This window comes from Escherichia sp. Marseille-Q3837 (assembly GCF_916618735.1).
GTDB classification, from domain to species: Bacteria; Pseudomonadota; Gammaproteobacteria; order Enterobacterales; family Enterobacteriaceae; genus Escherichia; species Escherichia ruysiae.
Genome location: NZ_CAKAKC010000001.1, coordinates 173,014 through 230,684, shown reverse-complemented (window position 1 = coordinate 230,684; position 57,671 = coordinate 173,014). Strand labels below are relative to the sequence as shown.

Here is a 57,671-nt window from a genome sequence, read left to right as displayed (position 1 = left end):
TCAAAATATGACGTTTCGGCGGAACAACTTTGCCGACACGATGCATGGTATAAACGAATTGAGCCACGTTGGACTTCGCCTCTATGTTTATCGTGATGATGAGTTTTCAAAGGCGAAGTGTAGCCTGTTTCCTTATCTAATCCCAGCCGGTCGATCACCCTCGCAGTAAAAGTAAAAAAGTGTCCATAACGTGGCACAAACGGCAATGACTGGTTAGCATAAATCTATTAGGCGGCATGACGCTGCATTGATGTATTTACACTTAGAGGATGCGCTTGTGGAAAAAGCCAAACAAGTTACCTGGCGGCTGTTGGCTGCCGGTGTCTGTCTGCTGACGGTCAGCAGCGTGGCGCGAGCCGACTCACTGGATGAGCAGCGTAGCCGTTACGCGCAAATCAAGCAGGCCTGGGATAATCGACAAATGGATGTGGTCGAACAAATGATGCCTGGACTGAAGGATTATCCGCTTTATCCCTACCTGGAATACCGCCAGATTACCGATGACCTGATGAATCAACCGGCGGTCAAGGTCACTAACTTTGTTCGCGCTAACCCCACGCTTCCTCCCGCTCGCACGCTACAATCTCGCTTCGTCAATGAACTGGCGCGGCGTGAAGACTGGCGTGGTCTGTTAGCTTTTAGCCCGGAAAAACCAGGGACTACCGAAGCGCAATGTAATTATTACTATGCGAAATGGAATATCGGGCAGAGCGAAGAAGCCTGGCAGGGGGCGAAAGAACTTTGGCTAACCGGAAAGAGTCAGCCTAACGCTTGCGATAAGTTATTTAGCGTCTGGCGCGCGTCCGGTAAGCAAGAACCACTGGCTTATTTAGAGCGTATCCGCCTGGCGATGAAAGCGGGCAATACCGGGCTGGTGACGGTACTCGCAGGGCAGATGCCTGCCGATTATCAAACTATCGCCTCGGCGATTATTTCGCTGGCGAACGATCCTAATACAGTGCTGACCTTCGCGCGTACTACCGGAGCGACTGATTTTACCCGCCAGATGGCAGCGGTGGCGTTTGCCAGCGTGGCGCGCCAGGATGCAGAAAACGCACGGCTGATGATCCCGTCACTTGCCCAAGCGCAGCAGCTTAATGAAGATCAGATTCAGGAGCTACGCGATATCGTCGCCTGGCGTCTGATGGGCAACGACGTCACCGACGAGCAGGCGAAATGGCGCGATGACGCCATTATGCGTTCGCAATCCACGTCGTTAATTGAACGACGCGTGCGGATGGCGCTTGGCACTGGCGACCGTTCTGGCCTGAATACCTGGCTGGCACGCTTGCCGATGGAAGCGAAAGAGAAAGATGAATGGCGTTACTGGCAGGCGGATTTACTGCTGGAACGCGGTCGTGAAGCGGAAGCAAAAGAGATTTTGCATCAACTCATGCAACAGCGTGGTTTCTACCCGATGGTTGCTGCACAGCGGATCGGCGAAGAGTATGAGCTGAAGATTGATAAAGCGCCGCAGAATGTTGACAGCGCCCTGACTCAGGGGTCGGAGATGGCGCGCGTGCGCGAGTTGATGTACTGGAATCTCGATAATACCGCGCGTAGCGAGTGGGCCAATCTTGTGAAGAGCAAGTCAAAAGCAGAGCAGGCTCAACTGGCGCGATATGCTTTCAATAACCAATGGTGGGATCTTAGCGTTCAGGCAACGATCGCCGGGAAGCTGTGGGATCATCTGGAAGAGCGATTCCCGCTGGCCTACAACGATCTTTTCAAACGCTACACCAATGGCAAAGATATCCCGCAAAGCTATGCAATGGCGATTGCCCGCCAGGAGAGCGCCTGGAATCCGAAAGTGAAGTCGCCGGTAGGCGCCAGCGGCCTGATGCAGATTATGCCTGGCACAGCGACCCATACGGTGAAGATGTTCTCAATTCCAGGTTACAGCAGCCCAGGACAATTGCTTGATCCGGAAACGAACATCAACATTGGCACCAGTTACCTGCAATATGTTTATCAGCAGTTTGGTAATAACCGCATTTTCTCATCGGCAGCCTATAACGCGGGACCAGGGAGAGTGCGTACCTGGCTTGGCAACAGCGCCGGACGTATCGACGCGGTGGCGTTTGTCGAGAGTATCCCGTTCTCCGAGACGCGCGGTTATGTGAAGAACGTGCTGGCTTATGACGCGTACTATCGCTATTTCATGGGCGATAAACCGACGCTTTTGAGCGCCACAGAATGGGGGCGTCGTTACTGAACCGCCCGTTTATGATATGCTATCGTACTCTTTTGCGAGTACAACCGGGGGAGGCATCAGGCTTTCCCCGCTAACAATGGCGACACACTATGGCTCAACAATCACCCTATTCAGCAGCGATGGCAGAACAGCGTCACCAGGAGTGGTTACGTTTTGTTGACCTGCTTAAGAATGCCTACGAAAACGATCTCCATTTACCGTTGCTAAACCTGATGCTGACGCCGGATGAGCGCGAAGCGTTGGGGACTCGCGTGCGTATCGTAGAAGAGTTGTTGCGCGGTGAAATGAGCCAGCGTGAGTTAAAAAATGAACTCGGCGCGGGCATTGCGACCATTACTCGTGGATCTAACAGTCTGAAAGCCGCGCCTGTCGAATTGCGCCAGTGGCTGGAAGAAGTGCTGCTGAAAAGCGATTGATTTTGTAGGCCTGATAAGACGCGTCAGCGTCGCATCAGGCATTGCGCACCGAATGCCGGATGCGTCGTGAACGCCTTATCCGTCCTACAATGGCTGATATACCGCATTATGAAACGGACTTAGCGCCAGGATCACCGCCTGGTGATAGACGCTGGCGCGGGTGAGTTTCCCGGCGGTAAACACGCCGATCGCACCCTCTTTACGGCCAATCTCATCAATGCCGGTATAACGCGACATCACGGGGCCAAGCGCCTCGCCCTCACGCACTTTCTCCAGAATTACCGCAGGTAACGGCAAAGTTGCCGAACGCGCTTCACCGCGCTGGCTCGCGTTTTCAATCACCACCCAACTGAAGGTGCTGTCACCATCAATACCCGCTTCAATTGCTACCCAAAAATCAGCCTCTGGGCGTAAACGACGAGAATTTGCTACCCGATTTCGTGCGCCAGCGCGCGTTTCCTCACTGCCAAAGGGCTGTTCTGGTACGCCGCTCTCGACGGCAACGGACTCAATGTGGCAGGATCCTTCGCCGAAGATCTCGTGAAATGCCTGCAGAATGGCCTGAATTTTAGCGGGATTAGTGGTCGCACAGACAACATGGTGCATAATCAGGATTACTCACAAAATTAACATTAAAGCAGTATACGGAAAAAAAGCATGTTACAGGTATACCTTGTCCGCCACGGTGAAACACAGTGGAACGCCGAGCGACGTATTCAGGGCCAGTCTGACAGCCCGCTGACTGCAAAAGGTGAGCAACAGGCAATGCAGGTGGCGAACCGTGCCAAAGAGCTTGGCATTACGCATATCATCAGTAGTGATTTAGGCCGCACCCGGCGTACGGCGGAAATCATCGCCCAGGCTTGTGGTTGTGACATCATCTTTGATTCCCGCTTGCGTGAGTTAAATATGGGCGTGCTGGAGAAAAGACACATTGACTCTCTGACTGAAGAAGAAGAGAACTGGCGTCGTCAGCTCGTCAATGGCACCGTTGACGGGCGTATTCCTGAAGGCGAGTCGATGCAGGAACTTAGCGATCGCGTTAACGCAGCACTGGAATCTTGTCGGGATTTACCACCGGGAAGTCGACCACTGCTGGTGAGTCACGGTATCGCGCTGGGATGCCTGGTGAGTACCATTCTGGGCTTACCGGCATGGGCAGAACGCCGCTTACGTCTGCGTAACTGTTCTATTTCGCGCGTGGATTATCAGGAAAGCCTGTGGCTGGCATCTGGCTGGGTAGTTGAAACCGCAGGGGACATCTCGCATCTGGACGCCCCTGCATTAGACGAGCTACAGCGTTAACGACGTATTGGAATAAGCAGCTCGCAGCGCAGATTAATTGGGCGATCTCCCGCTTTGGCATCTTCTGCCGGGTAGTATCGCTCAATATCCTGACCTTTACGGCGGGTCAGGTTGAGCATCGGCATACAGGTTCCGTATACCGTCAGAATAAACTCCTGCACGCCGGTTCCCAGACCTTCGTAGGTAAACATCACATAGTCGCCACCCTGCAACAGTACCGGATGTCCCGTCAGTACATAGCCGTCAGCTTGATCCCGAGCCAGAGCCGTGGTGTAAAACACTTCTTGCTCGTCATCTTTATCCTGGCTTGGACGCGTTTCGTTCAAACCGTAAAGCACTGGTGGAATGGTCGGCGAGTTGCCGAGAAAATCGTGCCAGAACTGGTAGCGCATTTCGTGGCGGAAATCAGAGATTTGCTCCAGCGAACAGGAGTAGCTCTGGGTAACACCAATCAGCGGCGTATCTTCCAGGGTGACAAATTTGTGCTCTGGCATGGTAAATTCACCCAGACGCAGCGGCGGGCGAATACCAAAGGCGCTCCATTCAGGAGAACGGCGGTAAAGTGCGGGAGTCTGGGCAAACTGCTTCTTGAATGCGCGGGTAAATGTCTGTTGAGAGTCGAAGCGGTATTGCAGCGCGATATCCAGAATCGGACGCGCAGTCAGGCGTAGTGCGACCGCCGATTTCGACAAACGACGAGCACGAATATACGCGCCAATAGCATGGCCAGTGACATCTTTAAACATTCTCTGTAAGTGCCACTTGGAATAACCTGCTTTCGCCGCTACATTGTCGAGCGACAGGGGCTGATCCAGATGACCTTCCAGCCAGATTAAAAGGTCGCGAATAATGCCGGCCTGATCCATAAAATATCCTCATCCTTTCAACAACGAGCACCTGACATCAGGTAATTGGATAATAGCATTTTTTGTTGTTTTAGCATTCAGTGTTTTTTTTCTTAGCAGAGTATGTTTTAGGTCTTGACGGAGATAAAAATATTGAATTTTTGTTCTTAATCAATATGTTATTTATCATGACGAACTAATTGCTCAGTGTAACTTATAAAAATGGTAACAATATGAAATACAAGCATTTGATCTTGTCCTTAAGCCTGATAATGCTGGGACCATTGGCTCATGCGGAAGAAATTGGTTCGGTCGACACCGTATTTAAAATGATCGGCCCGGATCACAAAATTGTCGTGGAAGCCTTTGACGATCCCGATGTAAAAAATGTCACTTGTTATGTGAGTCGGGCGAAAACCGGCGGTATTAAAGGGGGATTAGGTCTGGCGGAAGATACTTCCGATGCGGCCATTTCCTGCCAGCAGGTAGGGCCGATTGAACTGTCGGATCGCATTAAAAACGGCAAAGCTCAGGGCGAGGTAGTATTCAAAAAACGCACGTCCCTGGTCTTTAAGTCGTTACAGGTCGTGCGCTTTTATGATGCCAAACGCAACGCGCTCGCTTATCTGGCTTACTCCGACAAAGTTGTCGATGGTTCGCCGAAAAACGCGATTAGCGCGGTTCCTGTTATGCCGTGGCGGCAATAACAGAGGCGATTTATGCAACGGGAAACGGTCTGGTTAGTGGAAGATGAGCAAGGGATAGCCGACACGCTGGTCTACATGTTGCAGCAGGAAGGTTTTGCCGTCGAGGTCTTTGAGCGAGGCTTACCGGCGCTGGATAAAGCGCGCCAGCAGGTTCCTGACGTTATCATTCTCGATGTCGGCCTGCCTGATATTAGCGGTTTCGAACTGTGTCGCCAGTTGCTGGCGCTCCATCCTGCGTTGCCTGTACTGTTTCTGACCGCCCGTAGTGAAGAGGTGGATCGCCTGCTTGGGCTGGAGATTGGCGCTGACGACTACGTGGCTAAACCGTTTTCACCTCGCGAAGTGTGCGCCAGGGTGCGCACCTTACTGCGTCGGGTGAAGAAGTTTTCTACGCCGTCTCCCGTCATCCGTATTGGTCATTTTGAACTGAATGAACCTGCGGCGCAGATCAGCTGGTTTGACACGCCATTAACGCTGACGCGGTACGAATTTCTGTTGTTGAAAACGTTACTCAAGTCGCCAGGCCGCGTCTGGTCACGCCAGCAATTGATGGATAGCGTCTGGGAAGATGCACAGGACACTTACGATCGCACTGTCGATACTCACATCAAAACGCTGCGCGCCAAACTGCGCGCTATAAATCCCGACCTTTCGCCAATTAATACTCATCGCGGAATGGGATACAGCCTGAGGAGCCTGTAATGCGCATCGGGATGCGCCTGTTGCTGGGCTATTTTTTACTGGTGGCGGTGGCAGCCTGGTTCGTACTGGCAATTTTTGTCAAAGAAGTTAAACCGGGTGTGCGAAGGGCGACGGAAGGTACGCTGATCGACACCGCAACGTTGCTGGCGGAGCTGGCGCGTCCCGATTTGCTCTCTGGCGACCCCGAGCATGGACAACTGGCGCAGGCGTTTAACCAGCTACAAAATCGCCCGTTTCGCGCCAATATCGGCGGCATTAACAAAGTGCGCAATGAATACCATGTCTATATGACTGATGCGCAGGGCAAAGTATTGTTCGATTCGGCAAACAAAGCCGTGGGACAGGATTATTCCCGCTGGAATGATGTCTGGCTAACGTTGCGTGGTCAGTATGGTGCGCGCAGCACGTTGCAAAATCCTGCCGACCCCGAAAGTTCTGTGATGTATGTCGCCGCGCCGATTATGGACGGTTCACGGCTTATTGGCGTTTTGAGCGTAGGCAAACCGAACGCGGCGATGGCACCGGTCATTAAACGCAGCGAGCGACGAATTTTATGGGCGAGTACCATTTTGCTGGGGATTGCGCTGGTGATTGGCGCGGGAATGGTTTGGTGGATCAACCGCTCCATTGCCCGACTCACCCGCTATGCTGATTCCGTTACCGACAATAAACCCGTTCCTCTCCCTGAACTCGGCAGTAGCGAGCTGCGTAAGTTAGCGCAGGCGCTGGAAAGTATGCGCGTGAAGCTGGAAGGGAAAAACTATATTGAGCAGTATGTTTACGCATTAACGCATGAGCTAAAAAGCCCACTGGCGGCGATTCGTGGCGCAGCGGAAATTTTACGTGAAGGCCCGCCGCCAGAAGTGGTGGCTCGCTTTACCGATAATATTTTGACGCAAAATGCGCGAATGCAGGCACTGGTGGAAACGTTATTACGCCAGGCAAGACTGGAGAATCGCCAGGAAGTGGTTCTTTCTGCGGTTGACGTAGCGGCATTATTTAACCGCATCAGCGAAGCGCGCACCGTGCAGTTGGCAGAAAAAAATATCACTCTGCATGTTATGCCTACAGAGGTTAAGGTTGCTGCTGAACCTGCGTTACTGGAGCAGGCGCTGGGGAATTTACTGGATAACGCCATCGATTTTACCCCCGAGAGCGGTCGCATAACGCTAAGCGCCGAAGTGGATCAGGAACACGTTACGCTTAAGGTGCAGGATACCGGCAGTGGTATTCCTGACTACGCGCTGTCGCGCATTTTTGAACGCTTTTACTCTTTACCGCGTGCAAATGGGCAAAAAAGCAGTGGTCTTGGGTTGGCGTTTGTCAGCGAAGTTGCCCGTTTGCTCAATGGCGAAGTCACGCTGCACAACATGCCGGAAAGCGGTGTGCTGGCCTCGCTTCGGCTTCACCGTCACTTCACATAACTTCAAATTCTTCCCACATAGCCTTCATACACTGCCGTCATTGCAAAGGAGAAGACTATGTTGAAATCCCCCCTGTTCTGGAAAATGACCACTTTGTTTGGCACGGTGTTGCTGTTGTTAATTCCATTAATGTTGATTCGGCAGGTGATTGTCGAACGTGCCGATTACCGGAGCGATGTGGAAGATGCGATTCGCCAAAGCACCAGCGGACCGCAAAAACTCGTTGGGCCGCTCATCGCTATTCCTGTGACCGAGCTTTATACGGTGCAGGAAGAGGATAAAACCGTGGAGCGGAAACGAAGTTTTATCCATTTTTGGTTACCTGAGTCGTTGATGGTTGATGGCAATCAGAACGTGGAAGAACGGAAGATCGGTATTTATTCCGGCCAGGTCTGGCACAGTGATTTAACGCTGAAAGCCGATTTTGACGTTTCGCGTCTTAGCGAACTCAACGCGCCAAATATCACCTTAGGCAAGCCGTTTATCGTGATTAGCGTTGGTGATGCGCGTGGCATTGGCGTGGTGAAAGCGCCTGAACTTAACGGAACTGCGCTGAGCATTGAACCTGGCACCGGGTTAGAGCAAGGCGGGCAGGGCGTGCATATCCCTTTACCCGAAGGAGACTGGCTGAAGCAGAACCTGAAGCTGAATATGGCGCTGAATTTAAGCGGTACTGGTGATTTTTCTGTGGTGCCGACGGGACGTAATAGCGAGATGACCTTAACCAGCAACTGGCCGCACCCCAGTTTTTTAGGCGATTTTTTGCCAACGAAACGGGAGTTAAGTGCATCCGGTTTTCAGGCGCAATGGCAAAGTAGCTGGTTTGCTAATAATCTCGGTGAGCGTTTTGCTTCAGGCAGTGATAGCGGCTGGGAAAATTTCCCGGCGTTTAGCGTCGCAGTCACTACGCCAGCCGATCAGTATCAATTAACGGATCGGGCGACCAAGTACGCCATTTTGCTGATCTCGCTAACTTTTATGGCCTTCTTTGTCTTTGAAACATTAACGGCAAAGCGTTTACACCCGATGCAATATTTGCTGGTAGGGCTGTCATTGGTGATGTTTTATTTGCTCTTGCTGGCGCTTTCTGAACATACCGGTTTTACCGTGGCATGGATAATCGCCAGTCTGATTGGGGCGTTAATGAACGGTATTTACTTGCAGGCAGTATTAAAAGGCTGGCGCAACAGCATGTTGTTTACTCTCGCGCTGTTGTTGCTGGATGGCGTGATGTGGGGACTGCTGAATTCTGCCGATAGCGCGCTGTTGTTGGGAACCTGTGTGCTGGTGGTGGCGCTGGCTGGCATGATGTTTGTGACACGTGATATCGACTGGTATGCATTTTCACTACCGAAAATGAAAACCAGTAAAGAAGTCACAACAGACGATGAGTTACGCATCTGGAAATAATGTTGAAAAATAAAAACGGCGCTAAAAAGCGCCGTTTTTTGACGGTGGTAAACCGATTAATCTTCCAGATCACCGCAGAAACGATAACCTTCACCGTGAATGGTGGCGATGATTTCCGGCGTATCCGGCGTAGATTCGAAATGCTTACGAATACGACGGATTGTCACGTCTACAGTACGGTCGTGCGGCTTCAGCTCACGGCCGGTCATTTTCTTCAGCAGTTCAGCACGGGACTGAATTTTGCCTGGGTTTTCACAGAAGTGAAGCATGGCGCGGAACTCGCTGCGCGGCAGTTTGTACTGCTCGCCATCAGGGCCGATCAACGAACGGCTGTTGATGTCCAGTTCCCAACCATTGAACTTGTAGCTTTCAACGCTACGACGTTCTTCGCTGACAGTACCCAGATTCATGGTACGAGACAGCAAGTTGCGTGCACGGATAGTCAGTTCACGCGGGTTGAACGGTTTGGTGATGTAATCGTCTGCACCGATTTCGAGGCCGAGAATTTTATCGACTTCGTTGTCACGGCCAGTCAGGAACATCAACGCAACATTCGCCTGCTCGCGCAGTTCACGCGCTAACAGAAGACCGTTCTTACCCGGCAGATTGATATCCATGATCACCAGGTTGATGTCATATTCAGAGAGGATCTGATGCATTTCCGCGCCATCTGTCGCTTCGAAAACATCATAGCCTTCCGCTTCGAAAATACTTTTCAACGTGTTGCGTGTTACCAACTCGTCTTCAACGATAAGAATGTGCGGGGTCTGCATGTTTGCTACCTAAATTGCCAACTAAATCGAAACAGGAAGTACAAAAGTCCCTGACCTGCCTGATACATGCTGCAAATTAACATGATCGGCGTAACATGACTAAAGTACGTAATTGCGTTCTTGATGCACTTTCCATCAACGTCAACAACATCATTAGCTTGGTCGTGGGTACTTTCCCTCAGGACCCGACAGTGTCAAAAACGGCTGTCATCCTAACCATTTTAACAGCGACATAACAGGCTAAGACGTGCCGGACACCCAATAAAACTACGCTTCGTTGACATATATCAAGTTCAATTGTAGCACGTTAACAGTTTGATGAAATCATCGTATCTAAATGCTAGCTTTCGTCACATTATTTTAATAATCCAACTAGTTGCATCCTACAACTAATAAACGTGGTGAATCCAATTGTCGAGATTTATTTTTTATAAAATTATCCTAAGTAAACAGAAGGATATGTAGCGTTTTTTAACAATTGAACGGTTAGTACAGTCAAGAAATAGTTTAGCTTTTTTTAAGTTAAGTAAAGGGCTTTTTCTGCGACTTGCGTTAATATTTTGTAAATTCTCTCCGCGCAGTAAGTTGACATTCATCACTCTATTCGCGGTTATTTGGTCAAGAAGAGTAGCAACATGCGTTTAACGATTATTCTGGTCGCACCCGCCAGAGCAGAAAATATTGGGGCAGCAGCGCGGGCAATGAAAACGATGGGTTTTAGCGAACTGCGGATTGTCGATAGCCAGGCACACCTGGAGCCAGCCACCCGATGGGTTGCTCATGGCTCCGGTGATATTATTGATAATATTAAAGTTTTTCCGACGCTGGCTGAATCGTTACATGACGTAGATTTCACTGTCGCCACTACAGCGCGTAGTCGGGCGAAATATCATTACTACGCGACACCGGTGGAACTGGTGCCATTGTTGGACGAAAAATCGGCATGGATGAATCATGTGGCGCTGGTCTTTGGTCGTGAAGATTCCGGGCTGACCAACGAGGAACTGGCTCTGGCTGATATTCTTACCGGTGTGCCAATGGTGGCAGATTACCCTTCGCTCAATCTGGGGCAGGCGGTGATGGTCTATTGCTATCAATTAGCAACATTAATACAACAACCGACGAAAAGTAACGCAACGGCAGACCAACATCAACTGCGCGCTTTACGCGAACGTGCCATGTCGTTGTTAACGACGTTAGCGGTGGCAGATGACACAAAACTGGTCGACTGGTTACAGCAACGTCTGGGGCTTTTAGAGCAACGAGATACCGCAATGTTGCATCGTTTGTTGCATGATATTGAAAAAAATATCACCAAATAAAAAACGCCACGTCATGTTGTTTTTAGGTTTTCATTCTGACTGCAACGGGAAATCTGTCTCTGAATGGATTAAAAAAGAGCATCTGCCAGCAGCTTATGAACTGGTTGCCTTCCGTGAGTAAATTAAAATTTTATTGACTTAGGTCACTAAATACTTTAACCAATATAGGCATAGCGCACAGACAGATAAAAATTACAGAGTACACAACATCCATGAAACGCATCAGCACCACCATTACCACCACCATCACCATTACCACAGGTAACGGTGCGGGCTGACGCGTACAGGAAACACAGAAAAAAGCCCGCACCTGACAGTGCGGGCTTTTTTTTCGACCAAAGGTAACGAGGTAACAACCATGCGAGTGTTGAAGTTCGGCGGTACATCAGTGGCAAATGCGGAACGTTTTCTGCGGGTTGCCGATATTCTGGAGAGCAATGCCAGGCAGGGGCAGGTGGCCACCGTCCTCTCTGCTCCCGCCAAAATAACCAACCATCTGGTGGCGATGATTGAAAAAACGATTAGCGGCCAGGATGCTTTGCCCAATATCAGCGATGCCGAACGTATTTTTGCCGAACTTCTGACGGGACTCGCCGCCGCCCAGCCGGGATTTCCGCTGGCGCAACTGAAAACGTTCGTCGATCAAGAATTTGCCCAAATTAAACATGTTCTGCATGGTATCAGCCTGTTGGGACAGTGCCCGGACAGCATCAACGCTGCGTTGATCTGCCGTGGTGAAAAAATGTCGATCGCCATTATGGCCGGTGTACTGGAAGCGCGCGGACATAACGTTACCGTTATCGATCCGGTCGAAAAACTGCTGGCAGTCGGTCATTACCTCGAATCTACCGTCGATATTGCTGAGTCCACCCGCCGTATTGCGGCAAGCCGCATTCCGGCTGACCACATGGTGCTGATGGCAGGTTTCACCGCCGGTAATGAAAAAGGCGAACTGGTGGTGCTGGGACGTAACGGTTCCGACTACTCCGCTGCGGTACTGGCCGCCTGTTTACGTGCCGATTGTTGCGAGATCTGGACGGACGTCGACGGTGTCTATACCTGCGACCCGCGTCAGGTGCCCGATGCGAGGTTGTTAAAGTCGATGTCCTATCAGGAAGCGATGGAGCTTTCCTACTTCGGCGCTAAAGTTCTTCACCCCCGCACCATTACCCCCATCGCTCAGTTCCAGATCCCTTGCCTGATTAAAAACACCGGAAATCCACAAGCGCCAGGGACGCTCATCGGTGCCAGCCGTGATGAAGACGAATTACCGGTCAAGGGTATTTCCAATCTGAATAACATGGCGATGTTCAGCGTTTCCGGTCCAGGAATGAAAGGGATGGTCGGCATGGCGGCGCGCGTCTTTGCAGCAATGTCACGCGCCCGCATTTCAGTGGTGCTGATTACGCAATCGTCTTCCGAATACAGCATCAGTTTCTGCGTTCCACAAAGCGACTGTGTGCGAGCTGAACGGGCAATGCAGGAAGAGTTCTATCTTGAACTGAAAGAAGGTTTACTGGAGCCGCTGGCGGTGACGGAACGACTGGCCATTATCTCGGTGGTGGGCGATGGTATGCGCACGCTGCGTGGGATCTCGGCGAAATTCTTTGCCGCGCTGGCTCGTGCCAATATCAACATTGTCGCCATTGCTCAGGGTTCTTCTGAACGCTCAATCTCTGTCGTGGTAAATAACGATGATGCGACCACTGGCGTGCGCGTTACTCATCAGATGCTGTTCAATACCGATCAGGTTATCGAAGTATTTGTGATTGGCGTTGGCGGTGTTGGCGGCGCGCTGCTGGAGCAACTAAAGCGTCAGCAAAGCTGGCTGAAGAACAAACATATTGATTTACGAGTCTGTGGCGTTGCCAACTCGAAGGCGTTGCTGACTAATGTGCATGGCCTCAACCTGGAAAACTGGCAGGAAGAACTGGCGCAAGCCAAAGAGGCGTTCAACCTTGGGCGCTTAATTCGCCTGGTGAAAGAATATCATCTGCTGAACCCGGTCATTGTTGACTGCACCTCCAGCCAGGCGGTGGCGGATCAATATGCCGACTTCCTGCGCGAAGGTTTCCACGTTGTCACGCCGAACAAAAAGGCCAACACCTCGTCGATGGATTACTACCACCAGTTGCGTTATGCGGCGGAAAAATCGCGACGTAAATTCCTCTATGACACCAACGTCGGTGCGGGATTACCGGTCATTGAGAATCTGCAAAACCTGCTCAATGCTGGTGATGAATTGATGAAGTTCTCCGGCATTCTTTCAGGTTCGCTTTCTTACATCTTCGGCAAGCTAGACGAAGGCATGAGTTTCTCTGAGGCGACCACGCTGGCGCGGGAAATGGGGTATACCGAACCGGATCCGCGTGATGATCTTTCTGGTATGGATGTGGCGCGCAAACTGTTGATTCTCGCCCGTGAAACTGGACGTGAACTGGAGCTGGCGGATATCGAGATCGAACCTGTGCTGCCCGCAGAGTTTAACGCAGAGGGTGATGTTGCAGCTTTTATGGCGAATCTGTCACAGCTCGACGATCTCTTTGCCGCGCGCGTGGCGAAGGCTCGTGATGAGGGTAAAGTTTTGCGCTATGTTGGCAATATTGATGACGATGGCGTCTGCCGCGTGAAAATTGCTGAAGTGGACGGTAACGATCCGCTGTTCAAAGTGAAAAATGGCGAAAACGCCCTGGCCTTCTATAGCCACTATTATCAGCCGCTGCCGTTGGTTCTGCGCGGATACGGCGCGGGCAATGACGTTACGGCTGCCGGTGTCTTTGCCGATCTGCTACGCACCCTCTCATGGAAGTTAGGAGTCTGACATGGTTAAAGTTTATGCTCCGGCTTCCAGTGCCAATATGAGCGTCGGGTTTGATGTGCTTGGCGCGGCGGTAACGCCTGTTGATGGCGAGTTGCTTGGGGATGTGGTGACGGTTGCGGCGGCAGAGACATTCAGCCTCAACAACCTTGGACGGTTTGCCGACAAGCTACCGTCAGAACCACGAGAAAATATCGTTTATCAGTGCTGGGAGCGTTTTTGCCAGGAGTTGGGCAAGCAAATTCCAGTGGCGATGACCCTGGAAAAGAATATGCCGATCGGTTCTGGTTTAGGTTCCAGCGCCTGTTCGGTGGTTGCGGCACTGGTAGCGATGAATGAACACTGCGGCAAGCCGCTCAATGATACCCGTTTGCTGGCTTTGATGGGCGAGCTGGAAGGACGTATCTCTGGCAGCATTCATTATGACAACGTGGCACCGTGCTTTCTTGGTGGTATGCAGTTGATGATCGAAGAAAACGGCATCATCAGCCAGCAAGTGCCGGGGTTTGATGAGTGGCTGTGGGTGCTGGCGTATCCGGGGATTAAAGTCTCGACAGCAGAAGCTCGAGCTATATTACCGGCGCAGTATCGCCGCCAGGATTGCATTGCGCACGGGCGACATCTGGCGGGCTTCATTCACGCCTGCTATTCCCGTCAGCCTGAGCTTGCCGCGAAGCTGATGAAAGATGTTATCGCTGAACCCTACCGTGAACGTTTATTGCCAGGCTTCAGGCAGTCGCGGCAGGCGGTTGCGGAAATAGGCGCGGTAGCGAGCGGTATCTCCGGCTCCGGTCCGACATTGTTCGCTCTGTGTGACAAGCCGGATACCGCCCAGCGCGTTGCCGACTGGTTGGGTAAGAACTACCTGCAAAATCAGGAAGGTTTTGTTCATATTTGCCGGCTGGATACGGCGGGCGCACGAGTACTGGAAAACTAAATGAAACTCTACAATCTGAAAGATCACAACGAGCAGGTCAGTTTTGCGCAAGCCGTAACGCAGGGGTTGGGCAAAAATCAGGGGCTGTTTTTTCCGCACGACCTACCGGAATTTAGTCTGACCGAAATTGATGAGATGCTGAAGCTGGATTTTGTCACTCGCAGCGTGAAGATCCTCGCCGCGTTTATTGGTGATGAGATCCCGCAGGATGCATTGGAAGAGCGCGTGCGCGCGGCGTTTGCCTTCCCGGCTCCGGTCGCCAATGTTGAAAGCGATGTCGGTTGTCTGGAATTGTTCCACGGGCCAACGCTGGCATTTAAAGATTTCGGCGGTCGCTTTATGGCGCAAATGCTGACCCATATTGCGGGTGATAAGCCAGTGACCATTCTGACTGCAACCTCCGGCGATACCGGGGCGGCAGTGGCTCACGCTTTTTACGGTTTACCGAATGTAAAAGTGGTTATCCTCTATCCACGCGGCAAAATCAGTCCCCTGCAAGAAAAGCTGTTCTGTACGCTGGGCGGCAATATTGAAACCGTTGCCATCGACGGCGATTTCGATGCCTGTCAGGCGCTGGTGAAGCAGGCGTTTGATGATGAAGAACTGAAAGTGGCGCTGGGGTTAAACTCCGCTAACTCCATTAACATCAGCCGTTTGCTGGCGCAAATTTGCTACTACTTTGAAGCTGTGGCGCAGTTGCCGCAAGAAGCGCGCAACCAGCTGGTTGTCTCGGTGCCGAGCGGTAACTTCGGCGATTTGACGGCAGGCCTGCTGGCGAAATCTCTTGGCCTGCCGGTGAAGCGTTTTATTGCTGCGACCAACGTGAACGATACCGTGCCGCGTTTCCTGCACGACGGGCAGTGGTCGCCAAAAGCCACCCAGGCGACGTTATCCAACGCGATGGACGTGAGTCAGCCGAACAACTGGCCGCGCGTGGAAGAGTTGTTCCGCCGCAAAATCTGGCAACTGAAAGAGCTGGGTTATGCGGCGGTGGATGATGAAACCACGCAACAGACGATGCGTGAGTTAAAAGAGCTGGGCTATACCTCAGAACCGCACGCTGCTGTGGCTTACCGTGCGCTGCGTGACCAGTTGCATCCAGGCGAATATGGTCTGTTCCTTGGCACCGCACATCCGGCGAAGTTTAAAGAGAGTGTGGAAGCGATTCTCGGTGAATCGCTGGCGCTGCCAAAAGAGCTGGCAGAACGAGCTGAATTACCGCTGCTTTCTCATAATCTGCCCGCCGATTTTGCCGCGTTGCGCAAGCTGATGATGAATCATAAGTAGTATCCATTAATTTCCTGAAAATGGCCGGGCTTGCGTTTATGCAGTTCGGCTTTTTTATGGAGAAAACATGAGAAAAATCGACAGAAAAAAAGGAGAAATTTTCAATAAATGCGGTAACTTAGCTCTTTGAATTGTAGAGAATGACAACGGGGATTCTTTTACCGTAAGCTCCTCATATCGGCCCATAACTGGCAATGATAAAAGGAGTCACCTGTGAAAAAGATGCAACCTATCTTACTCGCACTTTCCCTGATTCTGGTCGCTCCTATGGCAGCGCAGGCTGGGGAAATAATGCTAGTACCATCAGTGAAATTACAGATTGGCGATCGCGACCACCGTGGTTACTACTGGGATGGCGGTTACTGGCGTGACCGTGACTGGTGGTATCGAAATTATGAATGGCGAGACAATCGCTGGCACCCACACGGAGCGCCGCGTCATAATTGGTATAATGATCATCGAAATGATCACCGTGGAGATCATCGACATGATCACGGCGGCGATCATCGTCCGGGTCCGGACAGGCACCATCGGTAAATACAAATGCCGGATGACCTCCGGCATTTACCGCAAACTTAACGCAGTTCGTAGCGTTTAAACACCAGTTCGCCATTGCTGGAACTGGCTTCATCGAAGAAGTAACCTTCACTATTAAAACCAGTCAGTTGCTCTGGTTTGGTCAGGCGATTTTCAATAATAAAACGACTCATCAGGCCACGCGCTTTCTTAGCGTAGAAGCTAATAACCTTAAACTTACCGTTCTTCTCATCGAGGAACACCGGCTTGATAATCTCAGCATTCAGTTTCTTCGGTTTCACTGATTTAAAATACTCATCTGACGCCAGATTAATCACTACCTGATCGCCTTGCGCTTCGAGCGCCTCGTTCAGCTTGTTTGTGATCACATCACCCCAGAATTGGTACAGATCTTTACCCCTGGCGTTCTCAAGACGAATACCCATCTCCAGACGATATGGCTGCATTAAATCAAGTGGGCGCAGTACGCCATACAAACCGGAAAGCATACGCAGGTGCTGCTGGGCAAAAGCGAAATCTTCTTCACTGAAGGTTTCGGCCTGCAAGCCGGTGTAGACATCACCTTTAAACGCCAGAATCGCCTGGCGGGCATTCTCCGGCGTGAAATCTGGCTGCCAGTCATGAAAGCGAGCGGCGTTGATACCCGCCAGTTTGTCGCTGATGCGCATCAGCGTGCTAATCTGCGGAGGCGTCAGTTTCCGCGCTTCATGGATCAACTGCTGGGAATTGTCTAACAGCTCCGGCAGCGTATAGCGCGAGGTGGTCAACGGGCTTTGGTAATCAAGCGTTTTCGCAGGTGAAATAAGAATCAGCATATCCAGTCCTTGCAGGAAATTTATGCCGACTTTAGCAAAAAACGAGAATGAGTTGATCGATAGTTGTGATTACTCCTGCGAAACATCATCCCACGCGTCCGGAGAAAGCTGGCGACCGATATCCGGATAACGCAACGGATCAAACACCGGGCGCACGCCGAGTTTACGCTGGCGTAGATAATCACTGGCAATGGTATGAACCACAGGCGAGAGCAGTAAAATGGCGGTCAAATTGGTAATAGCCATGCAGGCCATTATGATATCTGCCAGTTGCCACATCAGCGGAAGACTTAGCAAGGTGCCGCCGATGACAGTTGCGGAGGTGCAGATCCGCAAACACCAGATCGCTTTAGGGTTGTTCAGGCGTAAAAAGAAGAGATTGTTTTCGGCATAAATGTAGTTGGCAACGATGGAGCTGAAGGCAAACAGAATAACCACGAGGGTAACAAACTCAGCACCCCAGGAACCCATTAGCACCCGCATCGCCTTCTGGATAAGCTGAATACCTTCCAGCGGCATGTAGGTTGTGCCGTTACCCGCCAGTAATATCAGCATGGCGCTTGCCGTACAGATGACCAGGGTGTCGATAAAAATGCCAATCATCTGGACAATCCCTTGCGCTGCCGGATGCGGAGGCCAGGACGCAGCTGCCGCTGCCGCGTTTGGCGTAGAACCCATTCCCGCCTCATTGGAAAACATACTGCGCTGAAAGCCGTTTGTAACCGCCTGACTCAGGGTGTAGCCCGCTGCGCCGCCTGCCGCTTCCTGCCAGCCAAAGGCGCTTTCAAAAATAGACCAAATGACGTGAGGAAGTTGCTCGATATTCATCGCACAAATGGCCAGACTGGTGAGTACCCAGATTAATGCCATCGCAGGGACAAACCATTGCATCAGTCGGGCTACGCCATGAATACCGTGGGTTATCGCCAACAGAGTAAAGACGGCGAGAATGATGCCAGTTACTAATGGTGGAACATCAAACGCAAAATTCATCGCGCGGGCAACGGCGTTTGCCTGAACACCGCTGAAAATCAATCCGTATGCAATGAGCAAAAAGATAGCGAATAGCACGCCCATCCAGCGCATCCCCAATCCACGTGCCATATACCATGCTGGACCACCGCGAAACTGCCCATTAGCGTCACGTTCTTTATAAAGCTGGGCAAGGGAACATTCTGCAAAAGAGGTCGCCATGCCGATAAACGCGGCAATCCACATCCAGAAGATAGCACCGGGTCCACCGGCAGTAATGGCCAACGCAACACCTGCGAGGTTACCGCTGCCGACGCGCGCGGCAAGACTAGTGCACAGTGACTGAAAAGAGGTTAAGCCACCCGGTTGGGGATGAACGCTATTTTTGAGACTTTTGCCAAACTGGCGAATGTAGCGAAACTGAACGAATCCGGTGCGAAAAGTGAACCAGCAACCTGCACCGAAGAGCAGGTAGATCATCACTGATCCCCATAGTACATTGTTAATAAAAGAGAAAAAATCAGGCATTCGTATCCCTCTTGTCGCCGGCACGCGGTTACATTCCTGTGTAAACGTTACCAATTGATTAAGAATTATATACGATGTGCATTGGTAGATAACGCCTGTGTAGCATACTCGAGTTTTTGTTTAAAAATGGCGAGCGATATCAACGCAGTGTCAGAAAACGTAAACAGTCTCGCCTGGCTATAACCCTCTCGTCTGCGGTTGCGCTGTCGTTGCGTCGTGATATCATCAGGGCAGACCGGTTACATCCCCCTAACAAGCTGTTTAAAGAGAAATACTATCATGACGGACAAATTGACCTCCCTTCGTCAGTACACCACTGTAGTGGCCGACACTGGGGACATCGCGGCAATGAAGCTGTATCAACCGCAGGATGCCACAACCAACCCTTCTCTCATTCTTAACGCAGCGCAGATTCCGGAATACCGTAAGTTGATTGATGATGCTGTCGCCTGGGCGAAACAGCAGAGTAACGATCGCGCGCAGCAGATCGTGGACGCGACCGACAAACTGGCAGTAAATATTGGTCTGGAAATCCTTAAACTGGTTCCGGGTCGTATCTCCACTGAAGTTGATGCGCGTCTTTCTTATGACACTGAAGCGTCAATTGCGAAAGCAAAACGCCTGATCAAACTCTACAACGATGCGGGTATCAGCAACGATCGTATTCTGATCAAACTGGCGTCTACCTGGCAGGGTATCCGTGCTGCTGAACAGCTGGAAAAAGAAGGTATCAACTGTAACCTGACTCTGCTGTTCTCCTTCGCTCAGGCGCGTGCTTGTGCGGAAGCGGGCGTGTTCCTGATCTCGCCGTTTGTTGGCCGTATTCTTGACTGGTACAAAGCGAATACCGATAAGAAAGAGTACGCTCCGGCAGAAGATCCGGGCGTGGTTTCTGTATCTGAAATCTACCAGTACTACAAAGAGCACGGTTATGAAACCGTGGTTATGGGCGCAAGCTTCCGTAACATCGGCGAAATTCTGGAATTGGCAGGCTGCGACCGTCTGACCATCGCACCGGCACTGCTGAAAGAGCTGGCGGAGAGCGAAGGGGCTATCGAACGTAAACTGTCTTACACCGGCGAAGTGAAAGCGCGTCCGGCGCGTATCACTGAGTCCGAGTTCCTGTGGCAGCACAACCAGGATCCAATGGCAGTAGATAAACTGGCGGAAGGTATCCGTAAGTTTGCTATTGACCAGGAAAAACTGGAAAAAATGATCGGCGATCTGCTGTAATCATTCTTAGCGTGACCGGGAAGTCGGTCACGCTACCTCTTCTGAAGCCTGTCTGTCACTCCCTTCGCAGTGTATCATTCTGTTTAACGAGACTGTTTAAACGGAAAAATCTTGATGAATACTTTACGTATTGGCTTAGTTTCCATCTCTGATCGCGCATCCAGCGGCGTTTATCAGGATAAAGGTATCCCTGCACTGGAAGAATGGCTGACATCGGCGCTAACCACGCCGTTTGAACTGGAAACCCGCTTAATCCCCGATGAGCAGGCGATCATCGAGCAAACGTTGTGTGAGCTGGTGGATGAAATGAGTTGCCATCTGGTGCTCACCACGGGCGGAACTGGCCCGGCGCGTCGTGACGTAACGCCCGATGCGACGCTGGCAGTAGCGGACCGCGAGATGCCTGGCTTTGGTGAACAGATGCGCCAGATCAGCCTGCATTTTGTACCAACTGCGATCCTTTCGCGTCAGGTGGGCGTGATTCGCAAACAGGCGCTGATCCTTAACTTACCCGGTCAGCCGAAGTCGATTAAAGAGACGCTGGAAGGTGTGAAGGACGCTGAGGGTAACGTTGTGGTACACGGTATTTTTGCCAGCGTACCGTACTGCATTCAGTTACTGGAAGGGCCATACGTTGAAACGGCACCAGAAGTGGTTGCTGCATTCAGACCGAAGAGTGCAAGACGCGACGTTAGCGAATAAAAAAATCCCCCCGAGCGGGGGGATCTCAAAACAATTAGTGGGATTCACCAATCGGCAGAACGGTGCGACCAAACTGCTCGTTCAGTACTTCACCCATCGCCAGATAGATTGCGCTGGCACCGCAGATCAGACCAATCCAGCCGGCAAAGTGGATGATTGCGGCGTTACCGGCAATGTTACCGATCGCCAGCAGGGCAAACAGCACGGTCAGGCTAAAGAAAACGAATTGCAGAACGCGTGCGCCTTTCAGCGTGCCGAAGAACATAAACAGCGTAAATACGCCCCACAGACCCAGGTAGACACCAAGGAACTGTGCATTTGGCGCATCGGTCAGACCCAGTTTCGGCATCAGCAGAATCGCAACCAGCGTCAGCCAGAAAGAACCGTAAGAGGTGAATGCGGTTAAACCGAAAGTGTTTCCTTTTTTGTACTCCAGCAGACCAGCAAAAATTTGCGCGATGCCGCCGTAGAAAATGCCCATGGCAAGAATAATACCGTCCAGAGCGAAATAACCCACGTTGTGCAGGTTAAGCAGAATGGTGGTCATGCCGAAGCCCATCAGGCCCAGCGGTGCCGGATTAGCCAACTTAGTGTTGCCCATAATTCCTCAAAAATCATCATCGAATGAATGGTGAAATAATTTCCCTGAATAACTGTAGTGTTTTCAGGGCGCGGCATAATAATCAGCCAGTGGGGCAGTGTCTACGATCTTTTGAGGGGAAAATGAAAATTTTCCCCGGTTTCCGGTATCAGACCTGAGTGGCGCTAACCATCCGGCGCAGGCAGGCGATTTGCAGTACGGCTGGAATCGTCACGCGATAGGCGCTGCCGCTGACCGCTTTAACCCCATTTAGTGCCGCGCCTACAGGGCCTCCCAGCCCCGCGCCGCGCAGCAAACCATGCCCAAGTACGCTCATTGCTGCGTGGGTGCGTAAAATGCGGGTCAGTTGGCTGGAAAGCAAATGCGACACGCCTTTGGCCAGTTGCTTGTCTTTCATCAATAACGGCAGCAGCTCTTCCAGTTCGTTAACCTTCGTGTTGACGGTCTGCAAAAACTCCTTTTTATGCGTCTCGTCCATTTTCTTCCAGGTGTTGCGCAGAAAATGTTCGAGTAACTGTTGCTCAATTTCAAAGGTAGACATCTCTTTATCGGCTTTCAGTTTCAGCCGTTTGGAGACGTCGAGTAAAATAGCGCGATACCGTTTGCCGTGTCCGCGCAGTTTGTTAGCGATGCTATCGCCGCCGAAATGTTGTAATTCCCCGGCAATTAGCTGCCAGTTGCGGCGATGCTGCTCTGGATGCCCTTCCATCGATTTAAACAGTTCGTTGCGCATTAATACGCTGGACAGGCGGGTTTTGCCTTTTTCATTATGAGTGAGTAAGCGGGTAAAGTTTGCCAGCTGTTCTTCGCTGCAATGCTGTAGAAAATCTAAGTCCGAATCATGTAGATAATTGACGTTCATGTCATTGTGGCTTCTGTATTAAAAGATTAGTCGTCGCCGATAATTTTCAGCGTGGCCATATCCGATGAGTTCACCGTATGACCGGAAAAGGTGATTTTTGACACGCAGCGTTTGTTGTCGTTATCGCTGTTAATGTTGATCCAGCCGGTGGTTTGCCCTTCTTTGATTTCAGCCGGAATGTTCAGGCTTTGGCTGGCGCTACGGGTTGCTTTGAAATAAACCGACGCGGCGCTTAACTGTAAATCGCCATGATCGGCAGTGAGTTGTATGCGTTTTACAATGCGGCAAACGGGGAGTTTCAACGTCAGATCGTTGGTTTCGTTACGCGGCATGGCAATGACGCCGAGGATTTTATGGTCGTTGGCCTGCGCGGTGCAGCACAGCATCAGGCCGAGCACGAGGCTGGCGGAAATCATAAAAATGGATTTCATGAAGATTCTCTTAGCGGGGAGCAGTCGGGGGAAGAATAGCCACTAGTTTACTGCTGACGAAAAGAAGATTCAGGTGCGTAATCTTTTCTTTTTATTACAATTTTTTAGTGAATGATTTGTGTGAAATTCATTTTTTACGTGAATATTATTGCTCCCTTTTTTTCACTTCTTCCGGCATATCGTGAAATTTCTGCGCAAAAGCACAAAAAATTTTTGCATCTCCCCCTTGATGACGTGGGTTACGACCCCATTTAGTAGTCAACCGCAGTGAGTGAGTCTGCAAAAAAATGAAATTGGGCAGTTGAAACCAGACGTTTCGCCCCTATTACAGACTCACAACCACATGATGACCGAATATATAGTGGAGACGTTTAGATGGGTAAAATAATTGGTATCGACCTGGGGACTACCAACTCTTGTGTAGCGATTATGGATGGCACCACTCCTCGTGTGCTGGAGAACGCCGAAGGCGATCGCACCACGCCTTCTATCATTGCCTATACCCAGGATGGTGAAACTCTGGTTGGTCAGCCGGCTAAACGTCAGGCAGTGACGAACCCGCAAAACACCCTGTTTGCGATTAAACGCCTGATTGGCCGCCGCTTCCAGGACGAAGAAGTACAGCGTGATGTTTCCATCATGCCGTTCAAAATTATTGCTGCTGATAACGGCGACGCATGGGTCGAAGTTAAAGGCCAGAAAATGGCACCGCCGCAGATCTCTGCTGAAGTGCTGAAAAAAATGAAGAAAACTGCAGAAGATTACCTGGGCGAACCGGTAACTGAAGCAGTTATCACCGTACCGGCATACTTTAACGATGCTCAGCGTCAGGCAACCAAAGACGCAGGCCGTATCGCTGGTCTGGAAGTAAAACGTATCATCAACGAACCGACCGCTGCTGCACTGGCTTACGGTCTGGACAAAGGTACTGGCAACCGTACTATCGCGGTTTATGACCTGGGTGGTGGTACTTTCGATATTTCTATTATCGAAATCGACGAGGTTGACGGCGAAAAAACCTTCGAAGTTCTGGCAACCAACGGTGATACCCACCTGGGTGGTGAAGACTTCGACAGCCGTCTGATCAACTACCTGGTTGAAGAATTCAAGAAAGATCAGGGCATTGACCTGCGCAACGATCCGCTGGCAATGCAGCGCCTGAAAGAAGCGGCAGAAAAAGCGAAAATCGAACTGTCTTCCGCTCAGCAGACCGACGTTAACCTGCCGTACATCACCGCAGATGCGACTGGTCCGAAACACATGAACATCAAAGTGACTCGTGCAAAACTGGAAAGCCTGGTCGAAGACCTGGTGAACCGTTCCATCGAGCCGCTGAAAGTTGCTCTGCAGGATGCTGGCCTGTCCGTATCTGATATCGACGATGTTATCCTCGTTGGTGGTCAGACTCGTATGCCGATGGTTCAGAAGAAAGTTGCTGAGTTCTTTGGTAAAGAGCCGCGTAAAGACGTTAACCCGGACGAAGCTGTGGCAATCGGTGCTGCCGTACAGGGTGGTGTACTGACTGGCGACGTGAAAGACGTACTGCTGCTGGACGTTACCCCGCTGTCTCTGGGTATCGAAACCATGGGTGGTGTGATGACGACGCTTATCGCGAAAAACACCACTATCCCGACCAAGCACAGCCAGGTGTTCTCTACCGCTGAAGACAACCAGTCTGCGGTAACCATCCACGTGCTGCAGGGTGAACGTAAACGTGCGGCTGATAACAAATCTCTGGGTCAGTTCAACCTGGATGGTATCAACCCGGCTCCGCGCGGTATGCCGCAGATCGAAGTTACCTTCGATATCGATGCTGACGGTATCCTGCACGTTTCCGCGAAAGACAAAAACAGCGGTAAAGAGCAGAAGATCACCATCAAGGCTTCTTCTGGTCTGAACGAAGATGAAATCCAGAAAATGGTACGCGACGCGGAAGCTAACGCCGAAGCAGACCGTAAGTTTGAAGAGCTGGTACAGACTCGCAACCAGGGCGACCATCTGCTGCACAGCACCCGTAAGCAGGTTGAAGAAGCAGGCGACAAACTGCCGGCTGACGACAAAACTGCTATCGAGTCTGCGCTGACTGCACTGGAAACTGCTCTGAAAGGTGAAGACAAAGCCGCTATCGAAGCGAAAATGCAGGAACTGGCACAGGTTTCCCAGAAACTGATGGAAATCGCCCAGCAGCAACATGCACAGCAGCAGACTGCCGGTGCTGATGCTTCTGCAAACAACGCGAAAGATGACGATGTTGTCGACGCCGAGTTTGAAGAAGTCAAAGACAAAAAATAATCGCCCTATAAACGGGTAATTATACTGACACGGGCGAAGGGGATTTTCCTCTCCGCCCGTGCATTCATCTAGGGGCAAATCAAAAAAAATGGCTAAGCAAGATTATTACGAGATTTTAGGCGTTTCCAAAACAGCGGAAGAGCGTGAAATCAAAAAGGCCTATAAACGCCTGGCCATGAAATATCACCCGGACCGTAACCAGGGTGACAAAGAGGCCGAGGCGAAATTTAAAGAGATCAAGGAAGCTTATGAAGTTCTGACCGACTCGCAAAAACGCGCGGCATATGATCAGTACGGTCATGCGGCATTTGAGCAAGGCGGCATGGGCGGCGGTGGTTTTGGCGGCGGCGCAGACTTCAGCGATATTTTTGGTGACGTTTTCGGCGATATTTTTGGCGGCGGACGTGGTCGTCAACGTGCGGCGCGTGGTGCTGATTTACGCTATAACATGGAGCTCACCCTCGAAGAAGCTGTACGTGGCGTGACCAAAGAGATCCGCATTCCGACTCTGGAAGAGTGTGACGTTTGCCACGGTAGCGGTGCAAAGCCAGGTACACAGCCGCAGACCTGTCCGACCTGTCATGGTTCTGGTCAGGTGCAGATGCGCCAGGGCTTCTTTGCCGTGCAGCAGACCTGTCCGCACTGTCAGGGGCGCGGTACGCTTATCAAAGATCCGTGCAACAAATGCCATGGTCATGGTCGTGTTGAGCGTAGCAAAACGCTGTCCGTTAAAATCCCGGCAGGGGTGGACACTGGAGACCGCATCCGTCTTGCGGGCGAAGGTGAAGCAGGCGAGCATGGCGCACCGGCAGGCGATCTGTACGTTCAGGTTCAGGTTAAACAGCACCCGATTTTCGAGCGTGAAGGCAACAACCTGTATTGTGAAGTCCCGATCAACTTCGCTATGGCGGCGCTGGGCGGCGAAATCGAAGTGCCGACCCTTGATGGTCGCGTCAAGCTGAAAGTGCCTGGCGAAACCCAGACCGGTAAGTTGTTCCGTATGCGCGGTAAAGGCGTTAAGTCTGTTCGCGGCGGTGCACAGGGCGATTTGCTGTGCCGCGTTGTCGTCGAAACGCCGGTAGGTCTGAACGAGAAGCAGAAACAGCTGCTGCAAGAGCTGCAAGAAAGCTTCGGTGGCCCAACCGGCGAGCACAACAGCCCACGCTCAAAGAGCTTCTTTGATGGTGTGAAGAAGTTTTTTGACGACCTGACCCGCTAACCTCCCCAAAAGCCTGCCCGTGGGCAGGCCTGGGTAAAAATAGGGTGCGTTGAAGATATGCGAGCACCTGTAAAGTGGCGGGGATCACTCCCCGCCGTTGCTCTTACTCGGATTCGTAAGCCGTGAAAACAGCAACCTCCGTCTGGCCAGTTCGGATGTGAACCTCACAGAGGTCTTTTCTCGTTACCAGCGCCGCCACTACGGCGGTGATACAGATGACGATCAGGGCGACAATCATCGCCTTATGCTGCTTCATTGCTCTCTTCTCCTTGACCTTAAGGTCAGTAAGAGGCACTCTACATGTGTTCTGCATATAGGGGGCCTCGGGTTGATGGTAAAATATCACTCGGGGCTTTTCTCTATCTGCCATCCAGCTAATGCCTGAGACAGACAGCCTCAAGCACCCGCCGCTATTATACTGCTCACTTTAATCCATTCTGTTTTATCGATTCTAATCCTGAAGACGCCTCGCATTTTTATGGCGTAATTTTTAAAGGATTCAATTAATTAACGTTGATTTCTCCCTTTATTGCAATTATTGACAATAAGTTGGATATATTTGAAATATTGCCCTAACAAACAGCTCCGGCTTACAACAAATTACTTATTCCGAACAAACCCCTCAGAAATCTTGACATTAGGCTATGATTATCAGGGTTTGAGGTCATCAGCCACCGCTTTCGAGCGCCAACAACACTTCCTCTGCTGGTGACATAATCTTCTTTATAGATCGTTAAAAGCGAATTGTTCCTACACTATAATCTGATTTTAACGATGATTCGTGCAGAGTAAAATAGTAAAAACGATCTATTCACCTGAAAGAGAAATAAAAAGTGAAACATCTGCATCGATTCTTTAGCAGTGATGCCTCGGGAGGCATTATTCTCATCATTGCCGCTGTTCTGGCGATGATTATGGCCAATAGCGGTGCAACCAGTGGATGGTATCACGACTTTCTTGAGACGCCGGTTCAGCTGCGGGTAGGTTCTCTTGAAATCAATAAAAACATGCTGTTATGGATAAATGACGCGCTAATGGCGATATTTTTCCTGTTAGTTGGTCTGGAAGTTAAACGCGAGCTGATGCAAGGATCGCTGGCCAGTTTGCGCCAGGCTGCGTTTCCGGTTATTGCCGCAATCGGCGGGATGATTGTCCCGGCATTGCTCTATTTGGCCTTTAACTACGCCGATCCTATCACTCGTGAAGGGTGGGCAATCCCGGCGGCGACTGATATTGCCTTTGCCCTCGGTGTCCTGGCGTTATTGGGAAGCCGTGTACCGTTAGCACTGAAGATTTTTTTGATGGCGCTGGCTATTATCGACGATCTTGGAGCCATCATTATCATCGCCTTGTTTTACACTAATGACTTGTCAATGGCCTCTCTTGGTGTTGCTGCTGTAGCAATTGCGGTGCTCGCGGTGCTGAACATTTGTGGTGTTCGCCGCACGGGAGTTTATATTCTGGTCGGCGTGGTGTTGTGGACTGCAGTGTTGAAATCAGGCGTCCACGCAACGCTGGCAGGCGTCATTGTCGGTTTCTTTATTCCATTGAAAGAGAAGCATGGTCGTTCTCCGGCGAAGCGCCTGGAGCATGTATTGCATCCGTGGGTGGCTTATCTGATTTTGCCGTTGTTTGCTTTTGCCAATGCCGGCGTTTCTCTGCAAGGCGTGACGCTGGATGGCCTGACCTCCATCCTGCCATTAGGGATCATCGCCGGTTTGCTGATTGGCAAGCCGTTGGGTATTAGTTTGTTCTGCTGGCTGGCGCTGCGTTTGAAACTGGCGCATTTGCCGGAGGGAACCACTTATCAGCAAATTATGGCGGTTGGTATCCTGTGCGGTATCGGTTTTACTATGTCTATCTTTATCGCCAGCCTGGCTTTTGGTAGCGTAGATCCAGAACTGATTAACTGGGCGAAATTGGGCATTCTGGTTGGCTCAATCTCTTCGGCGGTAATTGGATATAGCTGGTTACGCATTCGTTTACGTCCATCAGTTTGACAGGACGATGTTCCGGGGAGCCATAAATGGCTCCCTTTTCATTCTATCAGGGAGAGAAATGAGCATGTCTCATATCAATTACAACCACTTGTATTACTTCTGGCATGTCTACAAAGAAGGCTCTGTGGTTGGCGCAGCGGAGGCGCTTTATTTAACACCACAAACCATTACCGGACAGATCCGGGCGCTGGAAGAGCGCCTGCAAGGGAAATTATTTAAGCGTAAAGGACGCGGTCTGGAACCCAGTGAACTGGGGGAACTGGTCTATCGCTATGCCGATAAAATGTTCACGTTAAGCCAGGAAATGCTGGATATCGTCAACTATCGTAAAGAGTCCAACTTATTGTTTGATGTTGGTGTGGCAGATGCCCTTTCCAAACGCCTGGTCAGCAGTGTTCTGGATGCAGCCGTTGTAGAAGACGAGCAGATCCATCTACGCTGTTTCGAATCGACGCACGAGATGCTGTTAGAGCAGTTGAGTCAGCATAAGCTGGATATGATCATCTCTGACTGTCCGATAGACTCCACCCAACAGGAAGGGCTGTTTTCCATGAAAATTGGCGAGTGTGGCGTCAGTTTCTGGTGCACTAACCCGCTGCCGGAAAAGCCGTTTCCTGCCTGTCTGGAAGAGCGTCGCTTACTTATTCCGGGGCGTCGCTCAATGTTGGGACGTAAGCTATTAAACTGGTTTAACTCTCAGGGCTTAAACGTTGAAATTCTGGGGGAGTTTGATGATGCGGCGTTGATGAAAGCCTTTGGGGCGACGCATAACGCTATTTTCGTTGCGCCTTCGCTATATGCCAATGATTTTTATAATGATAACTCGGTTGTGGAGATTGGGCGAGTTGAGAACGTCATGGAAGAGTACCATGCGATTTTTGCCGAAAGGATGATTCAACACCCTGCGGTACAGCGTATTTGCAATGCCGATTACTCTGCGCTGTTTACGCCAGCCACGAAATAACTATTCGTACTTTGCAGGCTGCAGTTTTGGCCTGCTGGAGACATAAAAAAACCCGCTTACGCGGGTTTTTTTACAAAGCTGACAACAAAAGGCGATTAAGCCAGTTTGTTGATCTGCGCAGTCAGGTTAGCCTTATGACGTGCAGCTTTGTTTTTGTGGATCAGACCTTTAGCAGCCTGACGGTCCACGATCGGTTGCATTTCGTTAAATGCTTTCAGTGCAGCAGCTTTGTCGCCAGCTTCGATAGCTGCGTATACTTTCTTGATGAAAGTACGCATCATAGAGCGACGGCTTGCGTTGTGCTTACGAGCCTTTTCAGACTGAATGGCGCGCTTCTTAGCTGATTTGATATTAGCCAAGGTCCAACTCCCAAATGTGTTCTATATGGACAATTCAAAGGCCGAGGAATATGCCCTTTTAGCCTTCTTTTGTCAATGGATTTGTGCAAATAAGCGCCGTTAATATGGCGGCGCTCGTTACGTAGTGATGGCGCAGGATTCTACCAGCTTGCGTGGTGTGAATACAGCTTTTCCGCGATAAAATTGCAGCAGGTCGTTAGTTTCTTACCGTGATTTGCGCCATGGCAATGAAAAGCCACTTCTTTCTGATTTCAGTACTCAATCGCCGGTTAACCTTGACCGCTGTACAAGGTATACTCGGACGATTTTCACTGTTTTGAGCCAGACATGAAGCTGATACGCGGCATACATAATCTCAGCCAGGCCCCGCAAGAAGGGTGTGTGCTGACTATTGGTAATTTCGACGGCGTGCATCGTGGTCATCGCGCGCTGTTGCAAGGGTTGCAGGAAGAAGGGCGCAAGCGCAACTTACCGGTGATGGTGATGATTTTTGAGCCTCAACCGCTGGAACTGTTTGCTACCGACAAAGCCCCGGCACGTCTGACCCGACTGCGGGAAAAGCTGCGTTACCTTGCAGAGTGTGGCGTTGATTACGTGCTGTGCGTGCGTTTCGACAGACGTTTCGCGGCGTTAACCGCGCAAAATTTCATCAGCGATCTTCTGGTGAAGCATTTGCGGGTAAAATTTCTGGCTGTTGGTGATGATTTCCGCTTTGGCGCTGGTCGTGAAGGTGATTTCTTGTTATTACAGAAAGCGGGCGCGGAATACGGCTTCGACATCACCAGTACGCAAACTTTTTGCGAAGGCGGCGTGCGTATCAGCAGTACCGCTGTGCGTCAGGCATTGGCAGATGACAACCTTGCTCTGGCGGAAAGTTTACTGGGGCACCCGTTTGCCATTTCCGGGCGCGTTGTCCACGGTGATGAATTAGGGCGCACTATAGGTTTCCCGACGGCGAATGTACCGCTACGCCGTCAGGTTTCCCCGGTGAAAGGGGTTTATGCGGTAGAAGTGCTGGGCCTCGGTGAAAAGCCGTTACCCGGCGTGGCAAACATCGGAACACGCCCAACGGTTGCCGGTATTCGCCAGCAGCTGGAAGTGCATTTGTTAGATGTTGCAATGGACCTGTACGGTCGCCATATACAAGTAGTGCTGCGTAAAAAAATACGCAGTGAGCAGCGATTTGCGTCGCTGGACGAACTGAAAGCGCAGATTGCGCGTGATGAATTAACCGCCCGCGAATTTTTTGGGCTAACAAAACCGGCTTAAGCCTGTTATGTAATCAAACCGAAATACGGAACCGAGAATCTGATGAGTGACTATAAATCAACCCTGAATTTGCCGGAAACAGGGTTCCCGATGCGTGGCGATCTCGCCAAGCGCGAACCGGGAATGCTGGCGCGTTGGACTGATGATGATCTGTACGGCATCATCCGTGCGGCTAAAAAAGGCAAAAAAACCTTCATTCTGCATGATGGCCCTCCATATGCGAATGGCAGCATTCATATTGGTCACTCGGTTAACAAGATTCTGAAAGACATAATCATCAAGTCCAAAGGGCTTTCCGGTTATGACTCGCCGTATGTGCCAGGCTGGGACTGCCACGGTCTGCCGATCGAACTGAAAGTAGAGCAAGAATACGGTAAACCGGGTGAGAAATTCACCGCCGCCGAGTTCCGCGCCAAGTGCCGCGAATACGCTGCGACCCAGGTTGACGGTCAGCGCAAAGACTTTATTCGTCTGGGCGTGCTGGGCGACTGGTCGCACCCGTACCTGACTATGGACTTCAAAACTGAAGCCAACATCATCCGCGCGCTGGGCAAAATCATCGGCAACGGCCATTTGCACAAAGGTGCGAAGCCGGTGCACTGGTGCGTTGACTGCCGTTCTGCGCTGGCAGAAGCGGAAGTTGAGTATTACGACAAAACCTCTCCGTCCATCGACGTTGCTTTCCAGGCAGTCGATCAGGATGCGCTGAAAGCGAAATTTGGCGTCAGTAACGTTAACGGCCCAATCTCGCTGGTTATCTGGACGACTACGCCGTGGACTCTGCCTGCGAACCGCGCAATCTCTATTGCACCGGATTTCGACTATGCGCTGGTGCAGATCGACGGTCAGGCCGTGATTCTGGCGAAAGATCTGGTTGAAAGCGTAATGCAACGTATCGGCGTTACCGATTACACCATTCTCGGCACGGTGAAAGGTGCAGAGCTTGAGCTGCTGCGCTTTACTCATCCGTTTATGGGCTTCGACGTTCCCGCAATCCTCGGCGATCACGTTACCCTGGATGCCGGTACTGGTGCTGTTCACACCGCGCCTGGCCACGGCCCGGACGACTATGTGATTGGTCAGAAATACGGCCTGGAAACAGCTAACCCGGTTGGTCCGGACGGCACTTATCTGCCGGGTACTTACCCGACGCTGGATGGTGTGAACGTCTTCAAAGCGAACGACATCGTCGTTGCGCTGTTGCAGGAAAAAGGCGCGCTGCTGCACGTTGAGAAAATGCAGCATAGCTATCCGTGCTGCTGGCGTCACAAAACGCCGATCATCTTCCGCGCGACGCCGCAGTGGTTCGTCAGCATGGATCAGAAAGGTCTGCGTGCGCAGTCACTGAAAGAGATCAAAGGCGTGCAGTGGATCCCGGACTGGGGTCAGGCGCGTATCGAGTCGATGGTCGCTAACCGTCCTGACTGGTGTATCTCCCGTCAGCGTACCTGGGGCGTACCGATGTCACTGTTCGTGCACAAAGACACTGAAGAGCTGCATCCGCGTACTCTCGAACTGATGGAAGAAGTGGCAAAACGCGTTGAAGTTGATGGCATTCAGGCGTGGTGGGATCTTGATGCGAAAGAGATCCTCGGCGACGAAGCTGACCAGTACGTGAAAGTGCCTGATACGCTGGATGTGTGGTTTGACTCTGGATCTACCCACTCTTCCGTTGTTGACGTGCGTCCGGAATTTGCCGGCCACGCTGCGGACATGTATCTGGAAGGTTCTGACCAACACCGTGGTTGGTTCATGTCTTCCCTGATGATCTCCACTGCGATGAAAGGCAAAGCGCCGTATCGTCAGGTACTGACTCACGGCTTTACCGTGGATGGTCAGGGTCGCAAGATGTCTAAATCCATCGGCAACACCGTTTCGCCGCAGGATGTGATGAACAAACTTGGCGCGGATATTCTGCGTCTGTGGGTGGCATCAACCGACTACACTGGCGAAATGGCTGTTTCTGACGAGATCCTGAAACGTGCTGCTGACAGCTATCGTCGTATCCGTAACACCGCGCGCTTCCTGCTGGCAAACCTCAATGGTTTCGATCCAGCAAAAGATATGGTGAAACCGGAAGAGATGGTGGTACTGGATCGCTGGGCCGTAGGTTGTGCGAAAGCGGCACAGGACGACATCCTCAAGGCGTACGAAGCATACGATTTCCACGAAGTGGTACAGCGTCTGATGCGCTTCTGCTCCGTTGAGATGGGTTCCTTCTACCTCGACATCATCAAAGACCGTCAGTACACCGCCAAAGCGGATAGCGTGGCGCGTCGTAGCTGCCAGACTGCGCTGTATCATATCGCAGAAGCGCTGGTGCGCTGGATGGCGCCGATCCTCTCCTTCACCGCTGATGAAGTGTGGGGCTACCTGCCGGGCGAGCGTGAAAAATACGTCTTCACCGGTGAGTGGTACGAAGGCCTGTTTGGTCTGGCAGACAGCGAAGCGATGAACGATGCATTCTGGGACGAGCTGCTGAAAGTGCGTGGCGAAGTGAACAAAGTCATCGAGCAGGCTCGTGCGGATAAGAAAGTCGGCGGTTCTCTGGAAGCGGCAGTGACCCTGTACGCGGAACCCGAACTGGCGGCGAAACTGACCGCGCTGGGTGATGAATTACGATTTGTCCTGTTGACCTCTGGCGCTGCCGTTGCAGACTATAACGACGCACCTGCTGATGCGCAGCAGAGCGAAGTACTCAAAGGGCTGAAAGTCGCGTTGAGTAAAGCCGAAGGTGATAAGTGCCCACGCTGCTGGCACTACACCCAGGATGTCGGCAAGGTGGCGGAACACGCAGAAATCTGCGGCCGCTGTGTCAGCAACGTCGCCGGCGACGGTGAAAAACGTAAGTTTGCCTGATGAGTCAATCGATCTGTTCAACAGGGCTACGCTGGCTGTGGCTGGTGGTAGTCGTGCTGATTATCGATCTGGGCAGCAAATACCTGATCCTCCAGAACTTTGCTCTGGGGGATACGGTTCCGCTGTTCCCGTCGCTTAATCTGCATTATGCGCGTAACTATGGCGCGGCGTTTAGTTTCCTTGCCGATAGCGGCGGCTGGCAGCGTTGGTTTTTTGCCGGTATTGCGATTGGTATTAGTGTGATCCTGACGGTGATGATGTATCGCTCGAAGGCTACGCAAAAGCTAAACAATATCGCTTACGCGCTGATTATTGGCGGCGCACTGGGCAACCTGTTCGACCGTCTGTGGCACGGCTTTGTGGTCGATATGATCGACTTCTACGTCGGCGACTGGCATTTCGCCACCTTCAACCTCGCCGATAGCGCAATCTGTGTCGGTGCGGCATTGATTGTGCTGGAAGGTTTTTTACCTTCTAAAGCGAAAAAACAATAATAAACCCTGCCGGATGCGATGCTGACGCATCTTATCCGGCCTACCGATTGCTGCGAAATCGTAGGCCGCATCCGGCAAAAATCCTCAAATACAAGAGCAAACCTGCATGTCTGAATCTGTACAGAGCAATAGCGCCGTCCTGGTGCACTTCACGCTAAAACTCGATGATGGCACTACCGCCGAGTCTACCCGCAACAACGGTAAACCGGCGCTGTTCCGCCTGGGTGATGCTTCTCTTTCCGAAGGGCTGGAGCAACATCTGCTGGGGCTGAAAGTGGGCGATAAAACCACCTTCACGCTGGAGCCAGATGCGGCGTTTGGCGTGCCCTCACCAGACCTGATTCAGTACTTCTCCCGCCGTGAGTTTATGGATGCAGGCGAGCCAGAAATTGGCGCAATCATGCTTTTTACCGCAATGGATGGCAGTGAGATGCCTGGCGTAATCCGCGAAATTAACGGCGACTCCATTACCGTTGATTTCAACCATCCGCTGGCCGGGCAGACCGTTCATTTTGATATTGAAGTGCTGGAAATCGATCCGGCACTGGAGGCGTAACATGCAGATCCTGTTGGCCAACCCGCGTGGTTTTTGTGCCGGGGTAGACCGCGCTATCAGCATTGTTGAAAATGCGCTGGCCATTTACGGCGCACCGATATATGTCCGTCACGAAGTGGTGCATAACCGCTACGTGGTCGATAGCCTGCGCGAGCGTGGGGCTATCTTTATTGAGCAGATTAGCGAAGTACCGGACGGCGCGATCCTGATTTTCTCCGCACACGGTGTTTCTCAGGCGGTACGTAACGAAGCGAAAAGCCGTGATTTGACGGTATTCGACGCCACCTGTCCGCTGGTGACCAAAGTGCATATGGAAGTCGCCCGCGCCAGCCGTCGTGGCGAAGAATCTATTCTCATCGGTCACGCCGGGCACCCGGAAGTTGAAGGGACGATGGGGCAGTACAGCAACCCGGAAGGGGGAATGTATCTGGTCGAATCGCCAGACGATGTGTGGAAGCTGACGGTCAAAAACGAAGAGAAACTCTCCTTTATGACCCAGACCACGCTGTCGGTGGATGACACGTCTGATGTTATCGACGCGCTGCGTAAACGCTTCCCGAAAATTGTCGGGCCGCGCAAAGATGACATTTGTTACGCCACTACCAACCGTCAGGAAGCAGTACGCGCCCTGGCAGAGCAGGCGGAAGTTGTGCTGGTGGTCGGTTCGAAAAACTCCTCCAACTCCAACCGTCTGGCGGAACTGGCACAGCGTATGGGCAAACGCGCGTTTTTAATTGACGATGCGGCAGATATCCAGGAAGAGTGGGTGAAAGAAGCGAAATGCGTCGGTGTGACTGCGGGCGCATCAGCTCCGGATATTCTGGTACAGAACGTCGTCGCACGTTTACAGCAGCTTGGCGGTGGTGAAGCCATTTCGCTTGAAGGCCGTGAAGAAAACATTGTTTTCGAAGTGCCGAAAGAGCTGCGTGTCGATATTCGTGAAGTTGATTAAGTCATTAGCAGCCTAAGTTATGCGAAAATGCCGGTCTTATTACCGGCATTTTTTATGGAGAAAACATGCGCTTGCCGATTTTTTTGGATACCGACCCTGGTATCGACGATGCCGCAGCGATTGCTGCCGCGATCTTTGCCCCACAACTCGATCTCCAATTGATGACGACTGTCGGAGGCAATGTATCGGTGCAGAAAACTACCCGAAATGCGCTGCAATTGCTGCATTTCTGGGATGCGGATATCCCACTCGCCCAGGGGGCGGCAACACCGTTGGTACGCGCACCGCGTGATGCGTCTTATGTTCATGGCGAATCCGGCATGGATGGTTATGACTTCGTTGAGCACAATCGAAAACCACTGGAGAAACCGGCGTTTCTGGCGATTCGTGATGCGCTAATGTGCGCGCCTGAACCCGTTACCCTGGTGGCGATCGGGCCGTTGACGAATATCGCGCTATTGCTTTCACAGTGCCCGGAATGCAAACCGCATATTCGTCGTCTGGTGATCATGGGCGGTTCTGCCGGTCGTGGCAATTTCACGCCGAATGCCGAGTTTAATATTGCGATTGATCCTGAAGCGGCGGCCCAGGTCTTCCAGAGCGGACTGGAGATTGTGATGTGTGGCCTGGACGTCACCAATCAGGCGATGCTCACTCCCGAATATCTCACCACACTACCGGAATTGAATCGCACCGGAAAAATGCTTCATGCACTGTTTAGTCACTACCGCAGCGGCAGTATGCAAAGTGGCCTGCGAATGCACGATCTCTGTGCCATTGCCTGGCTGGTTCGCCCGGACTTGTTCACTCTCAAGCCGTGTTTTGTGGCGGTAGAAACACAAGGTGAATTTACTACGGGTACGACAGTCGTCGATATTGACGGTCGGCTGGATAAACCGGCAAATGTTCAGGTTGCGCTGGATCTGGACGTGAAAGGTTTCCAGCAGTGGGTGGCGGAGGTGCTGGCGCTGGCGCCGTAACCTGTCACATGTTATCGGCATGTAGTCATTCACTGACTCATGCCTTTCACTGATATCCCTCCCTGTTTATCATTAATTTCTAATTATCAGCGTTTTTGGCTGGCGGCGTAGCGATGCGCTGGTTACTCTGAAAACGGTCTATGCAAATTAACAAAAGAGAATAGCTATGCATGATGCAAACATCCGCGTTGCCATCGCGGGAGCCGGGGGGCGTATGGGCCGCCAGTTGATTCAGGCGGCGCTGGCATTAGAGGGCGTGCAGCTTGGCGCGGCGCTGGAACGCGAAGGATCTTCTTTACTGGGCAGCGATGCTGGCGAACTGGCTGGAGCAGGAAAAACCGGCGTTATCGTACAAAGCAGCCTTGATGTTGTAAAAGATGATTTTGATGTGTTTATCGATTTTACCCGTCCGGAAGGTACGCTGAACCATCTCGCTTTTTGCCGCCAACATGGCAAAGGGATGGTGATTGGCACCACGGGTTTTGATGACGCAGGTAAACAGGCGATTGGTGAAGCTGCCAAAGATATTGCGATTGTCTTTGCCGCCAACTTTAGCGTCGGTGTCAACGTCATGCTTAAGTTGCTGGAGAAAGCGGCTCAGGTCATGGGTGACTACACTGATATCGAAATTATCGAAGCGCATCATCGACATAAAGTCGATGCGCCGTCAGGCACTGCGCTGGCGATGGGGGAAGCGATTGCCCATGCGTTGGATAAAGATCTGAAAGATTGTGCCGTTTACAGCCGCGAAGGGCATACCGGTGAACGCGTTCCCGGAACGATAGGTTTTGCCACCGTCCGCGCCGGAGACATTGTGGGCGAGCATACTGCGATGTTTGCCGATATTGGTGAGCGTCTGGAGATCACTCATAAGGCTTCCAGCCGCATGACATTTGCTAACGGCGCAGTAAGATCGGCATTGTGGCTGAGTGGCAAGAAAAGTGGCCTTTTTGATATGAGAGATGTGCTTGATCTCAATAAATTGTAACCACAAAACATTTGTAATGGCGCAAAAATAACACATTTAATTTATTGATTATAAAGGGCTTTAATTTTTAGCCCTTTTATTTTTGGTGTTATGTTTTTGAATTTTATTCAAGTGCTAAAAATTACATGTTTTGTCTTCTGCTTTTGTTGTTTTAATGTAAATTTTGACCATCTGGTCCACTTTTTTTCTTCGTGTTCTTTGTTTACACATTCTTCTCGCTGCGCAAGCGTTTTCCAGACCTTGTTAGATTGTGTTTTTGTCGCTTAGTGCCTGTAAAACATGTGTGAGGCATAAAATTATATAATAAATCCCGCTATTGAGTTGACTTTTAGCGCCCATATCTCCAGAATGCCGCCGTTTGCCAGAAATTCGTCGGTAAGCAGATTTGCATTGATTCATCGCATCATTGTGAATTAATATGCAAATAAAGTGAGTGAATATTCTCTGGAGGGTGTTTTGATTAAGTCAGCGCTATTGGTTCTGGAAGACGGAACCCAGTTTCACGGTCGGGCCATAGGGGCAACAGGTTCGGCGGTTGGGGAAGTCGTTTTCAATACTTCAATGACCGGTTATCAAGAAATCCTCACTGATCCTTCCTATTCTCGTCAAATCGTTACTCTTACTTATCCCCATATTGGCAATGTCGGCACTAATGACGCCGATGAAGAATCTTCTCAGGTACATGCACAAGGTCTGGTGATTCGCGACCTGCCGCTGATTGCCAGCAACTTCCGTAATACCGAAGACCTCTCTTCTTACCTGAAGCGCCATAACATCGTAGCGATTGCCGATATCGATACCCGTAAGCTGACGCGTTTACTGCGCGAGAAAGGCGCACAGAACGGCTGCATCATCGCGGGCGACAACCCGGATGCGGCGCTGGCATTAGAAAAAGCCCGCGCGTTCCCTGGCCTCAATGGTATGGATCTGGCAAAAGAAGTGACTACCGCAGAAGCCTATAGCTGGACACAAGGGAGTTGGACGCTGACCGGCGGCCTGCCAGAAGCGAAAAAAGAAGACGAGCTGCCGTTCCACGTCGTGGCTTATGATTTCGGTGCCAAGCGCAACATCCTGCGGATGCTGGTGGACAGAGGCTGTCGCCTGACCATCGTTCCGGCGCAAACCTCTGCGGAAGACGTGTTGAAAATGAATCCGGACGGTATCTTCCTCTCCAACGGCCCTGGCGATCCGGCACCGTGCGATTACGCCATTACCGCCATCCAGAAATTCCTCGAAACCGACATCCCGGTATTTGGTATCTGCCTCGGTCATCAGCTGCTGGCGCTGGCAAGTGGGGCGAAGACCATCAAAATGAAATTTGGTCACCACGGCGGCAACCATCCGGTGAAAGATATTGAGAAAAACGTGGTGATGATCACCGCCCAGAACCACGGTTTTGCGGTGGACGAAGCAACATTACCTGCAAACCTGCGTGTTACACATAAATCCCTGTTCGACGGTACGTTACAAGGGATTCATCGCACCGATAAACCGGCGTTCAGCTTCCAGGGGCACCCTGAAGCCAGCCCTGGTCCACACGACGCAGCGCCGTTGTTCGACCACTTTATCGAGTTAATTGAGCAGTACCGTAAAACCGCTAAGTAATCAGGAGTAAAAGAGCCATGCCAAAACGTACAGATATAAAAAGTATCCTGATTCTGGGTGCGGGCCCGATTGTTATCGGTCAGGCGTGTGAGTTTGACTACTCTGGCGCGCAAGCATGTAAAGCCCTTCGCGAAGAGGGTTACCGCGTCATTCTGGTGAACTCCAACCCGGCGACCATCATGACCGACCCGGAAATGGCTGATGCGACCTACATCGAGCCGATTCACTGGGAAGTGGTGCGCAAGATTATTGAAAAAGAGCGCCCGGACGCGGTGCTGCCAACGATGGGCGGTCAGACGGCGCTGAACTGTGCGCTTGAGCTTGAGCGTCAGGGCGTGCTGGAAGAGTTCGGCGTCACCATGATTGGTGCTACCGCCGACGCGATTGATAAAGCAGAAGACCGCCGCCGTTTCGACGTGGCGATGAAGAAAATCGGCCTTGAAACCGCGCGTTCTGGTATCGCACATACTATGGAAGAGGCGCTGGCGGTTGCCGCTGAAGTTGGCTTCCCGTGCATCATTCGACCTAGCTTTACTATGGGCGGTAGTGGTGGCGGTATCGCCTATAACCGCGAAGAGTTTGAAGAAATTTGCGCCCGTGGTCTGGATCTCTCCCCGACCAAAGAGTTGCTGATTGATGAGTCGCTGATCGGCTGGAAAGAGTACGAGATGGAAGTGGTGCGTGATAAAAACGACAACTGCATCATCGTCTGCTCTATCGAAAACTTCGATGCGATGGGCATCCACACCGGTGACTCCATCACTGTGGCGCCAGCCCAGACGCTGACCGACAAAGAATATCAAATCATGCGTAACGCCTCGATGGCGGTACTGCGTGAAATTGGCGTTGAAACCGGCGGTTCCAACGTTCAGTTTGCGGTTAACCCGAAAAACGGTCGCCTGATTGTTATCGAAATGAACCCGCGTGTGTCGCGTTCTTCGGCGCTGGCATCGAAAGCCACCGGCTTCCCGATTGCCAAAGTGGCGGCGAAACTGGCGGTGGGTTACACCCTTGACGAGCTGATGAACGACATCACCGGCGGGCGTACTCCGGCTTCCTTCGAACCGTCCATCGACTACGTGGTTACTAAAATTCCTCGCTTCAACTTCGAGAAATTCGCCGGTGCGAACGACCGTCTGACCACCCAGATGAAATCGGTTGGCGAAGTAATGGCGATTGGTCGCACGCAGCAGGAATCCTTGCAAAAAGCCCTGCGCGGCCTGGAAGTCGGTGCGACCGGCTTCGACCCGAAAGTGAGCCTCGACGACCCGGAAGCCCTGACCAAAATCCGCCGCGAACTGAAAGATGCTGGCGCAGAGCGTATCTGGTACATCGCCGATGCCTTCCGTGCGGGCTTGTCTGTAGACGGCGTTTTCAACCTGACCAACATTGATCGCTGGTTCCTGGTGCAAATTGAAGAGCTGGTGCGTCTGGAAGAGAAAGTGGCAGAAGTGGGCATCACTGGCCTGAACGCTGACTTCCTGCGCCAGCTAAAACGCAAAGGCTTTGCTGATGCGCGTCTGGCAAAACTGGCGGGCGTGCGTGAAGCGGAAATCCGCAAGCTGCGCGACCAGTATGACCTACATCCGGTCTACAAACGTGTGGATACCTGTGCGGCAGAGTTCGCTACCGACACCGCTTACATGTACTCCACTTATGAAGAAGAGTGCGAAGCGAATCCGTCTACTGACCGTGAAAAAATCATGGTGCTCGGCGGCGGCCCGAACCGTATCGGTCAGGGTATCGAATTCGACTACTGCTGCGTACACGCCTCGCTGGCGCTGCGTGAAGATGGTTACGAAACCATTATGGTTAACTGTAACCCGGAAACTGTCTCTACCGACTACGACACGTCCGACCGTCTCTACTTTGAGCCGGTAACCCTGGAAGATGTGCTGGAAATCGTGCGTATTGAGAAGCCGAAAGGCGTTATCGTCCAGTACGGCGGTCAGACCCCGCTGAAACTGGCGCGCGCACTGGAAGCCGCTGGCGTACCGGTTATCGGCACCAGCCCGGATGCCATCGACCGCGCGGAAGACCGTGAACGCTTCCAGCACGCGGTTGACCGTCTGAAACTGAAACAACCGGCGAACGCTACCGTTACCGCTATTGAAATGGCGGTTGAGAAGGCGAAAGAGATTGGCTACCCGCTGGTGGTGCGCCCATCTTACGTTCTCGGCGGTCGGGCGATGGAAATCGTCTACGATGAAGCCGACCTGCGCCGTTACTTCCAGACGGCGGTGAGTGTCTCTAACGATGCGCCGGTGCTGCTGGATCATTTCCTTGATGACGCGGTAGAAGTTGATGTGGACGCCATCTGCGACGGCGAAATGGTGCTGATTGGCGGCATCATGGAGCACATCGAGCAGGCAGGCGTGCACTCCGGCGACTCCGCGTGTTCTCTGCCTGCGTACACACTGAGCCAGGAAATTCAGGATGTGATGCGCCAGCAGGTGCAGAAACTGGCCTTCGAATTGCAGGTGCGCGGTCTGATGAACGTGCAGTTTGCAGTGAAAAACAACGAAGTCTACCTGATTGAAGTTAACCCGCGTGCGGCGCGTACCGTTCCGTTCGTCTCCAAAGCCACCGGTGTACCGCTGGCAAAAGTGGCGGCGCGCGTGATGGCTGGCAAATCGCTGGCTGAGCAGGGCGTAACTAAAGAAGTTATCCCGCCGTACTACTCGGTGAAAGAAGTGGTGCTGCCGTTCAACAAATTCCCCGGCGTTGACCCGCTGTTAGGGCCAGAAATGCGCTCCACCGGGGAAGTGATGGGCGTCGGTCGCACCTTCGCTGAAGCGTTTGCTAAAGCGCAACTGGGTAGTAACTCCACCATGAAGAAACACGGTCGTGCGCTGCTCTCCGTGCGTGAAGGCGACAAAGAACGCGTGGTTGATCTGGCGGCAAAACTGCTGAAACAGGGCTTCGAGCTGGATGCGACCCACGGCACGGCGATTGTGCTGGGTGAAGCGGGTATTAATCCGCGTCTGGTGAACAAGGTGCATGAAGGTCGTCCGCACATTCAGGATCGTATTAAGAATGGCGAATATACCTACATCATCAACACCACGTCAGGTCGTCGCGCGATTGAAGACTCCCGCGTGATTCGTCGCAGCGCGCTGCAATATAAAGTACATTACGACACCACCCTGAACGGCGGTTTTGCTACCGCGATGGCACTGAATGCAGATGCGACCGAAAAAGTTATTTCGGTACAGGAAATGCACGCGCAGATCAAATAATAGCGTGTCATGGCAGATATTTTTTATCCGCCAATTTGATCGAATAACTAATACGGTTCTCTGATGAGAACCGTTTTTTTTACCAGTAAGGATAATCTTTCCGGGAAACTCTATTTTTGATGATGTAAGCAGGATTTAGCTCACACTTATTGACAGGGAAGTTGCATACTATCGATATATCCACAATTTTAATATGGCCTTGTTTGATTGCTTCAAAACGAGTCATAGCCAGACTTTTAATTTGTGAAACTGGAGTTCGTATGTGTGAAGGATATGTTGAAAAACCACTCTATTTGTTAATCGCCGAATGGATGATGGCTGAAAATCGCTGGGTGATAGCAAGAGAGATCTCTATTCATTTCGATATTGAACACAGCAAGGCGATTAATACCCTAACTTATATTTTGTCGGAAGTCGCAGAAATAAGCTGCGAAGTTAAGATGATCCCTAATAAGCTGGAAGGGCGGGGATGTCAGTGCCAGCGACTGGTTAAAGTGGTCGATATTGATGAGCAAATTTACGCGCGCCTGCGCAATAACAGCCGGGAAAAATTAGTCGGCGTAAGAAAGACGCCGCGTATTCCTGCCGTTCCGCTCACAGAACTTAACCGTGAGCAGAAGTGGCAGATGATGTTGTCGAAGAGTATGCGTCGTTAATTTAATTTCGTTGATACCGTGCGGCCTGGTTGCCGGATGCGATGCTGGCGCATCTTATCCGGCCTACGGTTGCGCTCCTGGTTGGTCGGATAAGGCGTTTACGCCGCATCCGATGATGTTACCGCTTTGGCGTCACATCCGTCGTCCCCTGCAAACGGGGACGATTTTCCTCCATTTGCCTCAACGGTTGCGTTTCATGTAACGCTGCATGGCAGCGCCCGACAAGATCCTGATACTCTTTGGTATTCAATTGCTTCCAGTGCAACTCGTCATCGCTGACGCTGCGCACGGCACGGGCTGGCGTGCCCATCAACAACTGGCGTTTCTCGCCGCGAAAGCCTGCTTTGACAAAGCTCATGGCGGCAACAATGCTCTCTTCGCCAATGACCGCGCCATCCATAATCACGCTGTTCATCCCGACCAATGCATCACGACCGATCACACAGCCATGCAGGATCGCGCCATGACCGATATGACCGTTTTCCCCGACAATGGTGTCAGTATCGCTGTAGCCATGCATAATGCAGCCATCCTGAATATTGGCTCCCGCTTGCACAATCAGTCGTCCGTAATCACCACGCAGCGAGGCGAGGGGACCGATGTAGACACCGGCTCCCACAATTACATCGCCAATCAATACCGCACTGGGATGGACAAACGCCGTCGGGTGAACCACCGGAATTAATCCCTCAAAGGCGTAATAGCTCACGGTTATTAACGCCCTTTCCACACCGGATCGCGCTTCTCAGCAAACGCCAGCGGCCCTTCAATGGCATCTTCCGAATGCAGAACTGAGGGATAGTTTTTCAACACACCGCTGCGAATATAGCGATATGCCTCTTCAACCGGCATTTCGCTGGTGGTGCGATAGATCTCTTTCAGTGCCGCAATCGCCAGCGGGGCGCTATTAACCAGCTGCTGCGCCAGTTCGCGGGCGTTATCCATCAGTTCGGTCTGGCTAACCACCCGGTTGACTATTCCCCAACGCAGCGCCTCTTCTGCGCCCATTCGTCTGCCGGTCATCACCATTTCATTGACGACGGCAGGTGGCAGGATCTTCGGCAGACGCAGCACGCCGCCGCTGTCCGGGACAATACCCAGTTTGGCTTCCGGCAGGGCGAAGCTGGCATTATCGGCACAAACAATAAAATCTGCCGCCAGCGCCAGTTCAAAGCCGCCGCCAAAGGCGTAGCCGTTCACGGCTGCGATAACCGGTTTATCGAGATTGAAAATTTCGGTTAACCCAGCAAATCCGCCTGGCCCGAAATCAGCATCCGGCGCTTCGCCTTCTGCTGCCGCTTTTAAATCCCAGCCGGCGGAAAAGAATTTCTCTCCGGCTCCGGTAATAATAGCGACGCGCAATTGCGGATCGTCACGGAAATTAAGAAATACTTCGCCCATCTCAAAGCTAGTTTTTGCATCAATAGCATTGGCTTTTGGACGATCAAGGGTAATTTCCAGAATTGATCCATTGCGGGTCAGATGTAATGATTCACTCATTCCTTTTCTCCATTTTTATTTTTTCAGGGACGACAACATCCCTGCAAAGAATGCATTTATTTTTAGAGCGTGATTATTAGCTTGCAGGATAATTCCCTGCCATTATGTTTATTTCAGATTCTTTCTGATTATCTTCCCCGAGCAATTACGCGGCAGATCTTTTCTGATCTCCAGATAAGAAGGCACTTTAAATTTCGCCATATTTTGTTCACAGAAGCAGAAAAATTCTTCCTCGCTCAATGTTTCACCTTCATTCAGCACCACAAAGGCCTTGATAGCTTCATCGCGAATAGAATCTTTAATACCAACAACCACGATATCCTGAATTTTCGGATGGGTGGCGATGATATTTTCCAGCTCCACGCAGGAAACATTCTCGCCACCGCGTTTGATCATGTTGCAGCGACGATCGACGAAATAAAAAAAGCCCTCTTCGTCGCGGTATCCGGTATCGCCAGTATGAAGCCAGCCATCGGCTTCCAGGACTTTGGCGGTGGCTTGCGGGTTGAGAAAGTACTCTTTGAAGATGGTTTTCCCCGGTTCGCCTTTAATGCAGATTTCGCCGATCTCTCCCGCCGGGAGCGGACGATTGTGATCGTCGCGGATCTCCGCTTCGTAGCAAAATCCCGCCCGGCCAATCGACGGCCAGCGCCGTTTATCGCCAGGACGGTCGCCGATAATGCCAACGATGGTTTCCGTCATCCCATAAGACGTCAGCAAACGAACGCCGAAGCGTTCACAAAAAGCGTCTTTTTCCTGCTCCGACAGGTTGAGATAAAACATCACTTCCCGCAGGCAGTGTTGTCGGTCGTTCGCAGAAGGCGGCTGCACCATCAAGGTACGGATCATCATCGGAATACATTCGGTAACGGTGGCATGGTACTTCTGTACCTGTCCCCAGAAGGCGCGGGCGCTGTATTTCTCGACCAGCACAAAGGTGGCTCCGGCAGAAAACGCCGCCATCGCCGCAGTGCACTGGCAATCGATATGAAATGCAGGCATTACCGTCAGGTAGACGTCATCGTCACGCAGGGCGCACTGCCAGGCGGAGTAATATCCGGCGAAGCGCAGATTGTAATGGGTAATCACCACCCCTTTCGGTCGGGAGGTGGTGCCGGAGGTAAAGAGAATTTCCGCCGTATCGTCGGTCGATAGCGGCGGTGCATAACACAAGGTGGCAGGTTGTTGCTCTTTCAGTTGAGTAAACGAACTGACGCCATCATCAGCGGGAAGCGCCACATCGGTCAGGCAAATGTGCCGTAGCTGCGTAGTATCTTCCTGCTGAATCTGTTGATACATGGAATAGAATTGCGCACTGGTCACCAGCAGGCACGCCTGGCTGTTTTGCAGGATCCACGCACTTTCTTCGCGCAGCAGGCGGGCGTTAATCGGCACCATAATCGCGCCAATTTTTGCCAGCCCGAACCAGCAAAAGATAAATTCCGGGCAGTTGTCCAGATGCAGCGCGACCTTGTCGCCTTTGCGGATCCCCAGCGTATAAAACAGGTTTGCCGTGCGGTTAATCTCCTGATTTAACTCAAGATAACTGTACCGGTTAACGACTCCGCCGCTGGATTCACAAATCAGCGCCGTTTTATGACCGTAAACGTCCGCCAGATCGTCCCACATTTGACGTAGATGTTGTCCGCCAATGATATCCATTGCACCTCTATCCATTTTGTTCGTTTGTTATTGAGCGGGCGCTAGTCGGGTAACCCGACCTACGCCACGCGTTTAATCCTCAACTTTGGCCAGACCTTTGCTGACCAACTCCTGAATGTCGTTTTCGCTGTAGCCGATATTTTTCAAAATGGCAGCCGTGTCCATGCCGTGCGATGGCATTCCGCGCCAGATTTGGCCGGGGTTATTTTTGAATTTCGGCATGATGTTCGGCCCTTTGCAGGTGCGACCATCCATCGTTTGCCACTGAGTGATTGATTCGCGAGCCACATACTGTGGATTGCTTTCCAGTTCCGGTACGGTCAGTACTTTGGCACAGGCGATATTCAGTTCGGCAAAGCGTTCTTTTACTTCCGCGATGGTGTGTGCTGCCAGCCAGGTATCGAGTTTCTCTTCAACCAGCGGGCCGTAAGGGCATTCGATACGGTGGATAAGCTGAGTGCCTTCCGGGATTTCCGGCGTACCAAGCAGATGCGCAAGACCAATATCTTTAAAGCACTCTGCGATCTGAGTAATACCCACCAGTTCCATCACAATGTAGCCGTCGGCGCATTTGTACAGACCGCAACCGGCGTAATAGGGATCTTTACCTTTGGTCATGCGCGGGCACATTTCGCCGCCGTTGAAGTAATCCATCATGAAGTACTGACCCATGCGCAGCATCACTTCATACATGGCGATGTCGATACTTTCGCCTTTACCGGTTTCGCGCACTTTGTGCAGTGCCGCCAGCGCCGCCGTGGTGGAGGTCAGGCCGGAGAAGTAATCGGCGGTATACGGGAAGGCAGGCATTGGCTGGTCAACATCACCGTTCTGAATCAGGTAACCACTGAAGGCCTGGGCGATGGTGTTATAGGCCGGAAGGTTGGTGTACTCCTCGGTGCCGTACTGACCAAAACCGGACAGGTGAGCGATAACCAGTTTCGGGTTGTGCTGCCACAGGACTTCATCAGTAATGCCACGGCGGGCAAAGGCTGGGCCTTTACTGGCTTCGATGAAGATATCGGTGGTTTCCATTAATTTCAGAAACGCTTCGCGGCCTTCATCTTTGAAGATATTTAATGACAGCGCGTGCAGGTTGCGACGAGAAAGCTGCGGGTAGTTTGGTTGAACGCGAATGGTGTCGGCCCAGGCGACGTTCTCGATCCAGATAACTTCCGCGCCCCATTCTGCGAACATTTGCCCGGCGAATGGCCCGGCGATTTCGATACCGGAGAAGACAACGCGCAATCCGGCCAATGGCCCGAATTTCGGCATGGGTAGATGATCCATATTAGCTCCTGAAAAATTTATGTAGCGCATGACTGCCGGATGCGGCGTAAACGCCTTATCCGGCCAACCGTAGGCCTGATAAGACGCGGCAAGCGTCGCATCAGGCAGCGCACGGACTTAGCGGTATTGCTTCAGCACCGCACGACCCAGCGTCAGGATCTGCATTTCGTCAGATCCCCCGGAGACGCGGTCTACACGCAGGTCACGCCAGAAGCGGCTGATGCGGTGGTTACCCGCAATCCCGACGCCGCCCAGCACCTGCATTGCGCTGTCCACCACTTCAAATGCCGCATTGGCGCAGAAGTATTTGCACATCGCAGCATCGCCAGAGGTGATGGTGCCGTTGTCTGCTTTCCACGCTGCTTCATACAGCATGTTTTTCATGGAGTTTAATTTGATCGCCATGTGGGCGAATTTTTCCTGAATCAACTGGAAACGACCAATAGCCTCGCCAAACTGCACTCGCTGATTGGCGTAGCGCGCCGCATCTTCAAAGGCGCACATCGCCGTACCGTAGTTGGTGAGGGCTACCAGGAAACGTTCGTGGTCGAACTCTTCTTTCACGCGGTTAAAGCCGTTACCTTCCCGACCGAACATGTCTTTCTCGTCCAGTTCCACATCGTCAAAGGTGATTTCACAGCAGCTATCCATACGCAGACCGAGCTTCTCAAGTTTGGTCACTTTGATGCCCGGTTTGCTCATATCAACAAACCATTCGGTGTAGACAGGTTTGTCCGGAGAAGCACCGTCGCGCGCCATCACCACGATGTACGGGGTGTAGGCGCTGCTGGTAATAAAACACTTACTACCATTAAGATAAATCTTACCATTTCTACGGGTATAAGTCGTTTTCAGGCTACCCACGTCGGAGCCCGCGCCCGGTTCGGTAATCGCTGAGTTCCACATCTGCTTACCCGTGCCACGGAACGCCATAATCTTGTCGATCTGCTCTTGTGTGCCTTCGCGCAGGAAGGTGTTAAACCCACCCGGCAACTGGTACAGCACGTAGGTTGGCGCCCCCAGACGCCCCAGTTCCATCCACACGGCGGCGAGGGTGACGAATCCTGCGTCCAGACCACCGTGTTCTTCGGGGATCAGCAGGCTATCGATACCCATATCCGCCAGTGCTTTAACAAATCGTTCCGGGTAGACGCTGTCACGGTCGCACTCGGCAAAATAGGCCTCCCAGTTTTCACTGGCCATCAGTTCACGGATACCGGCGACAAACAGTTCCTGCTCATCATTTAAATTAAAATCCATCTTTCAACCTCTTGATATTTTGGGGGTTAATTAATCTTTCCAGTTCTGTTTCGCGTCTTTAATAAAGGAGAGCGTTACCATAATGTTGACGAAGAACAGCGGGCATCCTCCGGCGATAATGGCGGTTTGAATCGGTTTCAGGCCGCCGAGCGCCAGCAGAACAATACCGATAATGCCAACCAGAATTGACCAGCCGATACGCACCAGCAGCGGCGGCTCTTCGCCGTCGCGTACTTCGCGGCAGGTGGACATCGCCAGGGTATAAGAGCAGGCGTTAACCAGCGTAACGGTGGCAATAAAGCAAAGAATGAAGAAGCCCCACATGGTGGCGGTGCTGAGCGGCAGAGCGGCCCAGGTTTCGATGATGGCGCGCGCCACACCGTACTGTTCGATCAGGTTCGGAATGTTGATGATGTTTTTATCTATCAACAGCAAAGTGTTACTACCAAGCACGGTCCACAAGATCCAGGTGGAGGCTGTCAGCCCCAGCACCATGCCGAAGCACAGTTCACGCACGGTACGACCACGGGAAATACGCGCCAGGAAGATACTCATCTGGATAGCGTAAATCACCCACCATGCCCAGTAGAAAACCGTCCAGCCCTGCGGGAAGCCGCCTTTGGCGATAGGATCGGTATAGAACAACATGCGCGGCAGATACATCAGCAACATCCCCACCGAGTCGGTGAAGTAGTTCATGATGAAGCTGGCACCACTGACGATAAACACCCAACCCAGCATCAGGAAGCTCAGGTAGCTACGCAAATCACTGGCGATACGTACCCCTTTTTGCAGGCCGCAGGCGACGCAAATGGCGTTGAGGATAATCCAGCAGGTAATGATGATGGCGTCCAGTTGCAGGGTATGCGGAATGCCAAACAACCACTGCATACACTCGGTCACCAGCGGTGTGGCAAGGCCGAGACTGGTGCCCATCGCGAAGATCAAGGCGACGAGATAGAAGTTATCGACAATAGTACCGAACAACCCTTTGGCGTGTTTTTCACCCACCAGCGGCACCAGCGTAGAGCTGGGGCGAATCACTTCCATTTTGCGGACAAAGAAGAAGTAAGCGAAGGCGACTGAAAGGAAGCTGTAAGTGGCCCACGGCAGAGGCCCCCAGTGGAACAAGCTGTAAGCCAGCCCTAACTCTTTCGCGCCGGTTGAGTTAGGTTCTAAGCCAAACGGCGGGGTGGAGATGTAGTAGTAGATCTCAATAGAGCCCCAGAACAGTACGGCAGCAGACGTACAGGAGGCGAACATCATAAAGATCCAACTGGCGGTACTAAATTCAGGCGGTTCGTTACCTAAACGCTTTTTGGCATACGGGCCAAACACCAGCCAGAACCAGCCGAAAAGCATCACCACCATATACCATTCAAATGCCCATCCCCATACATTGGTGACGTAACTGAATACAGCATTAATAACGACATTCGCCGCATCCAGATCTCTGACTGTAAGCCAGCAAAGTATGCCAACGATTATTAACGGCGGAAAGAATACCTTCGGTTCTATTCCCGTTTTTCTCTTTTTATCTTTCATGAGTTAATTCCACTGTGAAAACGAATATTTATTTTGCGTTCCCGTTTGTTTTATTTTTGTTAACATTTAATATAATTATTATTAACCTCGTAAACGCGTTAATGGCTAACTCATAATGGGTATTCGATAAGCTGTATTCTGTGATTTGTGTCACATTTTTGTTTCGGGTGAATAGAGGGTGTTTTTCCGTTAATTTTGGTTATTAATCAGTTTGTTATGTTCTTTTGTGCGTAAAAAAATAACATCTGGCTTTCAATATTGGTGATCCATAAAACAATATTGAAAATTTCTTTTTTCTACGCCGTGTTTTCAATATTGGTGAGGAACTTAACAATATTGAAAGTTGGATTTATCTGCGTGTGACATTTTCAATATTGGTGATTAAAGTTTTATTTCCAAATTAAATAGCGTGATATCTGTAATTAACACCACCGATATGAACGACGTTTCCTTCATGATTTCTGGAGATGCAATGAAGATTATTACTTGCTATAAGTGCGTGCCTGATGAACAGGATATTGCGGTCAATAATGCTGATGGTTCATTAGACTTCAGCAAAGCCGATGCCAAAATAAGCCAATACGATCTCAACGCTATTGAAGCGGCTTGCCAGCTAAAGCAACAGGCAGCAGAGGCGCAGGTGACAGCCTTAAGTGTGGGCGGTAAAGCCCTGACCAACGCCAAAGGGCGTAAAGATGTGCTATCGCGCGGCCCGGATGAACTGATTGTGGTGATTGATGACCAGTTCGAGCAGGCACTGCCGCAACAAACGGCGAGCGCACTGGCTGCAGCCGCCCAGAAAGCAGGCTTTGATCTGATCCTCTGTGGCGATGGTTCTTCCGACCTTTATGCCCAGCAGGTTGGTTTGCTGGTAGGCGAAATCCTCAATATTCCGGCAGTTAACGGCGTCAGCAAAATTATCTCCCTGACGGCAGATACCCTCACCGTTGAGCGCGAACTGGAAGATGAAACAGAAACCTTAAGCATTCCGCTGCCTGCGGTTGTTGCTGTTTCCACTGATATCAACTCCCCACAAATTCCTTCGATGAAAGCTATTCTCGGCGCGGCGAAAAAGCCCGTCCAGGTATGGTCGGCGGCGGATATCGGTTTTAACGCAGAGGCAGCCTGGTCAGAACAACAGGTTGCCGCGCCGAAACAGCGCGAACGTCAGCGCATCGTGATTGAAGGCGACGGCGAAGAACAGATCGCCGCATTTGCTGAAAATCTTCGCAAAGTCATTTAATTACAGGGGATGCTATGAACACGTTTTCTCAAGTCTGGGTATTCAGCGATACCCCTTCTCGTCTGCCGGAACTGATGAACGGTGCGCAGGCTTTAGCTAATCAAATCAATGCCTTTGTCCTCAATGATGCCGACGGCGCACAGGCAATCCAGCTAGGCGCTAATCATGTCTGGAAATTAAACGGCAAACCGGACGATCGGATGATCGAAGATTACGCCGGTGTCATGGCTGACACTATTCGCCAGCACGGCGCAGACGGTCTGGTGCTGTTGCCAAACACCCGTCGCGGCAAATTACTGGCGGCAAAACTGGGATATCGCCTTAAAGCGGCGGTGTCTAACGATGCTAGCACCGTCAGCGTACAGGACGGTAAAGCGACAGTGAAACACATGGTTTACGGTGGTCTGGCGATTGGCGAAGAACGCATTGTCACGCCGTATGCGGTACTGACCATCAGCAGCGGCACGTTCGATGCGGCTCAGCCAGACGCGTCACGTACTGGCGAAACGCACACCGTGGAGTGGCAGGCTCCGGCTGTGGCGATTACCCGCACGGCAACCCAGGCGCGCCAGAGCAACAGCGTCGATCTCGACAAAGCCCGCCTGGTGGTCAGCGTCGGTCGCGGTATTGGCAGCAAAGAGAACATTGCGCTGGCAGAACAGCTTTGCAAGGCGATAGGTGCGGAGTTGGCCTGTTCTCGTCCGGTGGCAGAAAACGAAAAATGGATGGAGCACGAACGCTATGTCGGTATCTCCAACCTGATGCTGAAACCTGAACTGTACCTGGCGGTGGGGATCTCCGGGCAGATCCAGCACATGGTTGGCGCTAATGCGTCGCAAACCATTTTTGCCATCAACAAAGATAAAAATGCGCCGATCTTCCAGTACGCGGATTACGGCATTGTTGGCGACGCCGTGAAGATCCTTCCGGCACTGACCGCAGCTTTAGCGCGTTGATCCACTCAGGCAGGGCTGTATTTCGGCTCTGCCGCTGACAGGGAGTTCTTATGTCCGAAGATATCTTTGATGCCATCATCGTCGGTGCAGGGCTTGCCGGTTCGGTTGCCGCACTGGTTCTCGCCCGCGAAGGGGCACAAGTGTTAGTTATCGAGCGTGGCAATTCCGCAGGTGCCAAGAACGTCACTGGCGGGCGTCTCTATGCCCACAGTCTGGAACACATTATTCCTGGTTTCGCCGACTCCGCCCCCGTAGAACGCCTGATCACCCATGAAAAACTCGCGTTTATGACGGAAAAGTCAGCGATGACTATGGACTACTGCAACGGTGACGAAGCCTCACCATCCCAGCGTTCTTACTCCGTTTTGCGCAGTAAATTTGATGCCTGGCTGATGGAGCAGGCCGAAGAAGCGGGCGCGCAGTTAATTACCGGGATTCGCGTCGATAACCTCGTACAGCGCGATGGCAAAGTCGTCGGTGTAGAAGCCGATGGCGATGTAATTGAAGCGAAGACGGTGATCCTTGCCGACGGGGTGAACTCCATCCTTGCCGAAAAGCTGGGGATGGCAAAACGCGTCAAACCGACGGATGTGGCGGTTGGCGTGAAGGAACTGATCGAGTTACCGAAGTCAGTTATCGAAGACCGTTTTCAGTTGCAGGGTAATCAGGGCGCGGCCTGCTTATTTGCGGGTTCCCCCACCGATGGCCTGATGGGCGGCGGTTTCCTTTATACCAATGAAAATACCCTGTCGCTGGGGTTGGTTTGCGGCCTTCATCATCTGCATGACGCGAAAAAATCGGTGCCGCAAATGCTGGAAGATTTCAAACAACATCCGGCAGTTGCACCGCTGATCGCGGGCGGCAAGCTGGTGGAATATTCTGCTCACGTCGTGCCGGAAGCGGGCATCAACATGCTGCCGGAACTGGTCGGTGACGGCGTGCTGATTGCCGGTGATGCCGCCGGAATGTGTATGAACCTCGGTTTTACCATTCGCGGTATGGATCTGGCGATTGCCGCCGGGGAAGCAGCAGCAAAAACCGTGCTTTCAGCGATGAAAAGCGACGATTTTGGTAAGCAAAAACTGGCGGAATATCGTCAGCATCTGGAGAGTGGCCCGCTGCGCGATATGCGCATGTACCAAAAACTACCAGCGTTCCTTGATAACCCACGCATGTTTAGCGGCTACCCGGAACTGGCGGTGGGTGTGGCGCGTGACCTGTTCACCATTGACGGCAGCGCGCCGGAACTGATGCGCAAGAAAATCCTCCGCCACGGCAAGAAAGTGGGCTTCATCAATCTGATCAAGGATGGCATGAAAGGAGTGACCGTTTTATGACTTCTCCCGTCAATGTGGACGTCAAACTGGGCGTCAATAAATTCAATGTCGATGAAGAGCATCCGCACATCGTTGTGAAGGCCGATGCCGATAAACAGGCGCTGGAGCTGCTGGTGAAAGCGTGCCCCGCAGGTCTGTATAAGAAGCAGGATGACGGCAGTGTGCGCTTCGATTACGCCGGATGTCTGGAGTGCGGCACCTGTCGCATTCTGGGGCTGGGGTCGGCGCTGGAACAGTGGGAATACCCGCGCGGCACCTTTGGTGTGGAGTTCCGTTACGGCTGATGTTGGTTTGATACGTAACGCCGTACTGACTCTCATTGCAAAAAAACAGGAATAATCCATGCAACCGTCCAGAAACTTTGACGATCTCAAATTCTCCTCTATTCACCGCCGCATTTTGCTGTGGGGAAGCGGTGGGCCGTTTCTGGATGGTTATGTCCTGGTAATGATAGGCGTGGCGCTGGAGCAACTGACTCCGGCACTGAAACTGGATGCAGACTGGATTGGCTTGCTGGGCGCGGGAACGCTCGCCGGGCTGTTCGTCGGCACATCGCTGTTTGGCTATATCTCCGATAAAGTTGGACGGCGCAAAATGTTCCTCATTGATATTATCGCCATTGGCGTGATATCGGTGGCGACGATGTTTGTCTCATCCCCCGTCGAACTGTTGGTGATGCGGGTACTCATCGGCATTGTCATCGGCGCGGATTATCCCATCGCCACCTCGATGATCACCGAGTTCTCCAGCACCCGTCAGCGGGCGTTTTCCATCAGCTTTATTGCTGCCATGTGGTATGTCGGCGCAACCTGTGCCGATCTGGTTGGCTACTGGCTTTATGATGTGGAAGGTGGCTGGCGCTGGATGTTGGGCAGCGCGGCGATCCCCTGTTTGTTGATTTTGATTGGTCGATTCGAACTGCCTGAATCTCCCCGCTGGTTGTTACGCAAAGGGCGAGTAAAAGAGTGCGAAGAGATGATGATAAAACTGTTTGGCGAACCGGTGGCTTTCGATGAAGAGCAGCCGCAGCAAACCCGTTTTCGCGATCTGTTTAATCGCCGCCATTTTCCTTTTGTCCTGTTTGTTGCCGCCATCTGGACCTGCCAGGTGATCCCAATGTTCGCCATCTACACCTTTGGCCCGCAAATCGTTGGTTTGTTGGGATTGGGTGTTGGCAAAAACGCGGCACTGGGGAATGTGGTGATTAGCCTGTTCTTTATGCTCGGCTGTATTCCGCCGATGCTGTGGTTAAACACTGCCGGACGGCGTCCATTGTTGATTGGCAGTTTTGCCATGATGACGCTGGCGCTGGCGGTTTTGGGGCTGATCCCGGATATGGGGATCTGGCTGGTGGTAATGGCGTTTGCTGTGTATGCCTTTTTCTCTGGCGGGCCAGGTAATTTGCAGTGGCTTTATCCTAATGAACTTTTCCCGACGGATATCCGCGCCTCTGCCGTGGGGGTGATTATGTCCTTAAGTCGTATTGGCACCATTGTTTCGACCTGGGCACTGCCGATCTTTATCAATAATTACGGTATCAGTAACACGATGCTAATGGGGGCGGGGATCTCGCTGTTTGGCTTGTTGATTTCCGTAGCGTTTGCCCCGGAAACACGTGGGATGTCATTGGCGCAGACCAGCAATATGACGATCCGCAGGCAGCGAGCGGGGTAATTTATTCAGAATTCTCTCTTTTCTGAATCAATATTATTGACTATAAGCCGCGTGAATATGTGACTACACTTTGTGGGAAAATAAAGGCGTAAACACGCGGGCTAATAACTATGATCCTCATAATTTATGCGCATCCGTATCCGCATCATTCCCATGCGAATAAACGGATGCTTGAACAGGCAAGGACGCTGGAAGGCGTCGAAATTCGCTCTCTTTATCAACTCTATCCTGACTTCAATATCGATATTGCCGCCGAGCAGGAGGCGCTGTCTCGCGCCGATCTGATCGTCTGGCAGCACCCGATGCAGTGGTACAGCATTCCACCGCTCCTCAAACTTTGGATCGATAAAGTTTTCTCGCACGGCTGGGCTTACGGTCACGGCGGCACGGCACTGCATGGCAAACATTTGCTGTGGGCGGTGACGACCGGCGGCGGGGAAAGCCATTTTGAGATTGGTGCACATCCGGGCTTTGATGTGCTGTCGCAGCCGCTACAGGCGACGGCAATCTACTGCGGGCTGAACTGGCTGCCGCCGTTTGCCATGCACTGCACCTTTATTTGTGACGACGAAACCCTCGAAGGGCAGGCGCGTCATTATAAGCAACGTCTGCTGGAATGGCAGGAGGCACATCATGGATAGCCATACGCTGATTCAGGCGCTGATTTATCTCGGTTCGGCGGCGCTGATTGTACCCATTGCGGTACGCCTCGGTCTGGGATCGGTACTTGGCTACCTGATCGCGGGCTGCATTATTGGCCCGTGGGGGCTGCGACTGGTGACCGATGCCGAATCTATCCTGCACTTTGCTGAAATCGGCGTGGTGCTGATGCTGTTTATTATCGGCCTCGAACTCGATCCACAAAGGCTGTGGAAGCTGCGTGCGGCAGTGTTCGGCGGTGGCGCATTGCAGATGGTGATTTGTGGCGGCCTGCTGGGGCTGTTCTGTATGTTACTTGGGCTGCGCTGGCAGGTAGCGGAATTGATCGGCATGACGCTGGCGCTCTCCTCTACGGCGATTGCTATGCAGGCGATGAATGAACGTAATCTTATGGTGACGCAAATGGGCCGCAGTGCCTTTGCGGTGCTGCTGTTCCAGGATATCGCCGCGATCCCTCTGGTAGCGATGATCCCGCTACTGGCGGCGAGCAGTGCCTCGACGACGATGGGCGCATTTGCTCTCTCGGCGTTAAAAGTGGCGGGCGCGCTGGTGCTGGTGGTACTGCTTGGGCGCTATGTCACGCGTCCGGCGCTGCGTTTTGTTGCCCGCTCTGGCTTGCGGGAAGTGTTTAGTGCCGTGGCGTTATTCCTCGTGTTTGGCTTTGGTTTGCTGCTGGAAGAGGTTGGCTTGTCGATGGCGATGGGCGCGTTTCTGGCGGGCGTACTGCTGGCAAGCTCGGAATACCGTCATGCGCTGGAAAGCGATATCGAACCATTTAAAGGTTTGCTGCTGGGGCTGTTTTTCATCGGTGTTGGCATGTCGATAGACTTTGGCACGCTGCTTGAAAACCCATTGCGCATTGTCATTTTGCTGCTTGGTTTCCTCATCATCAAAATCGCCATGCTGTGGCTGATTGCCCGACCGTTGCAGGTGCCAAATAAACAGCGTCGCTGGTTTGCGGTGTTGTTAGGGCAGGGCAGTGAGTTTGCCTTTGTGGTATTTGGCGCGGCGCAGATGGCGAATGTGCTGGAGCCGGAGTGGGCGAAATCGCTGACCCTGGCGGTGGCGCTGTCGATGGCGGCAACGCCGATTCTGCTGGTGATCCTCAATCGCCTTGAGCAATCTCCTACTGAAGAAGCGCGTGAAGCCGATGAGATCGATGAAGAACAGCCGCGCGTGATTATCGCCGGATTCGGTCGTTTTGGGCAGATCACCGGACGTTTACTGCTCTCCAGTGGGGTAAAAATGGTGGTGCTCGATCACGATCCTG

Annotated in this window: 54 protein-coding genes, 1 pseudogene and 1 other annotated feature (2 of these 56 only partly in view); of the genes and pseudogenes, 38 read left to right on the top strand and 17 right to left on the bottom strand. The window is 51.9% G+C overall.

Annotated elements, in window-relative coordinates; translation table 11 throughout:
* On the bottom strand, nt 1-67 hold the beginning of the coding sequence (gene ettA, locus LG381_RS01030; protein WP_000046760.1) for an energy-dependent translational throttle protein EttA. Its footprint begins 1,601 nt before the window's first position; 67 of the gene's 1,668 nt are visible here — the first part of the coding sequence; its start codon is at nt 65-67; the stop codon falls past the left edge of the window.
* 210 nt (nt 68-277) lie between these two features.
* Between ettA and sltY the strand changes: the two genes are divergently transcribed.
* Nucleotides 278-2,215, top strand: coding sequence for a murein transglycosylase (gene sltY / locus LG381_RS01025; protein WP_000409436.1), 1,938 nt, complete (start codon nt 278-280; stop codon nt 2,213-2,215).
* An 89-nt stretch (nt 2,216-2,304) separates the two neighbouring features.
* Nucleotides 2,305-2,631: a trp operon repressor gene (gene trpR / locus LG381_RS01020; protein ID WP_000068670.1), complete on the top strand. Its 327-nt coding sequence runs from the start codon at nt 2,305-2,307 to the stop codon at nt 2,629-2,631.
* 84 nt (nt 2,632-2,715) lie between these two features.
* Here trpR and yjjX read toward each other — a convergent pair whose 3' ends face one another.
* Complete coding sequence (gene yjjX, locus LG381_RS01015) at nt 2,716-3,237, bottom strand: inosine/xanthosine triphosphatase (protein WP_032224345.1); 522 nt, start codon at nt 3,235-3,237, stop codon at nt 2,716-2,718.
* Between the two features lie 51 nt (nt 3,238-3,288).
* Between yjjX and gpmB the strand changes: the two genes are divergently transcribed.
* Nucleotides 3,289-3,936, top strand: a complete 648-nt coding sequence (gene gpmB, locus LG381_RS01010) for a 2,3-diphosphoglycerate-dependent phosphoglycerate mutase GpmB (protein ID WP_000942335.1) — start codon at nt 3,289-3,291, stop codon at nt 3,934-3,936.
* Here gpmB and robA read toward each other — a convergent pair.
* Complete coding sequence (gene robA, locus LG381_RS01005) at nt 3,933-4,802, bottom strand: MDR efflux pump AcrAB transcriptional activator RobA (RefSeq protein WP_000371672.1); 870 nt, start codon at nt 4,800-4,802, stop codon at nt 3,933-3,935. The genes gpmB and robA overlap by 4 nt on opposite strands.
* Nucleotides 4,803-5,014: 212 nt before the next feature.
* Between robA and creA the strand changes: the two genes are divergently transcribed.
* From creA to creD, 4 genes are read left to right on the top strand one after another with little or no spacing between them, the layout of a single operon-like run.
* Complete coding sequence (creA, locus tag LG381_RS01000; protein WP_000875485.1) at nt 5,015-5,488, top strand: protein CreA; 474 nt, start codon at nt 5,015-5,017, stop codon at nt 5,486-5,488.
* Nucleotides 5,489-5,500: 12 nt separating this feature from the next.
* Nucleotides 5,501-6,190 (top strand): two-component system response regulator CreB, encoded by a 690-nt coding sequence (creB, locus tag LG381_RS00995; RefSeq protein WP_225761923.1) that lies wholly within the window; start codon nt 5,501-5,503, stop codon nt 6,188-6,190.
* Nucleotides 6,190-7,614, top strand: a complete 1,425-nt coding sequence (creC, locus tag LG381_RS00990; RefSeq protein ID WP_001219558.1) for a two-component system sensor histidine kinase CreC — start codon at nt 6,190-6,192, stop codon at nt 7,612-7,614. Before creB ends, creC begins: the two co-directional genes overlap by 1 nt.
* A 57-nt stretch (nt 7,615-7,671) precedes the next feature.
* The gene (gene creD, locus LG381_RS00985; RefSeq protein ID WP_225761922.1) at nt 7,672-9,024 is read left to right on the top strand and encodes a cell envelope integrity protein CreD; all 1,353 of its coding nucleotides are present in this window, start codon (nt 7,672-7,674) and stop codon (nt 9,022-9,024) included.
* Nucleotides 9,025-9,080: 56 nt separating this feature from the next.
* On the opposite strand, the gene arcA is transcribed toward creD, so the two are convergent.
* Nucleotides 9,081-9,797, bottom strand: coding sequence for a two-component system response regulator ArcA (gene arcA / locus LG381_RS00980; protein WP_001194358.1), 717 nt, complete (start codon nt 9,795-9,797; stop codon nt 9,081-9,083).
* Between the two features lie 95 nt (nt 9,798-9,892).
* Here arcA and yjjY point away from each other — a divergent pair, with 95 nt between their 5' ends.
* The 7 genes from yjjY (at nt 9,893) to LG381_RS00945 (ending at nt 16,698) form a co-directional block, all read left to right on the top strand.
* The gene (yjjY, locus tag LG381_RS00975; RefSeq protein ID WP_001303782.1) at nt 9,893-10,033 is read left to right on the top strand and encodes a protein YjjY; all 141 of its coding nucleotides are present in this window, start codon (nt 9,893-9,895) and stop codon (nt 10,031-10,033) included.
* 399 nt (nt 10,034-10,432) lie between these two features.
* On the top strand, nt 10,433-11,119 hold the full coding sequence (locus LG381_RS00970; protein ID WP_222680701.1) for a tRNA/rRNA methyltransferase: 687 nt from the start codon (nt 10,433-10,435) through the stop codon (nt 11,117-11,119).
* Between the two features lie 212 nt (nt 11,120-11,331).
* Nucleotides 11,332-11,397: a thr operon leader peptide gene (gene thrL / locus LG381_RS00965; protein WP_001386572.1), complete on the top strand. Its 66-nt coding sequence runs from the start codon at nt 11,332-11,334 to the stop codon at nt 11,395-11,397.
* Nucleotides 11,333-11,452, top strand: a sequence feature (Thr leader region). It overlaps the preceding gene by 65 nt.
* A gap of 25 nt (nt 11,453-11,477) precedes the next feature.
* The gene (gene thrA / locus LG381_RS00960) at nt 11,478-13,940 is read left to right on the top strand and encodes a bifunctional aspartate kinase/homoserine dehydrogenase I (protein ID WP_105290153.1); all 2,463 of its coding nucleotides are present in this window, start codon (nt 11,478-11,480) and stop codon (nt 13,938-13,940) included.
* Nucleotide 13,941: 1 nt separating this feature from the next.
* Nucleotides 13,942-14,874: a homoserine kinase gene (thrB, locus tag LG381_RS00955; RefSeq protein WP_000241673.1), complete on the top strand. Its 933-nt coding sequence runs from the start codon at nt 13,942-13,944 to the stop codon at nt 14,872-14,874.
* Complete coding sequence (gene thrC / locus LG381_RS00950; protein WP_225761921.1) at nt 14,875-16,161, top strand: threonine synthase; 1,287 nt, start codon at nt 14,875-14,877, stop codon at nt 16,159-16,161.
* Nucleotides 16,162-16,374: 213 nt separating this feature from the next.
* On the top strand, nt 16,375-16,698 hold the full coding sequence (locus tag LG381_RS00945) for a DUF2502 domain-containing protein (RefSeq protein ID WP_032224357.1): 324 nt from the start codon (nt 16,375-16,377) through the stop codon (nt 16,696-16,698).
* 38 nt (nt 16,699-16,736) lie between these two features.
* On the opposite strand, the gene yaaA is transcribed toward LG381_RS00945, so the two are convergent.
* Both yaaA and LG381_RS00935 read right to left on the bottom strand, forming a co-directional pair.
* Complete coding sequence (yaaA, locus tag LG381_RS00940; protein WP_225761920.1) at nt 16,737-17,513, bottom strand: peroxide stress protein YaaA; 777 nt, start codon at nt 17,511-17,513, stop codon at nt 16,737-16,739.
* A gap of 69 nt (nt 17,514-17,582) precedes the next feature.
* Nucleotides 17,583-19,013 (bottom strand): sodium:alanine symporter family protein, encoded by a 1,431-nt coding sequence (locus LG381_RS00935; RefSeq protein ID WP_225761919.1) that lies wholly within the window; start codon nt 19,011-19,013, stop codon nt 17,583-17,585.
* A gap of 279 nt (nt 19,014-19,292) precedes the next feature.
* On the opposite strand from LG381_RS00935, the gene tal reads away from it, so the two are divergent.
* Together tal and mog are read left to right on the top strand one after the other, a co-directional pair.
* Nucleotides 19,293-20,246 (top strand): transaldolase, encoded by a 954-nt coding sequence (tal, locus tag LG381_RS00930; RefSeq protein ID WP_000130185.1) that lies wholly within the window; start codon nt 19,293-19,295, stop codon nt 20,244-20,246.
* A gap of 114 nt (nt 20,247-20,360) precedes the next feature.
* Complete coding sequence (gene mog, locus LG381_RS00925) at nt 20,361-20,948, top strand: molybdopterin adenylyltransferase (protein WP_001295414.1); 588 nt, start codon at nt 20,361-20,363, stop codon at nt 20,946-20,948.
* 34 nt (nt 20,949-20,982) lie between these two features.
* On the opposite strand, the gene satP is transcribed toward mog, so the two are convergent.
* The 3 genes from satP to LG381_RS00910 all read right to left on the bottom strand — a co-directional run bounded on the left by satP (nt 20,983) and on the right by LG381_RS00910 (nt 22,842).
* A complete protein-coding gene (gene satP, locus LG381_RS00920; protein WP_000528538.1) occupies nt 20,983-21,549 on the bottom strand; it encodes an acetate uptake transporter in 567 nt (188 codons plus the stop codon).
* Nucleotides 21,550-21,697: 148 nt separating this feature from the next.
* Nucleotides 21,698-22,411 carry an acidic protein MsyB gene (msyB, locus tag LG381_RS00915; RefSeq protein WP_225761918.1) on the bottom strand — a complete coding sequence of 238 codons (714 nt, stop codon included), beginning with the start codon at nt 22,409-22,411 and terminating at the stop codon, nt 21,698-21,700.
* Between the two features lie 26 nt (nt 22,412-22,437).
* Nucleotides 22,438-22,842 carry a DUF2541 family protein gene (locus LG381_RS00910; RefSeq protein WP_225761917.1) on the bottom strand — a complete coding sequence of 135 codons (405 nt, stop codon included), beginning with the start codon at nt 22,840-22,842 and terminating at the stop codon, nt 22,438-22,440.
* A 375-nt stretch (nt 22,843-23,217) separates the two neighbouring features.
* Here LG381_RS00910 and dnaK point away from each other — a divergent pair, with 375 nt between their 5' ends.
* Together dnaK and dnaJ are read left to right on the top strand one after the other, a co-directional pair.
* Nucleotides 23,218-25,134 carry a molecular chaperone DnaK gene (dnaK, locus tag LG381_RS00905; protein WP_000516135.1) on the top strand — a complete coding sequence of 639 codons (1,917 nt, stop codon included), beginning with the start codon at nt 23,218-23,220 and terminating at the stop codon, nt 25,132-25,134.
* A gap of 88 nt (nt 25,135-25,222) precedes the next feature.
* On the top strand, nt 25,223-26,353 hold the full coding sequence (dnaJ, locus tag LG381_RS00900) for a molecular chaperone DnaJ (protein ID WP_001118464.1): 1,131 nt from the start codon (nt 25,223-25,225) through the stop codon (nt 26,351-26,353).
* 103 nt (nt 26,354-26,456) lie between these two features.
* Here the strand turns inward: dnaJ and mokC are convergent, their stop codons facing one another.
* On the bottom strand, nt 26,457-26,609 hold the full coding sequence (gene mokC / locus LG381_RS00895; protein ID WP_000809168.1) for a type I toxin-antitoxin system toxin MokC: 153 nt from the start codon (nt 26,607-26,609) through the stop codon (nt 26,457-26,459).
* Between the two features lie 577 nt (nt 26,610-27,186).
* Between mokC and nhaA the strand changes: the two genes are divergently transcribed.
* Both nhaA and nhaR read left to right on the top strand, forming a co-directional pair.
* Nucleotides 27,187-28,353: a Na+/H+ antiporter NhaA gene (nhaA, locus tag LG381_RS00890; RefSeq protein ID WP_000681376.1), complete on the top strand. Its 1,167-nt coding sequence runs from the start codon at nt 27,187-27,189 to the stop codon at nt 28,351-28,353.
* Nucleotides 28,354-28,411: 58 nt separating this feature from the next.
* A complete protein-coding gene (gene nhaR / locus LG381_RS00885; RefSeq protein ID WP_105290149.1) occupies nt 28,412-29,317 on the top strand; it encodes a transcriptional activator NhaR in 906 nt (301 codons plus the stop codon).
* 95 nt (nt 29,318-29,412) lie between these two features.
* On the opposite strand, the gene rpsT is transcribed toward nhaR, so the two are convergent.
* A complete protein-coding gene (gene rpsT, locus LG381_RS00880; RefSeq protein ID WP_001274019.1) occupies nt 29,413-29,676 on the bottom strand; it encodes a 30S ribosomal protein S20 in 264 nt (87 codons plus the stop codon).
* A 102-nt stretch (nt 29,677-29,778) separates the two neighbouring features.
* Here rpsT and LG381_RS00875 point away from each other — a divergent pair.
* The 11 genes and pseudogenes from LG381_RS00875 (at nt 29,779) to caiF (ending at nt 43,274) form a co-directional block, all read left to right on the top strand.
* A pseudogene (locus tag LG381_RS00875) lies at nt 29,779-29,996 on the top strand (DUF2575 domain-containing protein).
* 7 nt (nt 29,997-30,003) lie between these two features.
* Nucleotides 30,004-30,945 carry a bifunctional riboflavin kinase/FAD synthetase gene (gene ribF / locus LG381_RS00870; RefSeq protein WP_032224365.1) on the top strand — a complete coding sequence of 314 codons (942 nt, stop codon included), beginning with the start codon at nt 30,004-30,006 and terminating at the stop codon, nt 30,943-30,945.
* A gap of 42 nt (nt 30,946-30,987) precedes the next feature.
* On the top strand, nt 30,988-33,804 hold the full coding sequence (gene ileS / locus LG381_RS00865; protein ID WP_225761916.1) for an isoleucine--tRNA ligase: 2,817 nt from the start codon (nt 30,988-30,990) through the stop codon (nt 33,802-33,804).
* The gene (gene lspA, locus LG381_RS00860; protein ID WP_000083378.1) at nt 33,804-34,298 is read left to right on the top strand and encodes a signal peptidase II; all 495 of its coding nucleotides are present in this window, start codon (nt 33,804-33,806) and stop codon (nt 34,296-34,298) included. Before ileS ends, lspA begins: the two co-directional genes overlap by 1 nt.
* A gap of 106 nt (nt 34,299-34,404) precedes the next feature.
* On the top strand, nt 34,405-34,854 hold the full coding sequence (gene fkpB / locus LG381_RS00855) for an FKBP-type peptidyl-prolyl cis-trans isomerase (protein ID WP_000004661.1): 450 nt from the start codon (nt 34,405-34,407) through the stop codon (nt 34,852-34,854).
* Between the two features lies 1 nt (nt 34,855).
* Nucleotides 34,856-35,806: a 4-hydroxy-3-methylbut-2-enyl diphosphate reductase gene (gene ispH, locus LG381_RS00850; RefSeq protein ID WP_001166392.1), complete on the top strand. Its 951-nt coding sequence runs from the start codon at nt 34,856-34,858 to the stop codon at nt 35,804-35,806.
* Between the two features lie 65 nt (nt 35,807-35,871).
* Nucleotides 35,872-36,786 carry a ribonucleoside hydrolase RihC gene (rihC, locus tag LG381_RS00845; RefSeq protein WP_105280687.1) on the top strand — a complete coding sequence of 305 codons (915 nt, stop codon included), beginning with the start codon at nt 35,872-35,874 and terminating at the stop codon, nt 36,784-36,786.
* Nucleotides 36,787-36,952: 166 nt separating this feature from the next.
* The gene (dapB, locus tag LG381_RS00840; RefSeq protein ID WP_222680691.1) at nt 36,953-37,774 is read left to right on the top strand and encodes a 4-hydroxy-tetrahydrodipicolinate reductase; all 822 of its coding nucleotides are present in this window, start codon (nt 36,953-36,955) and stop codon (nt 37,772-37,774) included.
* Nucleotides 37,775-38,230: 456 nt separating this feature from the next.
* The gene (carA, locus tag LG381_RS00835; RefSeq protein WP_010345452.1) at nt 38,231-39,379 is read left to right on the top strand and encodes a glutamine-hydrolyzing carbamoyl-phosphate synthase small subunit; all 1,149 of its coding nucleotides are present in this window, start codon (nt 38,231-38,233) and stop codon (nt 39,377-39,379) included.
* Nucleotides 39,380-39,396: 17 nt separating this feature from the next.
* Nucleotides 39,397-42,618, top strand: a complete 3,222-nt coding sequence (gene carB, locus LG381_RS00830) for a carbamoyl-phosphate synthase large subunit (RefSeq protein WP_001126394.1) — start codon at nt 39,397-39,399, stop codon at nt 42,616-42,618.
* A gap of 260 nt (nt 42,619-42,878) precedes the next feature.
* On the top strand, nt 42,879-43,274 hold the full coding sequence (caiF, locus tag LG381_RS00825) for a carnitine metabolism transcriptional regulator CaiF (RefSeq protein ID WP_000333116.1): 396 nt from the start codon (nt 42,879-42,881) through the stop codon (nt 43,272-43,274).
* A gap of 118 nt (nt 43,275-43,392) precedes the next feature.
* Here caiF and caiE read toward each other — a convergent pair whose 3' ends face one another.
* From caiE to caiT, 6 genes are all read right to left on the bottom strand, one after another.
* Nucleotides 43,393-43,983 carry a carnitine operon protein CaiE gene (gene caiE / locus LG381_RS00820; RefSeq protein ID WP_085460304.1) on the bottom strand — a complete coding sequence of 197 codons (591 nt, stop codon included), beginning with the start codon at nt 43,981-43,983 and terminating at the stop codon, nt 43,393-43,395.
* Nucleotides 43,984-43,988: 5 nt separating this feature from the next.
* Nucleotides 43,989-44,774, bottom strand: a complete 786-nt coding sequence (gene caiD / locus LG381_RS00815) for a crotonobetainyl-CoA hydratase (protein ID WP_225761915.1) — start codon at nt 44,772-44,774, stop codon at nt 43,989-43,991.
* A gap of 108 nt (nt 44,775-44,882) precedes the next feature.
* Entirely contained in the window at nt 44,883-46,436 is a 1,554-nt protein-coding gene (caiC, locus tag LG381_RS00810; RefSeq protein ID WP_032224378.1) for a crotonobetaine/carnitine-CoA ligase, read from the bottom strand.
* 72 nt (nt 46,437-46,508) lie between these two features.
* Entirely contained in the window at nt 46,509-47,726 is a 1,218-nt protein-coding gene (gene caiB, locus LG381_RS00805) for an L-carnitine CoA-transferase (RefSeq protein ID WP_225761914.1), read from the bottom strand.
* Nucleotides 47,727-47,843: 117 nt separating this feature from the next.
* Nucleotides 47,844-48,986, bottom strand: a complete 1,143-nt coding sequence (gene caiA / locus LG381_RS00800) for a crotonobetainyl-CoA dehydrogenase (RefSeq protein ID WP_000347117.1) — start codon at nt 48,984-48,986, stop codon at nt 47,844-47,846.
* 30 nt (nt 48,987-49,016) lie between these two features.
* Nucleotides 49,017-50,531, bottom strand: a complete 1,515-nt coding sequence (gene caiT / locus LG381_RS00795; RefSeq protein WP_225761913.1) for an L-carnitine/gamma-butyrobetaine antiporter — start codon at nt 50,529-50,531, stop codon at nt 49,017-49,019.
* 472 nt (nt 50,532-51,003) lie between these two features.
* On the opposite strand from caiT, the gene LG381_RS00790 reads away from it, so the two are divergent.
* From LG381_RS00790 to kefC, 7 genes are all read left to right on the top strand, one after another.
* Entirely contained in the window at nt 51,004-51,774 is a 771-nt protein-coding gene (locus LG381_RS00790; protein ID WP_000692204.1) for an electron transfer flavoprotein FixA, read from the top strand.
* Between the two features lie 14 nt (nt 51,775-51,788).
* Nucleotides 51,789-52,730 carry an electron transfer flavoprotein subunit alpha/FixB family protein gene (locus LG381_RS00785; protein WP_187214203.1) on the top strand — a complete coding sequence of 314 codons (942 nt, stop codon included), beginning with the start codon at nt 51,789-51,791 and terminating at the stop codon, nt 52,728-52,730.
* A gap of 50 nt (nt 52,731-52,780) precedes the next feature.
* Nucleotides 52,781-54,067 carry an FAD-dependent oxidoreductase gene (locus LG381_RS00780; protein ID WP_225761912.1) on the top strand — a complete coding sequence of 429 codons (1,287 nt, stop codon included), beginning with the start codon at nt 52,781-52,783 and terminating at the stop codon, nt 54,065-54,067.
* Complete coding sequence (fixX, locus tag LG381_RS00775; protein WP_000203741.1) at nt 54,064-54,351, top strand: ferredoxin-like protein FixX; 288 nt, start codon at nt 54,064-54,066, stop codon at nt 54,349-54,351. Before LG381_RS00780 ends, fixX begins: the two co-directional genes overlap by 4 nt.
* A gap of 58 nt (nt 54,352-54,409) precedes the next feature.
* A complete protein-coding gene (locus tag LG381_RS00770) occupies nt 54,410-55,741 on the top strand; it encodes an MFS transporter (RefSeq protein ID WP_001183199.1) in 1,332 nt (443 codons plus the stop codon).
* Nucleotides 55,742-55,851: 110 nt separating this feature from the next.
* Nucleotides 55,852-56,382, top strand: a complete 531-nt coding sequence (kefF, locus tag LG381_RS00765) for a glutathione-regulated potassium-efflux system oxidoreductase KefF (protein WP_000600725.1) — start codon at nt 55,852-55,854, stop codon at nt 56,380-56,382.
* Nucleotides 56,375-57,671: the 5' portion of a glutathione-regulated potassium-efflux system protein KefC gene (gene kefC, locus LG381_RS00760; protein ID WP_225761911.1), read on the top strand. 563 nt of this gene lie beyond the right edge of the window; the window shows 1,297 of its 1,860 coding nt (coding positions 1-1,297); its start codon is at nt 56,375-56,377; the stop codon falls past the right edge of the window. The genes kefF and kefC overlap by 8 nt, the downstream gene beginning before the upstream one ends.

Excerpts from the sequence above, each read along its gene's own strand:
- tal (WP_000130185.1), top strand. The coding sequence starts at position 19,293 with ATGACGGACAAATTGACCTCCCTTCGTCAGTACACCACTGTAGTGGCC.
- dapB (WP_222680691.1), top strand. The coding sequence starts at position 36,953 with ATGCATGATGCAAACATCCGCGTTGCCATCGCGGGAGCCGGGGGGCGT.
- nhaR (WP_105290149.1), top strand. The coding sequence starts at position 28,412 with ATGAGCATGTCTCATATCAATTACAACCACTTGTATTACTTCTGGCAT.
- LG381_RS00780 (WP_225761912.1), top strand. The coding sequence starts at position 52,781 with ATGTCCGAAGATATCTTTGATGCCATCATCGTCGGTGCAGGGCTTGCC.
- creB (WP_225761923.1), top strand. The coding sequence starts at position 5,501 with ATGCAACGGGAAACGGTCTGGTTAGTGGAAGATGAGCAAGGGATAGCC.
- rihC (WP_105280687.1), top strand. The coding sequence starts at position 35,872 with ATGCGCTTGCCGATTTTTTTGGATACCGACCCTGGTATCGACGATGCC.
- creC (WP_001219558.1), top strand. The coding sequence starts at position 6,190 with ATGCGCATCGGGATGCGCCTGTTGCTGGGCTATTTTTTACTGGTGGCG.
- LG381_RS00910 (WP_225761917.1), bottom strand. The coding sequence starts at position 22,842 with ATGAAATCCATTTTTATGATTTCCGCCAGCCTCGTGCTCGGCCTGATG.
- LG381_RS00785 (WP_187214203.1), top strand. The coding sequence starts at position 51,789 with ATGAACACGTTTTCTCAAGTCTGGGTATTCAGCGATACCCCTTCTCGT.
- thrA (WP_105290153.1), top strand. The coding sequence starts at position 11,478 with ATGCGAGTGTTGAAGTTCGGCGGTACATCAGTGGCAAATGCGGAACGT.
- caiD (WP_225761915.1), bottom strand. The coding sequence starts at position 44,774 with ATGAGTGAATCATTACATCTGACCCGCAATGGATCAATTCTGGAAATT.
- trpR (WP_000068670.1), top strand. The coding sequence starts at position 2,305 with ATGGCTCAACAATCACCCTATTCAGCAGCGATGGCAGAACAGCGTCAC.
- yaaA (WP_225761920.1), bottom strand. The coding sequence starts at position 17,513 with ATGCTGATTCTTATTTCACCTGCGAAAACGCTTGATTACCAAAGCCCG.
- thrB (WP_000241673.1), top strand. The coding sequence starts at position 13,942 with ATGGTTAAAGTTTATGCTCCGGCTTCCAGTGCCAATATGAGCGTCGGG.
- creD (WP_225761922.1), top strand. The coding sequence starts at position 7,672 with ATGTTGAAATCCCCCCTGTTCTGGAAAATGACCACTTTGTTTGGCACG.
- ispH (WP_001166392.1), top strand. The coding sequence starts at position 34,856 with ATGCAGATCCTGTTGGCCAACCCGCGTGGTTTTTGTGCCGGGGTAGAC.
- LG381_RS00790 (WP_000692204.1), top strand. The coding sequence starts at position 51,004 with ATGAAGATTATTACTTGCTATAAGTGCGTGCCTGATGAACAGGATATT.
- ileS (WP_225761916.1), top strand. The coding sequence starts at position 30,988 with ATGAGTGACTATAAATCAACCCTGAATTTGCCGGAAACAGGGTTCCCG.
- lspA (WP_000083378.1), top strand. The coding sequence starts at position 33,804 with ATGAGTCAATCGATCTGTTCAACAGGGCTACGCTGGCTGTGGCTGGTG.
- mokC (WP_000809168.1), bottom strand. The coding sequence starts at position 26,609 with ATGAAGCAGCATAAGGCGATGATTGTCGCCCTGATCGTCATCTGTATC.
- LG381_RS00970 (WP_222680701.1), top strand. The coding sequence starts at position 10,433 with ATGCGTTTAACGATTATTCTGGTCGCACCCGCCAGAGCAGAAAATATT.
- msyB (WP_225761918.1), bottom strand. The coding sequence starts at position 22,411 with ATGAACGTCAATTATCTACATGATTCGGACTTAGATTTTCTACAGCAT.
- caiB (WP_225761914.1), bottom strand. The coding sequence starts at position 47,726 with ATGGATCATCTACCCATGCCGAAATTCGGGCCATTGGCCGGATTGCGC.
- caiC (WP_032224378.1), bottom strand. The coding sequence starts at position 46,436 with ATGGATATCATTGGCGGACAACATCTACGTCAAATGTGGGACGATCTG.
- gpmB (WP_000942335.1), top strand. The coding sequence starts at position 3,289 with ATGTTACAGGTATACCTTGTCCGCCACGGTGAAACACAGTGGAACGCC.
- arcA (WP_001194358.1), bottom strand. The coding sequence starts at position 9,797 with ATGCAGACCCCGCACATTCTTATCGTTGAAGACGAGTTGGTAACACGC.
- caiT (WP_225761913.1), bottom strand. The coding sequence starts at position 50,531 with ATGAAAGATAAAAAGAGAAAAACGGGAATAGAACCGAAGGTATTCTTT.
- dnaJ (WP_001118464.1), top strand. The coding sequence starts at position 25,223 with ATGGCTAAGCAAGATTATTACGAGATTTTAGGCGTTTCCAAAACAGCG.
- fkpB (WP_000004661.1), top strand. The coding sequence starts at position 34,405 with ATGTCTGAATCTGTACAGAGCAATAGCGCCGTCCTGGTGCACTTCACG.
- caiF (WP_000333116.1), top strand. The coding sequence starts at position 42,879 with ATGTGTGAAGGATATGTTGAAAAACCACTCTATTTGTTAATCGCCGAA.
- LG381_RS00935 (WP_225761919.1), bottom strand. The coding sequence starts at position 19,013 with ATGCCTGATTTTTTCTCTTTTATTAACAATGTACTATGGGGATCAGTG.
- dnaK (WP_000516135.1), top strand. The coding sequence starts at position 23,218 with ATGGGTAAAATAATTGGTATCGACCTGGGGACTACCAACTCTTGTGTA.
- satP (WP_000528538.1), bottom strand. The coding sequence starts at position 21,549 with ATGGGCAACACTAAGTTGGCTAATCCGGCACCGCTGGGCCTGATGGGC.
- ribF (WP_032224365.1), top strand. The coding sequence starts at position 30,004 with ATGAAGCTGATACGCGGCATACATAATCTCAGCCAGGCCCCGCAAGAA.
- thrC (WP_225761921.1), top strand. The coding sequence starts at position 14,875 with ATGAAACTCTACAATCTGAAAGATCACAACGAGCAGGTCAGTTTTGCG.
- mog (WP_001295414.1), top strand. The coding sequence starts at position 20,361 with ATGAATACTTTACGTATTGGCTTAGTTTCCATCTCTGATCGCGCATCC.
- LG381_RS00770 (WP_001183199.1), top strand. The coding sequence starts at position 54,410 with ATGCAACCGTCCAGAAACTTTGACGATCTCAAATTCTCCTCTATTCAC.
- fixX (WP_000203741.1), top strand. The coding sequence starts at position 54,064 with ATGACTTCTCCCGTCAATGTGGACGTCAAACTGGGCGTCAATAAATTC.
- caiA (WP_000347117.1), bottom strand. The coding sequence starts at position 48,986 with ATGGATTTTAATTTAAATGATGAGCAGGAACTGTTTGTCGCCGGTATC.
- yjjX (WP_032224345.1), bottom strand. The coding sequence starts at position 3,237 with ATGCACCATGTTGTCTGTGCGACCACTAATCCCGCTAAAATTCAGGCC.
- creA (WP_000875485.1), top strand. The coding sequence starts at position 5,015 with ATGAAATACAAGCATTTGATCTTGTCCTTAAGCCTGATAATGCTGGGA.
- kefF (WP_000600725.1), top strand. The coding sequence starts at position 55,852 with ATGATCCTCATAATTTATGCGCATCCGTATCCGCATCATTCCCATGCG.
- carB (WP_001126394.1), top strand. The coding sequence starts at position 39,397 with ATGCCAAAACGTACAGATATAAAAAGTATCCTGATTCTGGGTGCGGGC.
- robA (WP_000371672.1), bottom strand. The coding sequence starts at position 4,802 with ATGGATCAGGCCGGCATTATTCGCGACCTTTTAATCTGGCTGGAAGGT.
- yjjY (WP_001303782.1), top strand. The coding sequence starts at position 9,893 with ATGACTAAAGTACGTAATTGCGTTCTTGATGCACTTTCCATCAACGTC.